The following is a 57671-nucleotide window of genomic DNA, read 5'->3' as shown; positions in this document are numbered from 1 at the left end:
CCTCCGGCGCTGGCGGCCACTCCTGCCGCAGGTCAGCGCCGGACAGGTCAGCGGCGCGGAGGCGGTGCGGGCCCGTACGGAGGTCATGGACACCTTCCGGCGCTTCCCCACCCTCGATCCGCGGCTCCCGGTCGAGCTCCTTCCCCCGGGCTGGCTCCGGGAGCCGGCCCGGGAGGTGTTCGCCGCCGTCTACGACGGCCTCGCCGACGCCGCGGAGCAGCACGTCCGCGCGGTCGTCGCCCGGTTCGGCGGCAGCCCGCACACCGGCATCCGGGCCCACCTCACCACCGACATCCTCGCCGGAACCGTGGTGCCCGCCACCGCGCCGTCCGGTCTCCTACCCGGGTAGGAGACGCCGCCTCCGACCATCGGCCGCGACCGGGGCCCGAGGTCGGGCGACAGTGCGGGCCCGGCGCAGCAGCCTCGAAGGCATGACAACCACGATGCGCCGGGCGGCACACTGGCACCGCCCGCTGATGGTCTTCGTCTCGGCGATGGCGGTGCTCGCCGTCGGGTGCGCGATCGGCGTCCTCGCCGACGAGCGGGTCCTCACCGGTGTGCCGATCTGGCTGAAGCCGTTGAAGTTCACCGTGTCGTTCGTGCTGTACGGCACCACCCTGGCCTGGATGCTCTCCCTGCTGCCGCGCCGCAGCCGGGTCGCGGAGCGGGCCGCCACCGTCGTCGTCGCGATGGGGGTGGTGGAGATGGTGGTGATCGTCGGGCAGGTGCTGCGCGGCACCACCAGCCACTACAACGAGACGACCCTGGTCAACGCCGTCCTGTGGCGTGTGATGGGCGCGGCGATCATGGTGCTGTTCGCCGCACACCTGGTCATCGGGGTCGTGGTGCTGCGGCAGCGGATCGCCGACCGGGTCGGCCGGTACGCGGTGGGCCTGGGGCTGGGCTTGACCCTGCTCGGCATGGCGGTGGCGGTGCCGATGACCCTGCCCACGCAGGCACCGGGCGTCGAGGGCATCGCCGGGGCGCACAGTGTGGGCGTGTCGGACGGCGGGCCGGGGCTGCCGCTGGTCGGGTGGAGCACCACCGGCGGCGACCTGCGGATCGGGCACTTCGTGGGGATGCACGCCCTCCAGGCGCTGCCGCTGCTGGCGATCCTGCTGCGCCGGTTCGCCGGCCGGCTGGACGAGCGTACCCAGGCTCGGTTGCTGGTCGTCGCCGGTGGCGCGTACGGCGCGGTCACGCTGCTGGTCACCTGGCAGGCGCTGCGCGGGCAGCCGCTGCTGCGACCGGACGCGCTCACCCTGGCCGTCGCAGCGGCCCTGGTGGCCGCGACGGTGACCGCCGCCGGGGTGGTCGTGGCCCGCCCCCGCCCGGCGGCCCGCCACATCCGGCGACCGCTCGTGACGCCGAACCGCACCGCCTAGGCTGGCCCGGTGGACTGGGTGGGGCGGCTCTTCGACGCACGGGAGTCGCTCGTGCGGATGGCGCTGGTCGTCCTCAGCGACGTCGGGTACCTGCTCCTCGGTACGCCGGACAACGGCACGCCGACCCAGTGGGTCCTCGCGGTGGCCGCGTTCGCCGCCGGGCTGTCGTTCCACCGTCGTCCCCTGGTCAACCTGCTGCTCCAGACCGCGCTGCTGGCGGTCACCATCCAGGTGGTCGACGACATCACGATCAACCAGGTGGGAGCCAGTTGGGCCCTGCTCGAACTGACCGTCCGAAACCCCCGGCTCCGGACCGTCTGGTTGGCCGCCGGGCTGCTGACCGTGGTCGACCTGACCGACTCCCTCGGTGACCCGTTCCGCCGGTTCCTGTCCGGGGTGTTCGGGCTGCTGGTGGAGGTCGGCGTACCGCTGCTGCTCGGCCTGGTCGTCCGGACCACCCGGGAGGTCACCCGGCAGGCGCAGCAGCGGGCGGCCGAGGAACAGCGCCGCCGCGAGTCGGAGAGCCGCGCCGCCCGCGCCGACGAGCGCAGCGCCATCGCCCGCGAGCTGCACGACGTGGTCGCGCACCACGTGGCGTCGATGGTGCTGCGGGTGGGGGTGGCCCGGCACGTGCTGACCGACCTGGACCCCCGGGTGGGCGAGGTGTTCGACGACGTGCACGGCACCGGGACGGCGGCCCTGGCCGACCTGCGCCGGCTGGTCGCGGTGCTGCGCCACCCCGACGGCGTACGCGGGGACGCGGCGCTGACCGCGATCGAACCGGCGGCGCTGCCGGGAGCGCTGGGCGCGGCGGTCGACCGGGCCCGTCAGGCCGGGGTCACCGTGGAGGCCGACCTCGACCCGGCGATCGGAACCCTCGACGCGGTACGCGCACTGGCGGTGCTGCGGCTGACCCAGGAGGCGCTGACCAACGTGGCCCGGCATGCCGGCTCCGCCGCGGTTGCCCGGCTCACCGTCGCCGTGGTCGACGGGGACGTGCACTGGGAGGTGTCGGACGACGGGAGAACCCGGATTCCGGTGGCGCTGCCCTCCGGCGGCGGCCACGGCATCACCGGAATGCGGGAGCGCGTCGAGGTCCTCGGCGGTCGGCTGGAGGCCGGTCCGACACCGGAGGGTTGGCGGGTGCGGACCGTCCTGCCGGCCACCGCCGGTTCCGGCCCGGCGGGGCCGGCGTGATCCGCGTCCTGCTGGTCGACGACCAGCAGCTCATCCGCGCGGGCCTGCGCATGCTCTGCGACGCCCAGCCGGACATCGAGGTGGTCGGCGAGGCCGGCAACGGCCGCGACGCGGTGTCCCTCGCCGCCCGGCTCGTCCCCGACGTGGTCGTCATGGACCTGCGTATGCCGGGCGTCGACGGGATCACCGCGACCAGCCGCATTCTCGCCGACCGTCCCGGCACCCGGGTCCTGGTGCTGACCACCTTCGGGGACGACGACCACCTCTACCCGGCCCTGACCGCCGGGGCCTGCGGTTTCCTGCTCAAGGACGCGCCACCCACCGAACTGCTGGACGGCATCCGCCGGGCCGCCGCCGGCGACAGCCCGTTCAGCCCGGACGTGCTCCGTCGCCTGGTCCGGCGCGCGGTGCACGCCCAGGCCGGCACCCCCCGCCCGGTGGACGGACTGACCAGCCGCGAGCAGGACGTGCTGGACCTGGTCGCCGAGGGCCTGTCCAACACGGAGATCGCCGAGCGACTCCACATCGGCGTCACCACGGTCAAGACCCACATCACCAGCCTGATGGCCAAGACCAACAGCCCCAACCGGGTACGGCTGGCGCTGTTCGCGCGCGGCGTCTGAGGGCGCGGTTCAGGACGCCTCGGTACCGCCGTCAACCCGTGCCGCTCCGGGCCGGACCGGCACGGTTCAGGAGCGCCCGAGGCGGTCCAGCAGCTCGCCGAGGATTGCGTACTCCCCGGCGGTGAGCCCGGTCGGATCCTGCTCCAGCATGGTCCGCAGCGCCAGCGCGGTGCTGGCGCGGGTCGCCGCCGGGGACTCGCCGCACGCGGTGGTGTCGAGGACGCCGGCGAGCGCGGCTTCCCGAACCCGGTCCGAGAGGCCCGGGTCGCGCGCCTCCTCGGGTTGCGTGATCAGGCTGAGGGTGACGCCGACGTTGGCGGCGAGGAGCTGCTCGGCCGCGTCGTCGATCGGTACCCGCAGCAGTCCCTGGCGCGCGGCGGCGCCCAGCAGGTCCCGCAGCATGGCGTGGGCGGGCGCGGTGATGGCGCAGGGCCGGCCGGGCTCGACCCGTCCGTAGAGCAGGGCGTAGAAGCTCGGATGCTCCAGCCCGAACCGGACATGCTCGTCCCAGCCCTGGCGGATGTCGCCCAGCGAGTCCCGGTTGTCGCCGGAGGGCCGCGGGGAATGGACGTACTGGCTGAAGCCGTGGTTGATCACCGCGTCGATCAGGCCCTGCTTGCTGCCGAAATGGTGGTACAGCGTCGGCGCCTGCACCCCGGCGCGCTCGCAGACCGCCCGGGTCGACAGGTCACGGTCGCCGGAGCTGTCCATCAGCTCGACGGCGGCCAGGAGGAGGCGGTCTCGGGCATTACCGCCCAGCGCACGACGAGGCATAGCGCTATGGTATCCCATGTAGCGCTACAGTAAGTTGTGTAGCGCATCTAGCAACTGAGGGAGAGACATGGACACGGCAGTTCCCAAGGTCATCCGGGAGTACTTCGACGCGAGTGGGCGTCGCGACGTCGAGAGCGTCGTCGGCCTGTTCAGCGAGGACGCGGTGGTCGTCGACGAGAGCGAGACCCGGCGCGGCCGGTCGGAGATCCGGGCCTGGCAGGAGGGTCCGGCGTCGCGGTACGAGTACACGACCGAGCTGCGTCGGGTGGAGCCGGCCGGGGCGGACGCCTTCCTGGTCGACGGCCGCATCGAGGGGAACTTCCCGGGCGGCACGGCCGACCTGACCTGGCGGTTCACGCTCGCCGGCGACCGGATCCGTCAGCTGGAGATCGCACCCTGACGCCCTCCGCTCTCCCCACTGACACGACCGTGGACCCGGTCAACCACCGTGCACCTGCTCGGCGATCTTGCCGATGAGCCGGCGGGACTCCTCCGGGTCCAGGGCGAGGGAATCGAGGCTCGCCCACACCCGCTCGTAGGCGGCCAATTCCGCCGGCCGGTCCAGGTAGAGCGCCCCGGCCACCGACTCCTGATAGACCACCGGCACCTCCGGCACGGCCCGGCTCACGAAGGGGAACTCCAGCAGCGTGAACGACCCGGCCTCGGCCCCGTCGGGCAGCCCGGCGGCGAGGGGCAGCACCCGCACCGAGACGTGCGGCAGCGCGGTCACCTCCCGCAGGTGTCGGAGCTGCGCGGCCATGGTCGCCGGGCCGCCGGCCACCCGCAGCAGCACCGCCTCGGAGAGCACCACGTCCAGCCGGGGCGGTGGCGGCAGCCGACGCCGCAGCAGGTTCTGCCGGTCGAGCCGGGCCGCCACCAGCCGGTCCCGGTCGTCGTCGGTCAGCTCCGGGTCGACGTCGTGCAGCGCCCGCGCGTACCCGGGGGTTTGCAGCAGCGCCGGCACCGGCGCGTCGGCGTACTCGCGCAGCCGCCGGGCCGTCGCCTCCAAGCCCGCGTACAGGCCCAGCCAGGCCGGTACCTCGGCGTACGCGTGCCACCAGCCCTTGGCCCGCGTCTCGCCGGCCAGGGCGACCAGCGCGGCGGTCAGGTCGGCGGCCACGCCGTACAACTCGCACATCGCCCGCACGTCGACCCCGCGTACGGGGCCGCCGCCGGTCTCGATCCGCCACACCTTCTGCCGACTGCACTGCAACGCCACCGCCGCCGCGTCCAGCGTCACCCCGGCGGCGAGCCGCAGCTCCCGCAGCATCCGCCCGAGCTGGCGTCGCGGCACCGTCGACGCCCCGTCCTCCGTCACGCGCCTCCCCTTCCGCTCGTCGTCCGGTCCGCCGGGCCGGTGGTCACCGCACGTCGGGCCGCCGGTAGCGGCCCGCCCGTTGGTTGATCTCCCTCGGCGGCGTCCGTCGCGCCCCGGATCGCGCACCGCCGCCCGGCCCGAACCCTTCATCGGGTACGCCGTAAACGCCCGCCCGCCGTCGTCCCCGCCGTTGGGCGTCCCGCTCCGGACACACCTGCCCGATCACGTCGAGCACGACCTCCCCCGGCCGCAAGAACCACTTCCACCGCCTGGACACCACTTCTTCGCCTCTCTCATCGACCAACGAGAAGGTGAACAATTGCACAGACTACCCGCGCAGTGCACATCTGAACAGAGCATCCGATCAGAGAGCAGGTGTTCAGTTCGCACGCTCTTAACGTGACCTCATGGGGAAGCTTCGGCTCGTGGCGAGCCAGGAGGTGCAGGAGATGCTGGGTGTCTCCCGTACGCGCACCTACCAGATAACCAACTCGAAGACCTTCCCCGACCCGGTCGCCGTGCTGTCGGTCGGCCGGATCTGGCGTACCGAGGACGTGGAACGCTGGATCAAGGAGCACCGTCCCGACCTCCACGACCCCGCGCAGTAGGCCAATCCTCCGTAGCCATGCCCTACGCCGCCCCGCTGCGGGGATCAACCGGCAAGGTGATCGGCCGGCAAGGAATCGGCGTCTTCGTCGCCGCCCCCTTCAAGCGGGGAACGTAGACGAGGGCTCTCCCCCTGCCCGGCAGCCTCTCCTGCACATCGCAGGAATCAGGTCAGCGAGGAAGCCCGGGGTGGGCACGTGGAGAAGCACCGGCTCGCGGCGAGCCAGGAGGTGCAGAAGACGTCATACCTCTCCCCCGCTCGCGCCTACCAGCTCACCCCCTCGGAGACCCTCCCCGACCCGTCACCAGCACGAGTGTCCTGAGTCGTCTCCCCAGAACCCGGGGCGGTTCACCCGCACACTGCCGTCACTTCTGGAGAACGCTGTCCCGGAGACCGAGCACCGCGTCGCCCTGCTCGGTGCGGTGGTAGAACACCACCCGCCGGTCCCGCCGACGCGACACGAGCCCAGAGCGCAGCAGCACACCGAGGTGGTACGAAACGGTGGCGGGCGCCAGCCTCCACCGCGTGCTCAGCTCGTGGGTCGACCGGGCCACGCCCAGGTCACGCAGGATCGCCGCGCGACTGGACCCGACCAACTCCGGGAGTCCGCTGTCCGGTGCGGGCCGGGTCGGGACGAGACCGTTCGCTGGGTAGACCAGCACCGCGTCACTCGGGTCGCAGCACTGGGCCGCCAGCTGTGGCCAGCCGACCGCCGTGGGGCAGAGGACGAGTTCCGCACCGTCGAGATCGAATATCTCCTGGTAGGCGGTGGTGCCGACCGACAGGTGCGACCCGGTCCAGTCCAGGTCGCGGTGCAGCGTACCGAGCATCCGTCCGATGCCGGCCGCGCCGATCACGGTGGCCCTGGCGGCGAGGTCGGTCTCGAGGGTCGACCGGACACCAGGCCACAGCTCGGCGAAGACGGTCCGCCAGAAGCGGAGCAGCCCGTCCGCGGCGCGCCCGGCGAAGGTGCCGTCCTCCATCGCGGTACGCACGTCGACCGGCATCCGGCCGACGGGGAACCGCCCCGGGCAGAGCTGGTAGGCGACAACGTCTGGCGGCGTTTCCGTCATCACCCCCAACTGTCGGTCGAGAATGCTCGCGACGGGACCGATCCAGGGTTTCGGGGTCAGCAGGTCGAGGGTGTAGCCACCGTTGCCGCCCGGCAGCAGGGTCTGTGCGACCAGGGCCACGTCACGGTCCCGCAGGGCCAGCCGGGCGGCCGGGCCCGGGTCGCCGTAGACGGGGTGGTGGCGGCCGTTGGCGGCGAGCCGCAACCAGGCGATCGCCTCGAAAGCGGGTGAGACGGACAGGCGCACCTGCGCCAGGGCCGACGCGTCGAGGCGGACATCGATCACTTGTCAAGGGTAGGACAGGCGGCTCCGGGCACGGAGCTTCGATTCGAGGACCGTCGAATATGTCGCGAGCGGCGACTTCTCCGGGTTGCCTGGTGTCACCGACCGCCCGTGAACGGATCACGTGTGCGTGTTCTGTTTGGAAGGAAATCGATGCGTCTCCGAAGAATCCTGAAACTGTCGGCCCCGGTGGTGGGCCTGGCGCTCGCACTGTCGGCGGTGGTCGCGCCGTCGGCGAGTGCCGCCGGTGAGCTCTACCTCGAACTCCCGTTCTCGTGTGGCACCTCATGGACCGGTGACTCCGGTTCCAGCAACGCACACCGCAACAACGAGATCGACTTCAATCTGTCGTCCGGCGCCGACGACCGGGGGCAGCCGGTACTCGCCGCGGCCGGGGGAACGATCAGATGGGAGGGCGGTGCCACCTCCGCCTACGGCAACTACGTGGAGATCGACCACGGCAACGGCTACTCCACGTTGTACGCCCATCTCCAGGACAAGTACGCGCACAACGGCGACACGGTCGTCCAGGGCGAGAAGATCGGTACGGTCGGCAACACCGACGGGAACAGCTCCGGCATCAGCCCGCACCTGCACTTCGAGTACCGCAACCGGGGCAGCGGGCAGAGCTACCCGGACTACATCCGTCCGGCCTCGTTCCACGGTGACCCGTTCGACTACGCCACCGGTCGGGAGACCTACGTCAGCCAGAACTGCGGCTCGACCAGTCCGTCGTCGATGCCGGGGTTGTCGGCGGTGTCCCGGGGCGTCGGCGGACTGGACGTGTTCGCGGTAACGACCGACGGCCGGCTGAAGCACCGCAACTACTCCTCCGGCACCTGGAGCTGCTGGTCCACCCTCTACGGCAACGCCACCATCAAGGGCGAACCCGCCGCCATCACCAGCCCCGGCCGCATCGACGTCTTCGCCCAAGGCATCGACAACCGACTCAAGAAAATCACCTGGACCTCCACCCACGGCTGGTACCAATGGGCCGACATGGGCGACTACACCATCACCTCACCACCCGCCGTCACCCGCCGCTCCCCCACCGGAATCGACGTCTTCGTCAAGAACACCGCCAACAAAATCGTCTACCGAAACTTCAACATCGCCCAAAGCACCTGGACCAACAACTGGTCCAACATCGGCGGGAACGCCTCCACCACCACCGCCACCAGCGGCCCCGCCGCCGTCGCCAACCACGACGGCACCCGCATGAACGTCTTCGCCCGCGCCACCGACGGAAGCCTGCTCTCCCTCATGTGGACCCTCGACCACGGCTGGTACAACTGGGCCGACCGCGGCGGCAGCCTCAACGGCCGCCCCTCCGCCAGCACCCGCTCCGGCAACAGCGTCGACATCTTCCTCCGAGACCAGGACAACAGCCTCATCCACTGGTACTCCCCCGACGGCGCCGACTGGACCACCTACCCCAAATCCGACTTCGGCGGATGGCTCGCCGTCAGCCCCACCGCCGTCTCCTGGAACAGCGGACGCATCGACGTATTCAGCCGCAACAGCAACGCCGACCTCATCCAGAAAACCTGGATCTCCGGCGACCCCTGGTACGCCTGGACCGGACGCGGACCCATCGGCGCACCCGCCTGCTGAACCGACAGCGACCGGCCCGGCTGCCGCCGCATCATCGTGGCAACCGGGCCGGACTGCGTACGCGCCGATCTACGCCTGGAACGCGCCCGGCTGGCGACGCGACGTCGTCACCGAGTCGGAGCGGGTGGAAGGAGCCCGCTGATCCGTCGGCCGACGTGGGCCGACGGATCAGGCCGGTACGGGCAGCTCCTGCCGGTAGAAGATGTCGATGTCGACCTCTTCCCCGCCGACGGTCAGCGTGTCCCAGGCTCCGCTGGCCAGCAGGGTCCGTACGGTCTCGCCCTTCAGCGTCCGCAGGTGTTCCCGGAGCACATGGTCGTCGGGCAGGCCGGTGAGGCGGGACGACAGCCGGGCGCGGATCTCGCGCATCCGCTCCATGAGCGCCTCGATGTCGGCCTCACGGTCCGGACCGTCCGTCGCCGGGGCACCGCTGCTCTCGGCGATCACGTCGGCGATGACGTCCTTGATGGCACGGTTGGCGCCCTGTCCGTCGGTGGTCACCATCGCGTTCCACGCGCGGCTCTTGTGCCGGTACTGGAGCATCGACACCGCCGCCTCGTGCCGGACGAAGTCGGCGTCCCGGAAGGGCCTGCCGTTCCAGCCGCTGGCCAGTGACCGGGCCAGGGAGATGGCCGACGCCAGCCCGCTGTTGAGCCCCCGCCCGGGCCAGAAGTGGATCGAGTTGGCGGCGTCCCCGAGCAGGAAGCCGTAGGTGCCCGGGGTGGTCGACGTCGGGGCGTACAGCCGGGCGGTGAAGCGTGGGCGCTGCACCATGTCCAGGCGGAAAGCGGTGACGGCACTCAGGTTCTCCGGCGCGACGCCGAAGAACGCCAGCCCCTCCGTCACCCGCTTCCACAGCGGCGAGCCCTTGATCAGGGCGGGCAGGAACAGCGTGCCGTGGGTGGAGCACTGGAAGTCGCCGTCGTCCTCCCGGGCCATCAGACAGGGTCGGGAGGCGATGCAGTCCTTGAACTCACGACGGACCGGGTCGAGCCCGACGACCTCGGCGGCCTCGGCGTCGGTGAGGCGCATGTTCAGGAAGCCCTCACCGCTCAGGGAGTTGAGCAGGAAGCGGTTCTGGGCCACGGTCAGCAGGACGCTCATCGCGTCCGGCAGGTCGGACTTCACCCGCAGGCCCAGGACGACGTCCTGGAGGTGCCGGCCGTCCAGCGAGTAGATCGAACTGTCGGCAACGCCGAACTTGGTGGTGAAGTGCTCGCGGGTACGGGAGCGCGCGCCCTCGCAGATGGCGAGCACATGCTCCTTGGCGATGGTCTCGTGCTGCTCGGCCGCGTCGAACCGGGTCGGCACCAGCCGGATCCGCTCGGGCTTCTCGTTCGCCAACTCCAGGAGCCTGTCCTCGATGTAGGCGATCCGGATGTTCCGGGGGCCGTAGCCACGGATCGAGTCGGGACCCGACGGCCACATCTCCGAGTACGCCCCGGGGACGAAGAGCCGCTCCTGCACCTCCTCGGGGAGGTTCAGGTACTGGCGACTCTGGACGGTCACGACCTGCTGCCGCCGTACGTTGCCCTGCGCCTCGTTCTTCCACACGACCCGCGAGCCGTCCTGCGTCCAGCGGCCGTCGTACACGGTGACGGCCACCCGGTGACCCAGGAGACGCTCGAGGAGCAGGGCCACGCTCAGCCCGACCGGCCCACCACCGGAGACGGTGACCCGCAGGACGGGGCCCGGGTCGACGACCGCGGCCGGCTGGGTGGCGGGTTGGAAGAGGGTGAGGTCGGAGATCATGGTGGTGACGTCGGCCGTGACCTCGAAACAGAACGTCTCGTCGGTGATGGTGATCAGGTCGCCGTGCTGGAGGACGTGCGAGGTCACCGGCCGGCCGTTGACCAGCGTGCCGTTGCGGCTGCCCCGGTCGTACAGCACGTAGCCGCGCTCCTCGCGCACCACCTCGGCGTGGAAACGGGAGACGCCCTTGCTGGCGATCACCACGTCGTTGTCGCTCAGGCGACCGAAGGTGAACCGGGTGTCGCCGACCGGAATCCGCCGCCCGGCAAGGGGCCCTTGACGCCCCACGATCTCAGGTACCACTCGGTCCGGGCCTTTCTGCGGGCGTCGACGAGGTCACAGGCTTACGGCAGAGGTCGGCTCACGAAACGTGAAGGCCACGATCCTTGCGGAAGCATGTGCACTCTAACCACCACACCCACACCGGGTAAGTCGGCCTACAGGCTCATTCGGATCGGGTTGCCGACACGGTAAATCGCTTGCCGGACAAGGCGATCCGCCCGTACGACGGGCCGCCGGCCACCGCGCAGCAGCGCCGCCTCGGCGAGCACCACGTCCAGCCGGGGCGATCGGCGCAGGACGAGGTTGACCCGCGCGAGCCGCCCACCCCCGTCGATCATGGAGTTGTGGTGCACGATTCACGGCTGTTGTGGAGGTTTGGTGGGTGCCCGGACTCCATGATCGACGGGGCGACGGGGCGACGGGACGAGAAGGGCTCGACAGCGCAATCCAAAAGCAGGTCGGTCTCGTGTGCGCCTTGCCTGATGGCACTGCCCGGTGGATCGCTAGCCGGGCGTCCCGTCGCGCTCGCTTCTTCCAGCGAGACGCTGCGCTTGCCCGTCGTGCACGTCGCTTACCCACTCCCAGCCGGGCTTGGCCGATGGGCCGATCCGCGGGTCGCGGGGAACCTGGGTGTCACGCAAGGCGTGCACGTACGCCCGGTCCTGGTCGATCCGCGCGTGCACCTGATCAGCTCCGCCGACTGACCCGTGGCCGGGGACGAGGACATCGACGTCGCCCGCCACGCCATCGAGCAGCCGCAGCGCCGCGAGGTAGTCCTCGATCGGGTCGGCGGTGTCGCTCAGGTCGAGCATCGGAATCAGGACGTCGGAGAGCATGTCGCCGGCGACGAGAACCCCGCGCTCTTCGATGAACAGCGCCGCATGGCCCGGTGCATGCGCGTGGTGCTCGATGATCCGGACCTGAGGGCCGCCCCATGGGATCTGCGCCGTCTCGGCGGGCAGGGCGGTGATCTCGCCGAGCAGGTCCAGCGGGACCCGCTCGGCGATGCCCGTCGGAAGCAGGTGGGCGGTGATGCGGGCCTTCGCACCCGGGTCGGACAGCTCATCCCGGGCAGTGGCCGCGCAGCGGGCCGTGCCGTAACGAGGGGCCGCACCGAGCTGGGGGTGCCAGAGCAGGTGATCCCAGTGAGGATGCGTCGAGAAGCCTGCCACGACGGTCTGGCCCGAACGCGACAGGTCGTTCGCGAGGCAGGCCATTTCGTGGTCCTGCACACCGGGATCGACGAGCAACACGCCGGCGCGGCCTTGCACGACGATGGCGTTGCTCTGGAGGAACCCGCTCTCGTGGACCAGCACACCGTCCGCGACCGGCCTCAGCACGGTGGCCCCTTCCGCTTGTGGTTCGCAACCGCTCGTCGAGACGTTAGTACCCGGCACTGACACTCGTACCCGTGTTCGCGCAGCTCGGCTGCTGCGGACTTCGCCACTCGGTGACCTGGCCTCCGTTGGACGCGGCGTCCGATCGTCACCGCGCGTCAGGCACCCCACGACGTCGGGGGCGGGCCGAACGCGCGACGACCGGCCTTCACGGTCAGCGTGGCGAGGGCAGCGTTGGCGCCACCACCGATCACCGCGCCGATACCGAACGGTGCCACTCGACCGAGAACGATGATTCCCTGCTTGGTCCCGTACTTCGTGATGAAGTTCCGCCCCAGGACCGTCCGTCGAGGGCACCTGATGCCATGCCGTGAACTCCTTGGGTCGTCACGTTCCACGGCTACCCGACCCCGGCGGAATCGCAAGCGGTGGCTGCCGTACTGATGTCGCCGTAGGTCGTGCTGTGGCGCGGGATCCGTCAGGAGATCCTGGCCGTGGAGTATGCCCTGACCGTCCACAGTGGCGCTCCCGCCGGTCCGGCACGCTTACCGGACCGAACATCAGGAGCAACCTCGGCCGATCCGTCACTGCCGACGTCCGTTCTCCGACGATCACCCGGTGGTTGTCGACGACGGCGGTCCGGCCGGAGGTCAGGTCACCACCGTGAAACCGGCGCGCAGCAGGTCCTCGTCCCGGGAGGACGCCCCGACGAGCAGGTCGAACGCGCCCGGCTCGACCACCCGGCCACCCCGGGCGTCGACGAGCGTGCAGCTCGCCACCGGCAGGCTCAGCTCGACCGTACGCGCCTCGCCGGGGGCGAGGGACACCTGCCGGTACCCCTTCAACTCCTTCTCCGCCCAGGTGACCGAGGTGACCGTGTCGCTGACGTACACCTGCACGGTCTCCCGGACCGGGCGTCGCCCGGTGTTGCGGACCTCGACGCGGGCCCGCAGGGTGTCCCGCGCGGTGACCGTGGGGGTCAGCACACGCAGGTCGGCGTACTCGACGGTGGTGTAGCTCAGACCCTCGCCGAAGGCGAACGCCGGGCGCTGCGTGAGGTCGGCGTACCGGGTGCCGTGCTGGCCCCGGATCTGGTTGTAGTAGGTGGGCTGCTGGCCGGCGTGCCGGGCGAAGGAGATCGGCAGCCGGCCCTCCGGTTCGGTCAGCCCGAGCAGCAGCTCGGCGATCGCCCGGCCGCCCCGCATGCCCGGGTTGGCGGCGTGGACCACGGCGGCGGCGGTGAGCACGGAGGGCGGCAGCACCAGCGGCTTGGACGCGATCAGGACGACGATCAGGGGTCGACCGGTGGCGGCGAGCGCGTCGAGCAGCGCGACCTGGCCGCCGACCAGTTCCAGGGTGGCGGTCGACTTGCCCTCGCCGACCAGTTCGATGCGGTCCCCGACGACCGCGACCACGTAGTCGGCGTTCCGGGCCGCCTCGACCGCCTCGGCGATCAGACGCTCGTCGGGCGCGGCGGGAACGACCACGGGCGGTCGGGGCTGCCCGTCGGGGAAGAACTCTCCGGCGGGGTCGGGGCCGAGGGTCAGGATGTCCGCACCCCGGGCGTACGTGACGGTCCAGCCCACCGGCACGTGCGCGCGCAGCCCGTCCAGGACCGTCCGGGTCATCTCGCGGGGGTGGCCGTCGGGCAGCCAGTCGGCCTGTCCGGAGGCGCCGGCCCAGTCACCGAGCTGGGTGTGCGGGTCGTCGGCGTTCGGGCCGACCACGGCGATCCGGCGCGGCGTCGCACCGGGGTCGGCGACGGCGCGGCCGGCGGCGTCGGCGGTGTGTCCGCCGGCCAGCGGCAGGGTGCCGTCGTTGCGCAGCAGCACCAGGCTGCGGCGGGCGACCTCCAGGTTGAGCGCGGCGTGCGCGGCGCTGCCGATGACCTGTGCCTGGCGGGCCGGGTCCGGCCGGCGCGGGTCCTCGAAGAGCCCCAGCTCGAACTTGAGGGTGAGGATGCGGGTGACCGCCCGGTCCAGGTCGGCCTCGTCGAGCAGCCCGCGCGCGATCGCGTCCTGCGCGCCCTGGAAGAACCCGGGGGTGGTCATCACCATGTCGTTGCCGGCCCGCACCGCGGCCGCCGAGGCCGCCGCGTAGTCGGCGTGGATGCGCTGTTCCCAGACCATCCGGCCGACGTTGTCCCAGTCGGTGACCAGGGTGCCGGTATAGCCCCACTCCCCGCGCAGGACCTCGTCGAGAAGCCAGTCGTTCACCGTGACCGGCACCCCGTCGATCGACTGGTACCCGAGCATGAACGTCCGGCACCCCTCGCGGGCGACCCGCTCGAACGGCGGGAGGAACCAGGACCGCAGCTTGCGCCGGGAGATGTCGGCCTCGCTGGCGTCCCGGCCGCCCTGGGTCTCGGAGTACCCGGCGAAGTGCTTCGCACAGGCCAGGATCGCCGTCGGGTCGGTCAGGCCGTCGCCCTGGTAGCCGCGCACCATGGCCGAGGCGAACTCGCCGATCAGGAAGGGGTCCTCGCCGAACGTCTCGTCGACCCGACCCCAGCGCAGGTCCCGGGCGATGCAGAGGACCGGGGAGAAGGTCCAGTGGACGCCGGTCGCGGCAGCCTCGACGGCGGTGGCCCGGGCGACCCGTTCCGCCAGCGAAGGGTCCCAGGTGGCGGCCATGCCGAGCTGGGTGGGGTAGATCGTCGCGCCGGCCCAGAACGAGTGGCCGTGGATGCAGTCCTCGGCGACGAGCAGCGGGATGCCCAACCGCGACCGGGCGGCCAGGTCGACCGCCTCGACGACACGCTCGGGCGAGGCGTGCAGGATCGACCCCACGTGCATCCGCTCGACCAGGTCGCGCACCCCGTCCTGGGCCGAGAGCTGGAGCATCTGGCCGACCTTCTCCGGCACGGTCATCCGGGCCAGCAGGTCGGTGACGCGGGCGGCGACCGGCAGGGCGGGGTCGAGGTACGGCGATGAGGGCACGCGGTGGTCCTTCCCGGACGCCGGGGCGTCGCAGTCGCGGTGGTTCCGGGCGTCAGCGGCACCCGTTCGGCACCCTCCGACTGTGGCCCGGGGACACCGTCTCCGGCAACCACGCCGCTGGCGATGTCGGCTGTGCACCCGTGCGGTTCCACCGCCGGGTCGCGTCGGCCGGTACGTCATCAACCAACCAGCGAGCCAATGATGATCGTCAATCATATTTCCGCTGGTCACACGCCGAACACCACCACTTGACACTACGGGAAAGAACAATCACAGCCAGGAAAAAGCCGATGACCAGGCACCTTGTCCATTACGGAACTACCAGTACCAAAAAGCCGCACAGGAGCGTTAAGGTATCGATGCACGCCGGTGCGTTGTCACGCGGCTTTCGTGATCTTGTGGCTCCGGCGTCCGGTCCGGCCGTGACCACGGTCACGGAAGTCGACCGACGGCCGGCAGATGAGGCGGTGCGGGATGCGGCACGCCGCCTCATACGGTGGACTCGACGGTGGACAGGGAAGGGTTGAGCTGCTTCGGATCTGGCGGACGGAATAGCAAGGCTGGTTTTCGGCGGCCCACTCCAACGGCGAGGTAAACGTGAAGACAGAGACGTCTCTCACCCCGGTGACCGGCATGCCGACGAGCGTGCCGACCCACTCCGAGGGAATCGTGATCGACTGGTCGGCACCGCGGGCCTGCTCGGCCGAGAGCAGACGGATGACCAGCACGAAGACCGAACTGCCAGCGGGAAAGCTCTTCCGGTTCGGGCGCTCGACACGGACCGCGGCGGTGGATCCGCACGCCGCGCACGCCATCGGCGCCGTCCGCGCGCTGCCGCACTGCTGGTCCCTGTCGAATCTGACGAGTAACACGACGTTCGTGGTGGAAAACCTCGAGGGTGGCACCGAGTTAATCAAGGTGGCACCGCGACGACTCGACGCGGTGGTGCCGTTCGAGATGTCGAGAGTGCTCGTTCCCTCGGTTGGTGGACTGCTCGAACTCAGGGTGTTCGCCGCACCGCCGACATTTCTCGACTCACGAATCTCCGGCATCGCTTCGCATATTTCGCTGCCCGTACTGGATGAACAGACGAAGTACTTCCTGGTGCTCGTCGCACTCTGCGAGCCGCGCCTGCGCGGATCATCCACGGCCGCCGTGCCGTCAGTGCAGCAGGTCATCGAGCGACTGCGACCGGCACCCGGGTTCGCCAATGTGAACCGTAGCAGCATCAACTACCACATCGACTATCTGCGGCAGTACAAGTTGCCCATCGACGAGAAGTCGATGTCGTCGTACGGCGGCCGGATGCACTCCAAGCGAGAGGCGCTGGTCGCCTTCGCGCTCCGCTACGACCTGGTCCGGGAGGAGCACCTCAACCTCCTGCCCGGCCGACGTGAGTCGACGGGACAGCCCGGCGGGCGCTGGGCGCACGCGGGCTGAGAGGCGGCGCAACGTCGCCCGGGCAGGAGGCCGGCGCGCCCGTCGGCCACCGCCCCGGAGACCGCCTCACCCGTCGGCCACCGCCCCGGAGGTCGTCACCGGTACGCCGTCGAGCAGGGCGGCGATGCCCGCCAGGTCGGGTTGCCGTAGCAACGCGGAGGCCCGCAGCCGGGCACCGGTGGCCTCCTCGAGGGCGGCCAGCAGCCGCGCGACCATCAGCGAGTTGCCGCCGATGTCGACGAAGCGGTCGGCCAGCGTGGTCTCCGGCCGGTCCAGCAGGTCCCGGCACACCCGCAGGACGAGTCGTTGCTGCCCGGTGAGCCCCTCGACGTCCTCCGGCGACCCGGCCGGCGCCGGTACCAGGTCCCGCAGGGCCGCGTGGTCGGTCTTGCCGTTCGCGGTCACCGGGATGGACGCGACGACCCGCAGGACGTCGGGCACCGCCTGTTCGGGCAGCCAGCCCCGGACCCGGGCGAGCACCGCGTCGGCGTCGATCCGGCCGCCCGGCCGGGGTTGCGCGAAGGCCGTCAGGCGGGTACCCGCCGGTGACGGCGTCGCCACGACGGCGGCCCGGACCACGTCGGGGTCGCGTTCGAGCGCCGCCTCCACCTCCGCCGGTTCGACCCGGACCCCGCTCACCTTGACCTGGTCGTCGACCCGGCCGAGGAACTCCAGCATTCCGTCGGCGCCCATCCGGACCCGGTCACCCGTCGGGTAGACCCGGTCGAGGCCGGCCAGCTCCGGCGGCGGGGGCACGAAGGGCGGGCCGCCCCGGTCACCGAAGCAGGCCAGCGACAGCCCGCTGCCGCCGATGCGCAGCTCGCCGGGTTCGCCCCGGGGGACCGTACGCCCCGACGGATCGGTGACGCCGACCACCGCGCCGGCCACCGGGCCGCCGATCGGCGGCTGCCGGTCCCGGTCGGGCCGGCCGGTCAGCCGGCACACCGTGGTCGTCACGGTGGCCTCGGCCGGGCCGTACATGTTGTGGACCGTCGCGGTCACGTCCGGCCCCGGCCAGCGACCCAACCGCTCGCCGCCGATCCCCAGGTGTCGCAGTCGCAGGTCCGCCGGCCACGGCCGGGCCAGCACCAGCTCGGCGATCGGGGTGGGCACGTTGCTCACCGTCACGGCTTCCCGGGCCCACCACCGGGTCAGCAGATGCGGGTCCCGGCACGCCTCACCGGGCGTGACGGACAGGGTCGCCCCCGCGCAGAGGGTGGCGAACAGTTCCATGACGTGCGGGTCGAACGCCGGGTTGATCAGTAGGCTGTGCCGCTCCCCCGGACCCAGGCCCACGTAGTCGTGGTACCACCGCACGAGCGCCGCCAGCGAGTCCCGCCCCACGGCGACGGCCCGTGGGGTACCCGAGGTGCCCGAGGTCAGGACGACGTAACCGGTGTCGGTGGGCACCGGTGCGGCCTCCGGTGGCACCGGCGGGAACACCGCCACCGTGGCCCGCGCCGGACCAGAGGCGTCGTCGCGCACCGGCCCGGAAGCATCGGGCCCGGAAGCACCGTCGCGCACCGGCCCGGGAGCATCGGGAAGCGGGATCCGGTCGGCGGCGTCGGACGTCCGGTCGGCCCGGTCCACGACGCACGTCACCCGGACGATCCGCCGCACCAGGTCGAGGCGCTGCTGGGCGCACCCCGGCCCGAGGGGCAGGTACACCGCCCCGAGGCGGACGATCGCGAGGGCGGTCGCCACCAGTTCGACCGACCGGTCCAGTCGTACGCCGACCACGTCCCCCGGCCGCACCCGGTCCCGCAACGCGTCCGCCGTCCGATCGGCGAGCGCGCCCAGTTCCGCGTACGTCAACCGCCGGTCGCCGTCCCGCACGGCCACGCCCGCGCCCCGGGCGGTCCAGTGGCGCAGCCAGTCGCCGACCGACCCGCCGGGCGCGGGCGGCGGCGGCAGCGGGCCCCCGTGCGCGATGCTCCACGCCACGTCGTCGCCGACCACAGTGTCGTCCCGCACGCCGTACCTCTCTCCTGCCTCAGCCAAGACCCATCGCCCCCGCGATGATCACTTTCTGGATCTCGGTCGTGCCCTCGATGATGGTCATCGTCCGGACCTGCCGGTACAGGAACTCCAACGGGTGTCCCCGCACCCAGCCGGTGGCCCCGTGGACCTGCAACGCCCGGTCCACCACCCGGACGGCCATGGTGGACGCGGTGAGCTTCGCCAGCGCGGCGTTCTCGGGCGGCTCCACGCCCGAGTCGACGAGCCGGGCGCAGGCGAGGGTGAGCACCTTGGACGCCTCGAGTTCGGCGCGGCTGGTCACCAGGTGCTCCTGCACGTGCTGGTAGTCGCCGATCGGCCGGCCGAAGGCCCGCCGGTGCCGGGCGTACTCGACGCCGAGGGAGAGCGCGTACTCGGCGATCCCGTTGCACTGCGCGGCGACCATCAGCCGGCCCCGCGACAGGCTGCCGATACTGGCCCCGAGGGCGTCCGGGTCGGCGGCGTCGCCGAGCAGTGCCTCCTCGGGCACCTCGGCGGCGTCCAGCACCAGTTCGTGCAGCACCTCGCCGGACATGCCCTCGTAGCGCTGTCCCAGCCGCATCCCCGGATGCTCCCGCTCCACCACGAACACGGCAGGTCGCCGCCGTCCCGCCGAGGTCTCGACCGCGGCGACGACGAGCACCAGGTCGGCGTGGGCCGCGTTGCTGACGAACGTCTTCCGGCCGGAGATGACCCACCCGCCGTCGGTCCGCTCCGCGGTGGTGGTCAGGCGGAAGGCGTCCGATCCGGCGTCCGGCTCGGTCAGCGCCAGGCACCGGGTGCGTTGCCCGCGCACGAGCGGTTCGAGATACCGCTTGACCTGCGCGTCGGTGCCACCCAGCAGCAGCGGGCTCGGCCCCTCCGACCCGGCGAGGGCGTACGGGGCCAGCCGGCAACCGGTGCGGCCGGCGACGTGGTGCAGGGCCACCACGGCGCTGAACGGCATCCCGCTGCCGCCCAGCGACTCGGGGTAGTCACCGGCGTAGAAGCCGAGCTGGGCGGAGCGCTGGCGGACGTAGGAACAGAGGTCGTACGAGGGGTGGCCGCCGTCGCCGAGTTCGGCGGCGAGCGGTTCCAGCTCCCGGCGGACGAAGGTGCCGAAGGAGTCGAGCAGTTCCCGGTACTCGTCCTCGAACACCGCTGACGGCTCGGTCACGGCCGCACCACCCCGATCGTCGTGTCCACGTTCATGGCGTCCTCACCGGCCGGTCAGGACGCGGTGCAGGATCCGGCGTTCCCGGACCTCGCCCATGCCGACGGGCGGCAGGCCCGGCATGGGGGTGGGACGTCCACCCGAGGCCATCCACCGCCAGGTGTCCGCCACGGTCTCGCCGACCGGCCGGCAGGTGAGACCGGCGGCGGCCGCCGCCGCGCCGCAGGTGTGCCAGGCGGCCCGGTTCTCCGGCAGGTCGGGCAGCCACAGCGGCATCTCCCACCAGGGAAGCACCTCCCGGGCGAGCAGCACCTCCTCGGCGGCCCAGACCAGCTCGGCGTCGCTGCCGGTGGCCGTCACCGCATGGCCCAGCCACTCCCCCATGGTGGTGTTCGGTCCGTCCGGGACGGTGTTGAAGACACCGCTGGCCCAGTTCTCGACCCGCTCGACGACGAACCGGGCGAGGTCGCGGACGTCCAGCAACTGGAGTGGGCGGGACGGGTCCCCGGGGGCCAGGACGGGTCCACCCCGGCTGATCCGGTCCAGCCACCACAGCGCCTGGCCGATGTTGTCGTGCGGTCCGACGATGGTGCCGGGCCGGACGATCAGCGCACGGTCCCTCGGGTAGACCAGGTGTACGGCCTCCTCGCAGCCGACCTTGCGGGCCCCGTACCGGCGGTGGTCGGCGGGGTCGCCCTCCTCGTCCGGTTCACCCGCGTGGCACGGCGAGTCCTCGTGCACCGGAACCGACTTCCAGTCCGGGTAGACCGAGACACTGGAGACGAAGGCGTAGAACCCGGTGCCGGGGGCCAGGACCCGGGCGGTCCGCAGCACGTCCGCCGGGACCAGCCCGGACGGGTCGATCACCGCGTCGAAGGAACGTCCGTGCAGCGCGCCGAGCCCGCCGTCGTGGCCCCGGTCGCCCCGGACCGCCTCCACGCCGGGGGTGTCCGGGCCGGTCCGGCCCCGGTTGAGGGTGGTCACCGCGTGACCCCGGGCGAGGGCGTCGGCGACGATCGCGCGACCGACGAAGGAGGTGCCGCCCAGGACCAGGATCCGCATGCCGGCCATCAGCCGCCGTCGCCCGCCGCGCGTCCCTCGGCGGCCAGCGCCGCCCGCACCGAGCCCGCCAGCTCCGCCACCCCGGGGGCGGCGTACACGCTGCGCAACGGCAGGTCCAGCTCGTAGGTCTCGTTGATCCGGGCGGCCAGTTCGATCGCCAGCAGCGAGTCGCCACCCAGGTCGAAGAAGTTGTCGTCCGGTCCGACCTCGGGCACCCCGAAGAGTTCGACGAAGAGCGCCCGCACCGTGGTCAGGATCGCCTCGTCGGGCACCGCCGGGGCGGTGTCGGGCGCTGCGGCCGTCCCGGCGTCGACCGGCACGGCGGGAGCGGTGTCCGCCGGAGCGGCGGCGGGGACGGTGTCCGCCGGAGCGGCAGAGGTGTCTGTGGGCACGGCGGGACGGACCCCGGTCGGCGCGGGTGCCGGTGTCGGGGCGGGCTCCGGCAGGTAGGAGCGCCGTTCGAAGGGATAGGTCGGCAGCGGCACCCGGTGGCGCCGCTCCCCCTCGTACAGCCGCCAGCGCGGGTCCAGTCCCGCCGCCCAGAGCCGGCCGAGGGTGGTGAGGACGGCGGCGTACGTCGATCCGTGTTCCGGCGTCGGCAGCGTGGCCAGGACGGTGTGCCGGCGTACCGCGTCGGGGCGCGCGGCGAGCCGGTCGGTGAGGGTCGTGCCCCGTCCCACCTCGAGCAGCGTCAACGCACGCCAGCCGAGCAGCGTGTCGAGCGCGGCGTCGACGGAGCCGGCGGCATCGGCGTGCGCCACCCAGTGACCGGCCGGGTCGACGGCCTGCCGGGTGTCCATCCAGCCACCGGTCAGGTCGGACACCCACGGCAGTACGGGCCGGCGCCCGGGCACCCGGCGCGCGAGCGCCGCGAGCTCCTCCCGGGCGGTGGCACCGTCGGACCGGACCCGGGCCCGCTGCGCCACCAGCGGCAGGGCCTCGTCGTGGCGGAGCACCCCGGCCACGCACGCGGCGGTGTACGCCCCGGTGCCCTGTCCGGCCACCGCGACGGGTGCCACCCCCCAGTGCCGCCAGAGCGCGGCCAGCGCGTACTGGACGACGAAGGTCACGCACGCCTCGACCACCGGGTCGGCCCCGGCGGTGGACGGTTCCCGGCGGAGGACGGCCGTGCGCAGGTCCCCGCCGAGTCCGGCGGGGGCCGCGCGGACGCAGTCGTCGACCGCGGCCCGGAACACCGGTTCGTGCGCGTACAGCTCGTCCACCGGCGGGTGCGCCGGCTCCCGGTCGGCGAAGAGGTGCACCACGTCGCCGGCGGCCGTACCGGTCCGACCCGCGGCGGACGCCGGTCCGGGGACGGTCAGGGCCGCCGCCTGCGTGCCGGAGGCGCACACCGCGAACCGGCGGTACGGATGCCCGGCGCGACTGTGCTGGAGGGTCCAGGCGGCGTCGGCGAGGTCGGCCCCGTCGCGGGTGGCCACCGCCCGGACCACCCCGGCGGCGGCGGTGTCGAGCGCCTCGGCGGTGCGGGCCGAGACGGTCAGCAGGTGCCACGGACGGCCGGTCGGCGCTTCCGCCGGCGGCGGGGCCTCCTCGACCACCACGTGGGCGTTCGTCCCGCCGATGCCCATGCCGCTGATCCCCGCCCGGCGGACCCCGGCGCGGGGCTCCCAGTCACAGAGCGTGGTGTTGACGACGAAGGGGCTCGCGTCGAAGTCGATCTTCCGGTTCGGCTCGCGGAAGTGCAGGCTCGGCGGGATCCGCCGGTGCCGCAGCGCGAGCACGGTCTTGATGAAGCCGGCGACGCCGGCCGCCGTGTCGGCGTGGCCGATGTTCGTCTTGACCGAGCCGATCCGGCAGAACCCGCGCGCGTCGGTGGCACCCCGGAACGCGTTGGTCAGCGCCTCCACCTCGATCGGGTCACCCAGCGGGGTGCCGGTGCCGTGTGCCTCGACATAGCTGATCGTGTCCGCGCTCACCCCGGCGACGGCCTGGGCGGCCCGGACCACCTCGGTCTGCCCGTCGACGCCGGGCGCGGTGAAGCCGACCTTCGCGGCACCGTCGTTGTTGACCGCCGAGCCCCGGACGACGGCGTGCACGTGGTCACCGTCGCGCAGCGCGTCCTCCAGCCGGCGCAGCACGACCACCCCGACCCCCTCGCCGCTGACGAAGCCGCTGCCGGCCTCGTCGAAGGCGCGCACGTACCCGTCCCGGGACACCGGGCCGCCCTTGCTCCACGGCACGAGGGCGGCGGGCACGACCGCGGAGACCCCGCCGGCCAGCGCCGCCTCGCAGTCCCCGGCCAGCAGCGCCTGGGCCGCCAGGTGGATCGCCACCAGCGAGGTGGAGCATCCGGTCTGGACGGTCACCGCCGGGCCGGTCAGGCCGAGCTTGTAGGCGACCCGGGCGGTCAGCAGGTCCATCGAGTTGGCCAGCCGCACCGCCCAGTCGTCCACGGTCAGGTGCTCCCGCACGTGGCGCTCGTAGGACGACTGCGAGCTGCCGGCGTACACGCCGACCGGCCAGGGGCAGCGGGCCGGGTCGTAGCCGGCGTCCTCCAGTGCCTCCCAGGCGCACTCCAGCAGCAGCCGGTGCTGCGGGTCCAGCATCGTCGCCTCACGCGGGGTGAAGCCGAAGAAGGCCGCGTCGAAGCGGTCCGCACCGTCGAGGACACCCCGCCCCGGGGTGTACGTGTGCCCGCCGGACTGGCGTGCCGGGAAGCGGGTGATGGACTCCTCCCCACCGCTGAGGTTGCGCCAGAACTCGTCGAGGTTCGCGGCCCCCGGGAACCGCCCGGCCATGCCGACGACTGCGATCAGGGTGCTGTCAGGGTTCACGGCTGCGTTCCTGTCTCGTCCAGCGGTACGGCTTCCTGGGGTTGGTCGTCGGTGCCGCCGCGACGAGCCCGGGCGCGGGTCAGGCGGTCCCGCCCGGCCAGCCGGGCCTGCCCGAGGTCGGGCCGCCCGGACGGGGCCCCGTCCGCCCCGGCCAGGTGGGCGGCGATCGCCTCGACGGTGGGATAGCGGAACAGGGTGACCACCGGCAGGTCCAGCCGCAGTTCGCGGACCAGCCGCGCGTGCACCCGGAGCAGCAGCAGTGAATGCCCGCCGAGGTCGAAGAAGTTGTCGGTCCGGCCGACCCGGTCGACGCCGAGAACCTCCCGCCAGACCCGGGCGATCTGTTCCTCCCGGTCGGAGGCGAGCGGAACATCGGGACGGATCACGGTGGCCACGACCGGCGGGAGTTCGTCCCGACGGATCTTGCCGACCGGGGTGCGCGGCAGCTTCGGCACCGGCACGAAGGCCGAGGGGACCAGGTGCGCGGGCAGCCGGCCGGCGAGGAACGCCCGCAGTTCCCCGGGCGCGGGTGCGTCGCCCACGGGTTCGACGTAGGCGACCAGTTGCGCCTCCCCGGTGTCCTGACCGGCGGTCAGCTGCACGTACGCGTCGCGGACCTGCGGATGCTCGACCAGCACCGAACGGACCTCGCCCGGTTCGATCCGGTAGCCACGGAACTTGACCTGGTCGTCGAGGCGGCCCGCGAAGTGCAGCCGACCCGCGGTGTCGCGGTAGCCGCGGTCGCCGGTGCGGTACACCCGCTGCCCGCCGAGGGCGTCGACCCGCGGGAACGCCCCGGCGGTGGCCGCCTCGTCGTGCGGGTAGCCCCGGGCCAGACCGGCACCGGCGACGGCGATCTCGCCGACCGCGCCGTCGGGCAGCGGCCACCCGGACCGGTCCACCACGTACGTGCGCGTGCCAGGCAGGTCGGTGCCGAGCGGCACGGTGGCCGTGGTCGCCAGATCCGCCCCGGTCACCTCGTGCACGGTCGAGGTGACCGTCGCCTCGGTGACGCCGTAGGCGTTGAGGACGGTGGTCGTACCGGCCCCGACCAGGTCCCGCAGCGACTCGCCGGTGACCGCCTCGCCGCCGACGACCAGCAGCCGGGGCCGCCAGCGCCGGTCCCGCCAGGCCGCGGCGAGCTCCGGGGCGACGGTGAGGACGTAACTCGTCGGCAGGTTCGCCACCGTCACCTGCCGCGCGGCGGACACCGCGACCAGCTCCGGTCCACCCAGGACCTCGCTCTGCGGGACCACCAGGCGGGCACCGACCGCCAGGGTCGGCAGGATCTCCTCCAGGGCGACGTCGAAGTGCGGCTGGGTGAACATCAGCACCCGGTCCGCCGGCCCCAGGGCGTAGCGCCCGACGATCGCGTCGACCAGGTGGGACAGGGCGGCCCGGCCCACCGCCACCGGCTTCGGCACGCCGGTGGAGCCGGAGGTGTGGATGACGTAGGCGACGCCGTCGAGGGACACGGCCGGGCGGGCGGCCGGCCACCGGTCGCCGTCGAGCACGGCGAGGGGTGCCGGGACAGCGGGCAGCCGGCCGGCGGTGGCCGCGTCAGTGAGCACCAGAGCCGGTCGCAGCCGGTCGAGCAGCAGGCGGAGCCGTTCAGCCGGGTCGGTGGCGGACATCGGGCAGTACACGGCACCGACCCGCGCGCAGGCCAGGAGCGCGACCACCACGTCCACGCCCCGGGGCAGCAGCACGGCCACCGGCTGGCCGGCGTCCACGCCGGCGGCGGTCAGCGCGGACGCCACCCGTCCCACCCGGGCGTCGAGGTCCCGGTAGGTGAGGGTGCGGGCGCCGCTCACCACGGCGACCGCCTCGGGGTCGCGTCCCGCAGGCAGCAGCACCCCGGAGACCACGGGGTGGCACGGGGTCTCCCCGGCGGCGGCGTCGTCGACGACCGGGGGCGGGGCCGCGGCGAGTGACGCGACCGGGGCCGTCGGCGGCGCGTCGAGGTACGCCTCGACGAGCGCGGCGAGCCGGTCGGCGAGCAGGCGGACCGTCTCGGCGGAGAACAGGTCGGCGTCGTAGTCCCAGTGCAGGTCGATCGCGGCCGGACCGACCCGGGGCCCGACGACGCGCCGGGCGTCCGGGATGAGCACCAGGTCGAGGTCGAAGCGGGTGGTCCCGAAGTTGTGGCCCTCGGACAGCACCACGTCCAGCCCGGGCACCCGGACGTCGGGCACGGTGTCGTCGACGCCGCTGAAGGCGATGTTGAACAGCGGGTTCTCGACCCCGCTGGTGTGCCGGCCGATCTCGCGGGTGAGCTGCTGGATCGGCACGTCCTGGTGCGGGATGGCCCGGATCAGGGTCTCGGTGACGTCGGAGAGCACGTCGTCGACCGGGGTCTCGCCGGACAGGCGCAGCCGCAGCGGGATCGTGTTGACGAACATGCCGACCGACGTGTCGACCTCGTCGTAGCGGTTGCCGACCGCCGTGCCGACGATCAGGTCGTCCTGGCCGCAGTGCCGGCGGACGAGTTCGGCGAAGAGGCCGAGCAACGTGGTGTAGACGGTGTGCCCGCTGGCGACACTGCGGGCCCGGATCCGGTCGGCCACCTCCGGGGCGAACCGCTGCCGGTGCTGGGCACCGTGGTTGCGACGGACCGCGCCGGGCCGGGCGAGGCCGGGCAGGGTCGCCTCGAAGGTGGCGTCCGCCAGCTCCCGGTGCCAGAAGGCCAGACTCTCCGCGCGCTCGCCGGGCGGCACGGCCGCCACCCGGCGCAGGTGCTCGGTGTACGGGACGGTCGCCGGCAACTCGACCGGTTCACCGGCGACGAGGGCCCGGTAGGCGCGGAACAGGTCGCCGACCAGGATCAGGAAGGACCGGCCGTCGTGGATCAGGTGGTGCTCGACGTGGATCAGCCGGTGTTCCCGCGTACCGGTCCGGACCAGGCACCAGCGGACCAGCGGAGCCTCGTACGTGTCGAAGCTGGTCGTGGCCTCGGCCCGGACCACCTCGTCGAACGCCGCCTCGACGTCGGTCTCCCCGGAGATGTCCACGGTGCGGAAGCGGGGGCGGCACCGGTCGCGCACCCGCTGCGCCGGCCGGGCGTCCGGGGTGTCGGTCAGCTCCAGGCGCAGCCCGTCGTGGTGGTCGAGCACGTGGCCCAGTGCCTCGTGCACCGCGTCCGCGTCGAGATCGCCGCGCACGACGACGAACGCGGTGAAGTTGTAGGCACGGCTACCCGGGGACAGTCTCTCGTGGACCCAGACGATCTCCTGGGACGGTGAGAGGTCGAACAGACCTTCCTGGCCCATGTCACACCTTCGTCTTGTCGGTTCGGCGGAGGCACTCCGGTGCTCAGCGGACACGGCGACCACGGCGGGCGGGACCGCGAACCGACCGTAGCCAGCGGCGCCCGGCAGTGGTCCCTGACAGGTGACAGGCTCCTGCCGCCGTCGGGCTCGGTTACGTTTCCGACTCACCAGGGCCGAGGGAGGTAGGCCGACGTGACGACGGTCTGGGACGACTTGGCGGACCGGCTCCGCAGCCTCGGGGAGGAGGCCGACGGGTGGCTGGTCGCCGCGCCCCGGGACGCGGTCTTCGTGCCGCCGGGCGGGTCGCTGGACCCGACCTTCGTGGCCACCGCGCTGGCGGTGCCGGAGACCTCCTTCGTGCTGTGGGACGCCGCCAACGTGCGTCGACACGTGGGGTTCATCCGGCGGGTGCTGGCCGACAACGGCATCGGGCTGGCCGTCGGGCTCAAGGCCTGCGCCAACCGGACCGTCCTGTCGATCCTGGCGCGGATGGGCCTGCTCGCCGACGCGCAGTCGCCGGGTGAGGTGGCGCTGGCCCGGTCGGTGGGCTTCGGGACGGTCACCGCGACCGGGCCGGCGTTCCGCCCGCCGGACCTGGACCGCCTGCTCCGCGACGGGGTGCTGCTGGACGTCCAGTCGCCCCTCCAGTTCGCCCAGCTGGAGGAGCGCGGCACCGTCGAGCCGGTCGGTTTCCGGGCCCGGGTACGGCTGCCCGAACGGCTGCGGCACCCGTCGACGTTCGACGTGGTGAGCCGGTTCGGCATCGAGCTGACCCCCGACGGGCTGGAGCGGGTCGCGCGCTCGCCGTTGACGGTGGAGCGGATCCGGGTGCACACCGGGGAGGCGCTCTCGGCCGACGTGGCGCGCAGCCTGGAGTACCGGGCCCGGCTGGGCGTGCTGCTGGCCGCCGCGTTCCCCGAGGTCGGTGAGATCAACCTGGGCGGCGGGTTCCTGGCGCTGTCCCGGAACCCGTCGGCGCTGCCGGAGGCGTTCAAACGGGTCGGCGAGGTGTTCGACGAGGCGGCCGGGACGCTGGGCAGACGCCTGCGGTGCTGGGTGGAGCCGGGTTCGGCGCTGCTGCTGGACAGCGCGTACCTGGTCACCGAGGTGCTGGACGTCGACCCGGCCCGGCACGCGGTCACCGTCGCCGCGTCCCCGTGGAACGTGGCGCCGTGGACCTTCGCCACCGTCCACGTACTCGACGGTGGTGAGCCCTGGGAGTTCGTCGGCGACGTCTACGGACCGGCGCTGTACGAGAACGACCGGCTGCGACGCACCGAGCGGCACTGCCCGACCGGCCGGCTGCCGAGGGTGGGCGACCGGCTGGCGGTCAGTTCCTTCGGGTCGTACACGCTGGTCCACGGCCGGACGTTCGGGCAGATCCCGCTGCCCCCGCAGTACATCTTCGACGCCAACGGATGGCAGGGAGCCGCATGAGCCACGTGAACTGGATCGTCTCGGCCGACGGGGAGGGCGGCGGCACCGGTCTGGTCGGTCGGATCGACCTGGACCTCGACGTCGACGAACTCGCGCACGCCGCCGACGAGCTGTTGCGTCACCATCCGCTGATCTTCGACCAGACCCAGCAGCTCGCCGTCCAGGTGCGACCGGGCTCGTCGGACCCCTGGTACGAGTCCTGCTACCAGGAGAAGGACATCGCGCCGGAGCACGAGTACGCGGAACTCAACCCCGAGCTGAAGGGCACCTACTTCGAGGAGGTCGTCGCCCGGTTCCCGTTCCCGGTGTTCCGGACCCGGCTGATGGCGCTGACCGCGCGGACCTGCTACTCGGTGCACCGCGACGACACCGCCCGGCTGCACGTGGCGATCCGGACCAGCGAGCACGCGGCGTTCGTCTTCGTCGAGCGCAACGAGGTGTTCCGGGTGCCCACCGACGGCAACGCGTACCTGCTGAACACCACCGAGGTGCACACCGCGCTCAACGGTGCCCGGGACCTGCGGCTGCACCTGGTGGCCGGCGCGGCGCTGGACACCTCGCGGTGACCGACACGCGCGGAACACGGGCATGAGCGGGGACGCTGTCGAGATCGACGACCTCACCCGGGTGTACCGGGGGGTGCGGGGCGAACCCCGCACCGCCCTGGACCGGCTCACCCTGCGCATCGGCCGGGGTGAGATCCACGGGCTGCTCGGGCCGAACGGGGCCGGCAAGACGACGCTGTGCAAGATCCTGTCGACGGTGCTGCTGCCCACCTCCGGCACGGCCCGGGTGGACGGTCACGACGTGGTGACCGACACCGCCGCCGCCCGGCAGCGCATCGGCATCGCCTTCGGCGGGGAACGCGGCCTGTACGGGCGGCTCACCGCCCGGCAGAACCTGATGTACTGGTCGGCGCTGTACCGCCAGCCCACCGCCGCCGCCAGGGTGCGGGTGGCCGCGCTGCTGGAGCGGGTCGGGCTGGCCGACCGGGCCGGCGAGCGGGTGGAGACGTTCTCGCGCGGGATGAAGCAGCGGCTGCACCTGGCGCGGGGCCTGGTCGGCGACCCGCAGGTGGTGATCCTGGACGAGCCGACCGTCGGCATGGACCCGGTGGCCGCCCGCGAGTTCCGGGTGCTGGTGGGCGAGGTCCGGGCCGAGGGACGCACCGTCCTGCTCACCACGCACGACATGGCCGAGGCGGAGGCGGTCTGTGACCGGGTGTCCCTCGTCGACGGCGGTCGGCTGGTCACCACCGAGGACCCACGCACCATCGGCGGCTGGCTGTCCACGTACGAGCGGGTCACCGCCGAGGGCGTGCCGGCGGCGACCGTGGAGGTGCTGCGGACCGTGTCCGGGGTGGTGAGCGTCGGCACCCTGCCCACCGGGGCGGTACGGGTGGAGACCGACGCTCCCGGGGCGGCCCGGGAGGTGCTGCGGATCCTCGTCGACGCCGGGGTCACCCGGCTCTCCACCGGCCGTCCGTCGCTGGAGGAGGTCTACCTGCACGTGGTCGGGGACCGGGGGCTGGAGATCCGTTGACAGCTCTCTTCTGGGCGGCCGTCCGGTTCCAGGCGGCCCACGTGTGGCGGTCGGTCAACGACCTGATGGTGCTGGTGACGCTGCCCCTGTTCACCGTCGCCTTCCTGGCGGTGCTGGTCGAGTCCGACCGCCGCGACCTGGCCCCGTACGCGATCGTCGGGTCGGGTGCGATGTCGCTGTGGTCCATGGCGGTGAACATCTCGGGTGGCACCATCGAGGGCGACCGGCGCAACGGCGTGCTGGAGGCCGCGGTCGCCACCCCCGCCCCGCTGGTGGTGGTCCTGCTCGGCCGGATCACCGCGGTCACCGTGATCAGCCAGATCGGGCTGGTCGAGTCGGCCCTGGTGGCCTGGGTCGGTTTCGGGATCACCATCGAGGTGCACCATCCGCTGGTCTTCCTGCTCACCGTGGTCTGCAACACCGTCGCCGTGGTGGGTACCGCGACGGCGCTGGCCGGGGTGTTCGTGCTGGGCCGGTGGGCGCTGACGCTGAAGAGCTCGCTGACGTACCCCTTCTACGTGCTCGGTGGCGCGGTCGTGCCGGTCGCCTTCCTGCCGGAGTGGTTGCAGCCGCTGACCCGGGTGGTCTTCCTCTCCTGGTCGGCCGAGCTGCTGCGGGACTGCCTGTCCCCGGCGGCCGTGCGGAACGTGCCGGCGCGACTGGCGGTGCTGCTCGTGTTGGGCGCGGTCGCGTTCGCCGTCGGGGTCTGGGTGATCGAGCGGATCATGCGGCGGCTGCGGGCCCTGGGCACGGTGGGGTACGCGTGACCGGCCTCCTCACCGACCACCTCCGGGTCCTGCGGTACGCGGTGCTCACCGCCCTGGCCGACCTGCGGGCCATCTACACCTGGCGGTCCTGGACCTTCATCTGGCTGGTGCGCATCCTGTGCCAGGTGAGCCTGTTCGCGCTGCTGGGCCGGCTGCTGGACGCCCCGGACAAGGTGAGCTATCTGATCGTCGGCAACTCGGTCTTCATGGTGGCCAACACCGCGCTCCAGGTGGTCAACTCCACCGCGTGGGAGCGGCTGCTCGGCACCCTCCCGCTGCTGGTGGCCTCCCCCACCGGTCCGTTCACGGTGTTCACCGGCCGCAGCGTGCTGTGGCTGCTGGACGGCATCGGGGTGGGTACGGTCTCCCTGCTCCTGCTCCCGCCCGTCTTCGGGGTGCCCCTGCCGATGCCGACCGCCCTGCTCGCCGTCCCGCTCGTCGTGCTCGCCGGGGTGTCGACGTACTGCTTCGGGCTGCTGCTGGGTGCGCTCGCGCTGCGGACGGTGTCGCTGCGCGCCCTGATCGCGAGCCTGGGCGGACTGTGCCTGATGGTGCTCACCGGCGTGCAGGTGCCGACCACCTTCTGGCCCGCGCCGATCTCCTGGCTGGCGGAGGTGCTGCCGCTCACGCACGGGCTGCTGGCCGTACGCGAGCTGCTGGCGCAGGGGCCGACCGCCGGGGTGGCCCGGCTCGCGGTGACCGAGGCGGTGATCGCCGCCGGGTGGCTGCTCGTCGCGGTCCTGGCCTTCCGGCACTACGACCGCAGCGGACGCCGGGAGGCGTCCGTCGACTTCAGCGACGAATGACGGAGAACAAGTGATCATCTGGCTCAACGGACCGTTCGGGGCGGGGAAGACCACGCTCAGCGAGAGGCTCGCCGCGCTGCTGCCGGGCAGCCTGGTCGTCGACCCCGAGGAGGTCGGCTTCGCGCTGCGGCGGCTCGTGCCGCCCCCGCCCACCGGCGACTTCCAGGACCTGCCCATCTGGCGCAGCCTGACCCTGTTCACCCTGCGGGAGATCCGCCGGCTCTACGGCGCCACGCTGATCGTGCCGATGACCCTGGTCGTGCCCGCCTACCTGACGGAGATCGTCGGCGGTCTGGTCGACGGCGGCGAGGACGTCCTGCACGTCTGGTTGGACGTCGACGAGCCCGTCCTGCGGTCCCGGATCACCGCCCAGGTCATCGACCCGACCGACCCGGTGCACGACGCGGAGGTCCGCCGGTGGCGGCTGGACCAGGTCGACCGGTGCCGGGCGGCCCGGCCGCACCTGCCGGCCGGCACCCGGTTCCTCGACTCGGGCACCACCGACCCGGACACCCTGGCGGCGGAGGTCACCGGCTGGGTGACGGCCGGCAGACACCACTAGCGAAGGAGCGGACGCGATGGTCGACGTTCTCGGCGGCGGCGGGCCGGAGGCGGGCACCGGGCCGGGTGCCCCGGACTCCCTGGTCCCGATCGGCCGGAACTGGGGCATGTGGCCGGTCGTCCTCCTGCGCTCCGTCGGGCACGCGGCGGAGCAGCTGCGGGACTTCCTCGCCGCGGCCGAGGAGCAACGGCACACCGGGAGCGGGCTGCGTGAGGTCGTCGAACGGTTCGCCGCCGACCCGTGGCTGCTGGAGGCGATGTGCTGGCAGAACCCGACCATCGTCAACTCCTGGCTCGGCCGGTACGCCACCGAGGGGGTCGGCGGCACCAAGCGCCCCACCTACTACCGGGGCAAGCTGCTCACCCTCGGTGTCTACCTCCAGCGTTACGCGACCCGGAACGAGACCATCGGGTTCTTCGGCCCGATCGCCTGGGCCCACCTCGATCCCCGCCGGGACCTGCTCGTCGAGGTCGGCGGGAAGGGTGAGCGGGTCCGGCACACCACGTACTTCGAGCCGTGGGCCCTGACCGCGCTCGCCCGGGCGTGGGAGGCCGAGCCGGAGGTGCGGTGGCACCTGCCGGTGGTCGTCAACCAGGCCGGGGCGCTCCGGGACGACGCGTTCGTCCGCCCCCGCCGGGGACCGCACCCGCTCACCGACGACCAGCGTCTGGTGCTGCGCCACCTGGGTGGTTCGGGGTACGCCGACGAGGTGCTCGGGGCGCTCGGGGCGGACTGGGACCGGGCTCGGCTGACCGACGTGCTCGACACGCTCCAGCGCGCCGGGTGCCTGCACTGGGGCTTCGACATCACCGTGGTCGGCGGCTCCGAGGAGGTCCTCGACGCGCAGCTGGCCCGCCTGCCGGACGAACCGCGCCACCGCCTGCGCGCCGACCTGCACCAGCTGAGCCGGCTGCGGCGGGACGTCTGCGCCGCCGCCGGTGACGCCACCGGCGTGTGGCGGGCCACCAACGCGCTGGCCGAGTCGTTCGAGGCCATCTCGGGGGTGGACAGCTCGGTCCAGAAGCGGACCAACCCCGACTGCCGGGAGCTGCTCTACCACGACGTCACCGTGGACTGGGACGCCACACTCGGCGCGCGGGCGGTCGACGGGCTGGCCGGTCCGCTGGAACTGCTGATGGAGACCTGCCGGTACGCCAGCTGGCGGTTCGCCGCCGGGATCGAGGACCGGGCGAGGACGGCCCTGCGCCGGGACCCGTCCCTGGAGGCGGTCTTCGACGAGCTGCTGCCGGAACTGGACGACCGCCGTCCCGGCCGGATCGTCCGGAGCGTCATGGCCGAGGTGCGGCGGATCGTCGCCGAACTGTTGGCGGCGGAGCCGGGCGTCGAGGCACCGGACGGGTCGCGCGTGCACCGCAGCGCCGCGCTGCGCCAACGCTGGCTGGCGGCCTTCGCGGCGCCCCGGGCGGGCTGGTCGGCGGCCGAGCTGCACAGCACCGACATCATGCTCGCCCGGCGGGACGACGAGCACCTGTGGGTGCTGGGCGAGCTGCACACGACGATCAACCCGCTGGACTACCGGTTCTGTTTGGAGAACCAGCCGGAACCGGGCCGGTTGGAGGCCCTGATCGACGCGGCCACCCCGCCGGAACGCTTCATCGCGGCCGTGCCGCCCACGCCGCGTCTCTCCCCCCGGACCGCGCCGCCACCGGCGGCGTACCTGCCGGACAAGCACCGGTACTGGACGCTCTGGCCGCGCACGTCGATGCCGGCGTCGGTGCCGAAATTGTCCTGCGTGGACCTGCGGGTCGTCGAGCGGGACGGCACGGTGGTGGTGGTCGACGGCACCGGGCGGGTCGTCACCCGGCTGACCGAGTTCATCGGCGAGTTCCTGTCGTTGGCGCTCTACAACACGCTGTCGATCTTTCCCGAGGCCGACCGGATGCCCCGCGTCCGCATCGACGACCTGGTGGTGCAGCGCGTGTACCGACGGATCCCGGTACGGGAGTTCGCGCCGCTGCTGGCCGCGCCGCCCAGCCGGGTCGAGTTGGCCGGTTTCTTCCGCGATCGGGGACTGCCCCGCTACTCGTTCGTCCGGGTGCCGGGCGAGCCGAAGCCGGTCTTCTGCGACGCCCAGAGCTGGATCACCACGCACAACGTCGTCCGGCTGGTCCGCAAGGTCGCCGACCGCCCGGACGCGATGGTGAAGGTCCAGGAGATGCTGCCCGACTTCGACGACCTCTGGCTGACCGGCCCGGACGGCCGGACCAGGACCAGCGAGTTCCGGTTCGTGCTCCAGGACCGCCAGGGGACGGGAGGCGACGGTGTCCGATGAGGCCCTGTCGGTGCGGCCGGCGACCGGCACCCCTCTCGTCCCGATCGGTCCGCACTGGGGCATGTGGCCGATCGCCCAGCTGCGCTCCGCCGGCTGCCCCGCCGAGCAGCTCCGCGACTTCCTCGCCTCGGCGCAGGCGCACCGGCACGACGGGGCCGGGCTGCGCGAACTGCTCGCCCGGTGCACCGCCGACCGGTGGCTGCTGGAGGCGCTGTGCTGGCAGAACCCGGACATGGTCAACCGGTGGGTGGGCCGGTACGCCACCGAGGGGGTTCCCGACTCCCGGACGCCCTACTACTACCGCGACAAGCTGCTGATCCTCGGGTCCTACCTCCAGCGCTACACGACGAAGAACGAGACCATCGGGTTCTTCGGCCCGATCGGCTGGGCACACGTCGACCGGGAACGTGACCTGGTCGTCGAGGTCGCCGGGACGGGTGAGCGGGTCCGGCACACCGCGTACTTCGAACCGTGGGCCCTGACCGCCCTGGCCCGTGCCTGGGAAGCCGATCCGGAGGTGCGGTGGCACCTGCCGGTCACCGTCGACGCGGCCGGGATCCGCCGCGACGACACGTTCGTCCGCCCCCGCCGGGGACCGCACCGGCTCACCGCCGACCAGCACCTGGTGCTGACCTGCCTGGGCGGTTCCGGGTACGCCGACGAGCTGCTCGGATCCGTCCGCGCGGCCGGCGGCCCGCACTGGGACCGGCACCGGCTGACCGACGTGCTCGACACGCTCCAGCGGGCCGGGTGCCTGCACTGGGGCTTCGACGTGCCGATGGTCGGCGGGTCCGAGGAGGTGCTCGACGCCCAGCTGGCCCGACTGCCGGAGGAACCGCGCCACCGCCTGCGCGGGCAGCTGCACGAACTGACCCGGCTGCGCCGGGACGTCTGCGCCGCCGCCGGTGACGCCACCGGCGTCTGGCGGGCCACCAACGCGCTGGCCGAGTCCTTCGAGGCGGTCGCGGGGGTGGACCGTTCGATCCGCAAGCGGATCAACCCGAACAGCCGGGAGCTGCTCTACCACGACGTCACCGTGGACTGGGACGCGACCGTCGGCGCACGGGCCGTCGCGGAGCTGGGCGGCCCGTTGGAACTGCTGATGGAGACCTGCCGGTACGCGAGCTGGCGGCTGGCCGCCGGGATCGAGGACCGGGCGAGGACGGCCCTGCGCCGGGACCCGTCCCTGGAGGCGGTCTTCGACGAGCTGCTGCCGGAACTGGACGACCGTCGCCCGGGTCGGATCCACCGCGGCGTCACGGCCGAGATCCACGGGATGGTCGCCGACCTGCTGGCCACCGACTCCGGCACGCGGGCGCCGGACGGCTCCCGCGTCCACCGCAGCGCCGTGCTCCGGGAGCGCTGGCGGGCGGCCTTCCGGGTCCCCCGGGCAGGCTGGTCGGCGGCGTCGACGCACAGCGCGGACGTGATGCTCGCCCGCCGGAACGGCGAGCACCTGTGGGTGCTGGGCGAGGTGCACGCCACGGTGAACCCGCTGGACTACCGGTTCTGCCTGGACAACCAGCCGGAACCGGGCCGGTTGGAGGCCCTGGTCGACGCGGCCACCCCGGCGGAACGCTTCGTCCCCGCCCTGCCGCCGACGCCACGGCGCTCGCCCCGGACCGCGCCGCCGCCGGCCGCGTACCTGCCGGACAAACACCGCTACTGGACGCTGTGGCCGCGGACGATGCTGCCCGCGTCGGTGCCCAAGATGTCCTGCGTCGACCTGCGGGTCGCCGAACGGGACGGTCAGGTGGTCGTCGTCGACGGCGCGGGGCGGATCGTCAGCCGGCTGACCGAGTTCGTCGGCGAGTTCCTGTCCCTGGCGTTCTACAACGTCCTGTCGCTCTTCCCCGACGCCGACCACCTGCCCCGCGTCCGCATCGACGACCTCGTGGTGCAGCGCGAGTCCTGGCGCCTGCCGGTACGGGAGTTCGCGCCACTGCTGAGGACCTCACCCAGCAGGATCGAGCTGGAGGGCTTCTTCCGACAGCGGGGGTTGCCCCGCCACTCGTTCGTCCGGGTGCCGGGCGAGCCGAAGCCGGTCTTCTGCGACGCGACGAGCTGGGTCACCGCGAACCAGGTCGTCCGGCAGCTCCGCAAGGTCGCCGACCGCCCGGACGCGATGGTGAAGGTCCAGGAGATGCTGCCCGACTTCGACGACCTCTGGCTCACCGGCCCGGACGGCCGGACCAGGACCAGCGAGTTCCGATTCGTCCTACAGGACCTGAGGGGTACGGAGGAGACCGGTGTCCGGTGAGGTCGTCTCGTTGCAGGAGGAGTCCTGGCTGGGCTCGCTGGCCGGTCAGCCGTACGGCTCGCCGACCCTGGTGACCGCCACCTGGGAGGTCACCGGGCCGCTCGACCGACGGGCGCTGGAGGCGGCGCTGCACGGGGCAGCCGAACGCCACGACGTGCTGCGTCGCGGCTACCTGCCCACCGGTGCCCGGACGGTCGGCGACGCCCACGTGCGGTGGGAGGTCGTGCCGGAGGGGCCGGAGGAGGACGTCCGGCGGGACATGCTGGCGGTGCTGCGGCAGCGCTTCGTGCGCGACGACCCGCCGCTGTGGCGGGTGGTGCTGACCCGGGTCGGGCCGGACCGGCATCTGCTGGGCATCGCCCTCGACCACCTGGTCATGGACGGGCTCTCCATCGGGGTGGTGCTGCGCACCGTCAACGAGTTGTACGCCGCCGCCCGCGCCGAACCGGACCGGCGGCTCGCGCCACAGACACCCGCCCGGCCGTACGCCGACTTCGCCGAGCGGCAGCGGGCGGCGCTGCACGGCCCCTGGGGGGAACGACGGGCCGCGTACTGGCGACGCGTCCGCCAGGAGTCGGGGCCCTACCCGCCACGCTGCCCGGCCGGGAACCCGGACGCCGGAACCGGCCCGGCCGTGGAACTGCGGCGGCACATCCCCGTCGAGGTCGCCGGCCCGATGATGGCCGGTTGGGCGGCCCACGGCGTCACCGAGTTCGCCCTGGCCGCCGAGGCGCTGCTCCAGGCGTTCACCGAGGTTTCCGGGGCGGAGCACACCGGCCTGGTCACCAACTCCCACGGCCGGTGCCTGCCGGGTTACCTGCGCACGCCGGGCCTGTTCTCGCACGGTATCCCGGTGCACCGGGTCCCGGTGCCGGGCGGGACGCTCGCGGCCCGGGTCGGCGCGCTCCAGGATCGGCTGCTGGAGACCATCGACCACGCGCTGCCGCTGCGCCCGGTCGACCGGATCTGGGGAGCGGGTCTGGTCGGCACCGTTCCGGTGGCGCAGTGCGTGCTCGGCGTGTACACCGCGCGGCCGGAACGCGACCTGCGCCTGGCCGGGCTGGGCATGCGCTGGGTCGACCTGCACGCCGCCGTCGGGGAACCCATCTATCCGACGCTCGGCGCCACCTGCTTCGTCGACTGGGTGCGCAACGCGCGTGGGGTGCACCTGAGCGCGCAGGTCAACCCGGCGGTCTTCGACGCCGACGCGATGGACGCGAGCCTGCGGCGGACGGTCGAGCTGGTCCGCGCCGGGGCGTGAGCCGTCACCGGCGCGGGCGCAGCACGGTGTGCACGGCGGACACGGGCGGCACCTCCTGCGGCACGATGGTGAACGCGGCCCGCGCCTGCTGCACCGGCACCGGCCCGACGCCACGGTGGTGCACCTGCGCCAGGGGCTCACCGGCGACCACCCGGTCACCGACCCGCTTGTGCAGGGTCACCCCGACGGCGTGGTCGATCGGGGCGCCCTTGACCTGCCGGCCGGCCCCCAACCGCAGGGCCAGCGTGCCGATCGCGCGGGCGTCGACCGCCCCCACCCAGCCGCTGCGCTCCGCGGTGACCAGGTCGGCGTACGGGGTGGTGGGCAGCAGCCGAGGGTCGTCCACCACGGCGACGTCCCCACCCTGGGCGGCCACCCAGCGCCGGAACGCGGTGTGGGCCCGGCCGTCGCGCAACACCGCACTGACCTGCTCACGGGCCCGGTCCTGCTCGGTCTCGGCCCCGGAGAGCAGCACCGCCTCGGCCGCCAGGGTGAGGCACAGCTCGGTGAGGCCCGGCACCTCCACTCCCCGGAGCACGTCGACCGCCTCCCGGATCTCCAGGGCGTTCCCCGCCGACCAGCCCAGCGGCTGGTCCATGTCGCTGATCACGGCATGGCAGCGCAGACCGAACGCGGCCCCGATGTCGATCATCAGGGTGGCCAGTTCGGTGGCGCTGGCCAGGTCGCCGGTGAGCGCCCCGCCGCCGAACTTGACGTCGAGCACGACGCCGTCCGTTCCGGCGGCGATCTTCTTGCTCATGATGCTGGCGGCGATCAGCGGCAGGCTCTCGACCGTCCCGGTGACGTCGCGCAGCGCGTACGTGGCGCCGTCGGCGGGGACGAGACGCGCCGACTGTTCGACCACCACCATGCCGACCTCGGCGAGCACCGTCCGGATCCGGTCGGAGTCGAGGGCGACCCGCAGGCCCGGGATGGACTCCAGCTTGTCGAGGGTGCCACCGGCGAAGTCCAGCCCTCGGCCGCTCATCTTGGCCACCGGGATGTCGAGGGCCGCCAGTGCCGGCGCGACGACCAGGGTGGTCTTGTCGCCCACGCCACCGGTGCTGTGCTTGTCGACGACCCGGTCGAAGCCCCGCAGGTCGAACCGCTCGCCGCTGTCGACGTACACCCGGGTGAGCGCGACGACCTCGTCGAAGTCCATGCCCCGGCAGGCGACGGCCATCAGCCACGCCGCCATCTGGTAGTCCGGCACGTCGCCCCGGACGTAGCCGTCGACCACCAGGGCGATCGCCTCCGCCGGGAGCCGCTCGCCACGCCGTTTCGCGGCGATCACGTCCACCACGCCGAGCGTCATCGGTGTGCCTCCTGTCCTCGTGCGTCCAGTGCCCGGTGCAGGAACCGCAGGTTGTCCCGCAGCTCCGTGGCCGGGACGGAGATGTTGAGCCGGATGCCGTACCGGTCGGGGTAGAGCCGGTGCCAGTGTTCGGCGTCGGCCCCGAACAGGTAGTTCGGGTTGACCTTCAGCCCGGCCCGCCCGAGCTGGTTGACCCAGCGGGTCCAGGCGTCGGGTGCGGCGAACGGCCGGGTCAGCCAGCGGAACGTGGAGTAGCCCGCCACCGGCCGGGACGCCCCGGGCAGCGGCTCGAACAGGCCACAGGCGTCGAGCAGGTCGATGTTGCGGGCGAAGAGCGCCGTCGCGGTCTCCAGCTCCGCGAGGAACGCCGTCTCCTCCCCGTGGTCGAGGAACGACACCCCGTGCCGGTCGAACAGTTCCCGCAGCCGGGCGGCCGTCCGCCCCCGGTCGGCACGGTCGGCGAGCGCGAGCAGGAGCAGTCCGAGATGGACCGCGGCCACCAGCGCGACGGCGGCGTTCACGGAGTAGCCCCGCTCGAAGCGGACCGCGTGGGCGAACTCGGCGAACCCCGGTTCGGTGCCGGCGACGAACCCGACCCGGAGGCCGGGGACCGAGAGGTCCTTCGACGGCGTCATGCAGAGCAGCCACCGGGGGTACCCGGTCACCTTGCGGTGCAGCACCGCGCGGAAGTCGTCGGCGCGGCCGAACTGCGGCAGCGAGAAGGGCACGTCGACGAGGGCGAGGTCGTCAGGGCCGGCGGGCGGCGGCGGCCACAGCCAGGAACCGAGCACGCCGTTGGGCGCGACGTCGACCAGCAGGCGGCGTCGGCCCGCCGGGATCGGCCGGTCGAGTTGCCCGTCGGTGCCGTAGTAGACCGGCTCGACCGCCCCGTAGCGGGACAGCGAGTGCTCGAAGGAGTAGTAGTTGGGGATCGGCAGCACCGGCTGCACGCCCCGGTGGGCGGCGTACTCGCAGGCGACACTGATCGCCTCGGTGGTGCCGTGGAAGAGCACGACCTGCTCGGCGTCCAGCGGTTCGACGCCGAGGTACCAGCCGAGGAGTTCACCGACGAGGGTCCGGGCGGGGACCAGGCCGGCGTCGTCGTACTCGACCGCCCGGTGGGCGACCACGTCGGCGTAGAGCCGGCTCAGGCACCGGGTGACCCCGGCCGGCACCGGCCGTCGGTTCACCCCGTAGCCGAGTTGGCGGCACGGGCCGGTGACGCCCGCCCGGATGGTGCGGTAGTACCGGACGCACGGCACGTCCGGGAACCCCGCGGCGTTGAGGTACGGCGTGGACAGCGTCGCCTACCTGGGGTCGTCGACCCGGCCGGCGGCGACCGGTGCCGGCCGGACGTCACCGGCCGGCCGGCACACCTGGTCGAACGCCGCGAGGAGCGTGTCGGCGAGCTGTGCCGTCTCGTCCCCGGTGAGGGTCAGCGGCGGGATGACCATCACGCAGGCACCCTGCTGGCGGACCAGCAGGCCACGGTCGCGGGCCCCGAGCACCACCGCCGAGGCCACGGCGGGGTCCACGGTCTCCACCGTGACCACCAGGCCGAGGCCCCGCACGTCCACCACGTCGGGGTACGCCAGCAGCGGGCCGAGCCGGTCGAGCAGCGTCGCTCCCCGGGTGGCCGCGTTGGCGACCAGGCCCTCCTCGTCGACGACGTCCAGGACGGCCGACGCGACGGCGGCGGCCACCGCGTGCCCGCCGGTGGTGTGCCCGTACCGCAGGCCCCGCAGCAGCGGCTCGGCCTGGAAGGACTGCTTGATCGCGTCGGTGGTGGTGACCGCGCCGAGCGGGACGTAGCCGCTGCTGATGCCCTTGCTCATGGTGACGATGTCCGGGGTGACGCCGTCGTGGTCGAAGCCGAACATCCGTCCGGTACGGCCGAACCCGCAGAACACCTCGTCGACGACGAGCAGGGTGCCGTACTGGTCGCACAGGGCCCGGATCCGGGCCAGCAGGCCGGGTGGCAGGACGATGCCGCCGCCGACGTTGAGCAAAGGTTCCACCACCACCGCGGCCGGCGGCGGGCCCGCCGCGAACGCCTCGGCGAAGCGGGCGGCCAGCGCCGCGGCGTCGGCGGCGGTCCGCGCCGAGCGTGCGCTGCCGGGCAGCGCCACCCGGTGGACCGGGAACAGGTCGGCCCACCCGCTGCGGGTGTACGGCAGGCCGGACAGGTGTAACGCCAGCGCGGTCGAGCCGTGGTAGCCGGCCGCGAACGTGACCACCCGGTCGCGGGGCGCGCCGACGTTGCGCCAGTACTCCAGGGCGATCCGGACGGCGGCCTCGGTGGCCTCCGAGCCGCTGTTGACCAGCAGGGTCTGCCCGAGGTCGCCGGGGAGCAGCGCGGCCAGCCGTTCGGTGATCCGTTCGGCGGCCGGGTGGGAGGCGTTGACCAGGTCGTAGTGCGCCAGGCGGGCCATCTGCCGCTGGGCGGCCTCGATCAGCCGGGGGTGGCCGTGGCCGCAGGAGGCGTTCAGCGCACCGGCGATCCCGTCCAGGTACCACACGCCCTCGGTGTCGCGCACCCGGTTGCCCTCCCCCCGCACCAGGGTCAACGGGTGGGCCGGGCTGGCGACGGGCGACCAGGGTCGCCACATGTGACTCGCGAACATTGCGTGCACCCCTGTTTCCTGTCCTACCGGCCGAGAAGCTCGTGCAGACGTGGCGCCAGTCCCCACAGGTCGTCCCGGTACTCGAAGGCGGTCACCGCGCCACCCGGTGGCCGGGCCGCGAGGGTCCGGGTCAACGCCTCGGCGAGCGTCTCCGGGGAGGGCTCGTCGAGCACCAGTCCCGGGCCGTCGCGGCGTACCTCGTCCGCCGTCGCGCCGAAGCCGTCGACGATCATGGGTACCCCGTACAGCCTGCTGTCGCGGATGCGCAGGCGGACACAGGTGTCGTTCTCCACGCCCGGCCGGGCCACGCACACGAAGGCCCGCGCGGCGGTGAGGTACGCGTCGCGGGCCCGGTGCGTCACCGGTCGGCGTACGACCGTCACCAGGTCGGTCACGGCGCGCTCGGCGATGCGCTTCTCCAGCGCCTCGACGATCTCCCGGGTGTCCGGGTGCGGTTGGCCGTAGAGGAAGGCGGCGGTGATCCGCAGTCCGCGACCCGCGCACAGGCTCACCGCGTCCACCAGCACGTACGGGTCGTAGAACGACCAGATGCCGCCGGTCCACAGGACGTCGGCGAGCGGTTCCGGCCGGGTCCGCTCGGCGACCAGTCGGCTGTGCCGGCTGAAGCCGATCGGTACGGAGGTCACCAGGTGGTCGAGGGTCGCCGACCGGGTCAGGTCCCGCACGCCGACCCGGCCGGCGGTGACCAGGCTGGCGAGGACGGTCGCGCGTTCCACCCGGGAGCGGCAGATGAAGTGGTGCGAGACGCGCAGTTGACGCTGGTACGCCTCGACGATCTCCCGGTACCGGTCCTCCGGGGCGTCCTGCCGCAGCAGCGACGGGTAGCTGCCGTGCTCGATCGGCGGCGCGGTCTCCGAGACGATCAGCGGGCCGGCCTCGACCGCCGCGGCCAGCCGGTCGCGGTCGGCGACGTCGAAGAAGAAGACCGCGTCGGTCGCGTCCAGCAGCTCGCGCCACCGGTCGGCCCGTCGTTCGAGCCGGGCCCCACCGAGGTGCATCGGGTCGGGCACGTCCGGCGAGTAGACGGTGACCGCGAACTCGTCGCTGAGGGTCTCGGCCAGTTCGGCGATCCGGACGGCCAGGCCGGACGCGGCGGCCTGCGACACCGGGTAGTCCCCGGCGTCGAAGAGCAGCCGCCTGCGCGCCCCGGTCACAGGTCGTCCACCCGGTTGACGTTGTGGAACCCGTCGACCAGCACGGCCGGCGCGTCGACCAGGGCGGTGGCACCCGCACCGACCATGATCCGGGGCAGTGCGTCCCGGTGGTGCGCCGCCGCGAAGACCGTCGCCCAGGCGGCGTTGAAGCCGGAGGGATCGCGTGGCTTGTCCGCCGCGTGCTCGACGCGCCGGACCGGGCCCTGGCCACGCAGTCGCAGCGCACCGTCGTTGGCGAGCCGGACCGGGTCGTCGATCAGCGCCGCGAGCACCGCGTACGGGTGTCGGTCCAGCAGGTCGTGCGCCTCGGCGAAGCGCTGGGCGAGCGCGTCGTCGGTGACGACCTGGTCCGGCAGCACGACCGCCGTCGCCCCGGTGCACAGGGGCAGGGCCGCGGTGACCGCGCCCGCCAGGTCGGGACCGTGCCGGTCGGTCTGGTGGACGAAGACGGTCTCGAGGACGTCCGCGTAGCGGGCCAGGTAGGCCACGGTGTCCGTCTTGTGTGGCCGGATCACCACCACCAGCCGCACCCGCGCCCCGCGCCGGGCCGCGAAGTCCCGGACCGGGGCCAGGGCGTGATCGATGATCGACTGGTCGTGGTCGATACGGTGCAGCTCCTTGGGGTAGGGCGCGTCGAACCGGCGGGCCGCCCCGGCGCAGGGAACGATCACCGTCAGCGTCGGCCCGGTCCGGCCCGGCCGGTCAGCGGCCATGGCCGTCGGCGTGGTCGTGGCGGAGGAAGAACGGCTCCCCGAGGTTCTCGCGCAGCGCCACCCGGCGCGCGCCCGCCTCGTCCACGCGACCCCGGCGGACCAGGTCGAAGATCTGCACCAGGTCGCACATCGACTCGGCGCGGGCGCCCTCGAAGGTCAGCTCGGCCGACCCGAGCCGGAGCGCGGGACGGCCGTCGAAGCCGGGCAGGTCGGGGATGACGTTGACCCGTACCCCGGCCGCGGCCAGGCCCGCCGCGAAGCGCATCGGATCGGTCTCCGGGCCGGTGTCCACCCAGACCTGGTGGCAGTCGGTGATGTCGTCCGTGCCGACGACCACCTCGAAGCCGTGGGTGAGCAGTTCCGCGCCGAGCACCCGGGCGTTGTCGACCACCTGGGCCGCGTAGTCCGCGCCGAACAACTCGAACTCGGCGGCGGCGAGGCAGAGCGAGAGGGTCTCGGCGAAGTGGTGGCTGCTGATCGTCTCGAACTGGGTCCGGGCGATCAGGTCGGCGAGTTCGGGGTCCCGGGTGAAGAGCACCCCCTTCTGCGGGCCGGGGAAGGTCTTGTGGGTGGAACCGCCCATCGTGTCCGCGCCGACGTCCAGCGGGTTGCGGTGCGCGCCGCCCAGCACGAGCCCGAGGGTGTGGCTGACGTCGGCGTGGACGCGGGTATGCGGGCTGACCTCGCGGACGGTCCGGACGACCCCGGCCACGTCGATCTCGGCCAGGCTGTTCTGGAGGTCCAGGTAGACCAGTGCCGGCCGGTGCTCCCGCAGGACGGCCCGCAGGCGCTCGTCGTCGACCGTCCCGCCCCGCTGGCCGACGGTCACCGGCCGGCGACCGAGCCGGTGGATCACCGACGTGGTGGCGTAGTGCCCGCCGGCCGCCGGGTCGATGCTCACCACCGTGTCGCCCGGTTCGCCCCCGAACGCCATCAGGACGAGGAACATCGCGCTCATGCCGGAGACCGGCCGGACGTTGACCAGGGCACCACCGGCCAGCCGGGCGAGCGTGGGTATGCCGACGGTGACCTCGACGTCGCCCACGCCCTGCCCGCCCCGGAAGTTCCACTCCTCCTCGGCGAGCCGGGCGTTGAAGAAGTACCGGTTGTAGAAGTCGTACCGCAGCGGAAGGCTCGCCAGTGGGGAGAGCCGGTTCTCGCTCGGCACCAGGTTGACGACCCGCCGGTTGACGTCGTCCTCCATGCGCAGCCGGTCGGCGATCCCACCCAGGAGGCGGTGGCCGTCGGCCAGGGCCGCGGCCTGCTGTCCCTGCATCGTGGACCCGGTCATCGAGGGCTGGTCCCGAAGGTCGCGCGGAGCAGTTGGCGGGGGTGCGCGGCGGTGTCCTCGTAGCCCTGGCGCGCGTGCGAGACCCGGTCGTTGCGGACGACGAGGCACTCGCCGGCCGCCAGCCGGACGGAGAGCCGGTACCGGCCGTCGCTGCCGCTCTCCTGTCGGATGAAGGCCAGCGCCCGGGCGAGGGCGTCCTCCTCACCGGCGGGCGCGATCCAGGTGGTGGTGCTGGGGACGTCGGAGTACCGGTTGACGATGCCACCGTCGTCGGTGACGACGAAGGCCGGTCCGTCGGTGTACGCCTCGACCCCGCGCAGCGTGGACGACCGGCGCAGCACGGTGGGCCGGGTCAGCACGGCCGCCGCCGCCGGATCGGTCTCCCGGAGCGCGTGGAACACCCCGATCGCGTTGAGCAGCAGCGACTCCCCGCCCCGCGCGGCGGGCCGGACGCAGTACATGATCACCACCGGTACGTCCCCGGGTCCGTCCAGGGTGCCGTCGACGTGGAACTCCTGCGCGGACCGGACCGCGAAGCCCGGATGGTCACCGGCGTCGTCCGCGCGGATGTCGGCGTAGGGGCGGTTGAACTGCTCGGCTCCGGGCAGCCGGTACAGCGCGGGGACGTAGGGGGCGCCGAGTGACCACGCCTCGGCGAGGAAGTCGATCGCGTCCTGCGCTGGCAGGTCGCCGGGCATCTGCGCGACGGCGAACCCGTAGGTGTCGAGCCTGTCGCCGAGTTCGTCCACCCCCCGCCCGGAGCGGGCCACCGCCACCGGGCACGCGGCTGTGGCGTCCCGGTAATCGACGAACAGCTGCTTCAACTCGCAGGGCCCTTTCTCGTTCCCGGCCGGGCCCACCCGGTCGGCATCTCGGCGTCCGTCACACGACAACAGAGGTCGTCGACGGCCGGGCCGGCTCGCGCGGACGGGCCGGTCCGCGTCAGCCGGCACGGGATGTCGCGTCACCTCGCCATCACGGGGTCCGTCACGTCGCGGACCGGTTGCGCCGGTGCCACCAACCGACCCCTCGTCGACCCAGCTCGGGTACATCGTGCCCAGGGCCCGGGTCGGCCGGTCCTGTCGTTTGTTAGTAGTGCGGCGGTGGGCGGAGCGAGGGCGGCCGGGGCGTCGGGGCAGGTCCGCCCCGGGGGCGAGCAGCAGCGGCTGGTCGTCCGCGTCCGACGTACTCTCGGTGGGGTGACCACCGCGCCGCCCCCGACCGTGACCCTCGACAGCCGCTTCGCCACCGAACTCGCGGAGATGGCGGTTCCCTGGCGGGCCGAGGAGGCTCCCGACCCGCGACTGCTCGTGCTCAACGAGCCGCTCGCCACCGAACTGGGCCTCGACCCCGGATGGCTGCGGAGCGCCGACGGCGTGCGCCTGCTGATCGGCACGGCCGTCCCCACCGGCGCGGCCCCGGTGGCACAGGCCTACGCCGGTCACCAGTTCGGCGGGTACGTCCCCCGGCTCGGCGACGGGCGCGCGCTGCTGCTCGGCGAACTCGTCGACCCGGACGGCCGGGTCCGCGACCTGCACCTCAAGGGCTCCGGCCGCACACCGTTCGCACGCGGTGGCGACGGCCTGGCCGCGGTCGGCCCGATGCTCCGCGAGTACGTCGTCAGCCAGGCCATGCACGCCCTGGGCATCCCCACGACCCGGTCCCTCGCCGTGGTGGCCACCGGACGCACGGTGCACCGCGAGACACCGCTGCCCGGTGCCGTGCTCGCCCGGGTCGCCGCGAGCCACCTGCGCGTCGGGAGCTTCCAGTACGCCCGGGCCACGGGCGACGTCGACCTCCTGCGCCGTCTCGCCGACCACGCGATCGCCCGCCACCATCCGGGTGCCGCCGGGGCCGAGCGCCCCTACCTCGCCCTGTTCGAGGCGGTGGTCGCCGCCCAGGCGTCGCTGGTGGCCCGGTGGATGCTGGTGGGGTTCGTCCACGGGGTCATGAACACCGACAACATGACGATCTCGGGCGAGACCATCGACTACGGGCCGTGCGCCTTCCTGGACGCCTTCGACCCGGCCACCGTCTACAGCTCGATCGACCATGGCGGGCGCTACGCCTACGGCAACCAGCCGGCCGTGGCCGAGTGGGACCTCGCCCGGCTCGCCGAGGCCCTCCTCCCCCTCCTGCACGACGACCAGGAGCAGGCGGTGGCACTGGCGGTGGAGTCGCTCGGCGGGTTCCGCCGTCGGTTCGACGCGGCCTGGTCAGCCGGTATGCGGGCCAAGCTCGGCCTGCGCGCCGATCTCGACCAGGCGGTCGTCTCGCCGCTGGTCGAGGAGCTGCTCGCCCTGCTGGAGGCGAGCCGGGTCGACTTCACGTCGTTCTTCCGCGTGCTCGCGGTCGCCGCCCGTGGCGAGGCCGATCCCACCCGCCGCCGGTTCCTCGACCCCGGTGCGGTCGACGACTGGTTGACGCGGTGGCGCGCCCTTGGTCCGGACCCCGACGGGATGGACCGGGTCAACCCGGTCTACATTCCGCGCAACCACCTCGTCGAGGAGGCGCTCGCCGCCGCGACCGACGGCGACGTCGACCCGCTCATGCGGCTGCTGGACGCCGTGACCGCCCCCTACGACGAACGGCCCGGCCTCGAACGCCACGCCGCTGCGGCCCCACCGGACTTCGGCACCTACCGGACCTTCTGCGGCACGTGAGGCCCCCGGGCGTGGTCATGCGGCCGGTCGGTCCGCGCCGCGCACGACCGGCGGGTTCAGGCGGGCGAAACCCTCCTGACGGTGGTACGGGAAGTGCGGGTAGGGCGCCGTCCGTGCGCTCGCCGCGTCGAGCCGGGCCATCTGGTCGGCGGTCAACGTCCACCCGACGGCACCGAGGTTCTGGCGGAGCTGTGCCTCGTTGCGGGCACCGATGACGACCGATGACACCGTGGGCCGTCGCAGCAGCCAGTTGAGGGCGATCTGCGGAACGGCCCGGCCGGTCTCCTGGGCGATCTCCTCGAGGGCGTCGACGACCCGGAAGAGGTCCTCGTCCCGCACCGGTGGGCCGTAGTCGGCGGTCTGGTGCAGTCGGCTCTGCGCCGGCAGCGGCTGGCCGCGGCGCACCCGGCCGGTGAGCCGGCCCCAGCCGAGCGGGCTCCAGACGACCGCGCCGACGCCCTGGTCGATCCCCAGGGGCATCAGGTCCCACTCGTAGTCCCGGCCGAGCAGGGAGTAGTAGACCTGGTGGGCGACGTAGCGCTGATGGTGGCGACGCTCCGCGACGGCGAGCGACTTCATCAACTGCCAGCCCGCGAAGTTCGAGACACCGAGGTAGCGGACCTTTCCCGCCTGCACGAGACCGTCGAGGGTGGACAGCACCTCCTCGATCGGCGTGCCGGCGTCGAAGGCGTGCAACTGGAAGAGGTCGATGTGGTCGGTGCCGAGTCGACGCAGCGCGTCCTCGCACGCCCTGATCAGCCGCAGGCGTGCGGAGCCGGCGTCGTTGGGTCCGTCGCCCATCGGCAGGCCGCTCTTGGTGGACAGGAGGACCTCGTCCCGACGGCCCCTGATCGCCTGGCCGAGCACCTCCTCCGACGCGCCGTCGGAGTAGACGTCGGCGGTGTCGAACATCGTGACGCCGTTCTCCAGGCAGATGTCGACGAGGTGGCGTGCCTCCCGGGCATCCGTGGACCCCCAGGCGCCGAAGAGCGGTCCGCGCCCGCCGAAGGTGCCGGCACCGAAGCTCAGCGCCGGGACCTTGAGCCCGGATGCGCCCAACCGTCTGTATTCCATGGTGACCCCTCCCGTGGCCCGGCACCGCCGGGCTCACCCGCCACGACCCACTAACGGGTTCAGTGTTCCATTAAGACGTTGGCTACGATAGCAGCCGCGAGCCCTAAACGAAACGGGAGACCCGTTATGAGTGCTGACGAGACCGCTGCCGGAACCCTTCGACCCGGCGGGCGCACGGCGCGGGTACGCGCGGCGGTCCTGCGGGCCACCGGGGACGCGCTCGCGGAGCAGGGTTTCGGTCACCTGGACCTCGCCGACATCGCCCACCGGGCCGACGTGGGCAAGACGACCGTCTACCGCCGCTGGCGATCACCGGCCGGCCTGGTCGCGGACCTGCTCGTGGACATGGCCGAGCAGTCGCTGCCCCGCACCGAAACCGGCTCGCTCCGCACCGACCTGCGGGCGAACGCGCGGCTCGTGCAGCGCACCCTCACCGACCCGCGCCAGGGTGCGCTGTTCAGGGCGGTCATCGCGGCAGCCACCTGCGACCCCCGGACGGCCGACGCGCTACGCCGCTTCTACGACATCCGCATCCGGGAGTGGGCCCCCTGCGTGGAACAGGCCGTCGAGCGCGGTGAGGTACCCGACGGCACCGACAGCCACGAGGTCATCCGCGCGGTGTCGGCACCGCTCTACTACCGTCTGTTGATCAGCGGCGACCCCCTCGACGTCGCCGCCGCCGACCGGGCCGCCGAAGCAGCCGCGACCGCCGCCCGCGCGGGAGCGTACGTACGGGGGAAGCGCGAGGCGACCGCGTAGCTACCGGACGCCACCGGTGGGGGCGGTCGACGCCCACTCCTCGGCCAGGATCGCAAAGACCAGTTCGTCGTGCCAGACACCGGCGACGTGGACGCACTGGCGGAGGTGGCCCTCCTGGCGCATGCCGAGCCGGTGGAGTGCTCGGATCGACGCCGCGTTGTGCGCGTTGGTCTGGGCGACGACCCGATGCAGTCCCAGCCGGTCGAAGGCGAGATCGAGCAGGGCCGACACCGTTTCGGTGGCGAAGCCGCTTCCCTGCGCCTCCGGGTGCAGGATCACCCCGACCTCGCCCTGCCGATGCTCGACACTCAGCCACCGCAGGTCCGCCTCGCCGATCATGCGTCCGGTGGCCCGCTGCTCCACCGCCAGCACCAGCGCGTCGTTCTCGCGGGACAGGGTGTTCATGGTGAGGCGTTGGGCGACGACGTCACGGGTCTGCTCGATCGTCGCCGGTGGCCAGTACAGATAGCGGAGGACGTCCGCACGGGTCCGCAGGTCGTGGAGCGCGTCCACGTCGTCGGCCCGGAACGGACGCAGCAGCAGGCGGTCGGTCACCAGGGGCGCATCGATACGGAGCACGGCTCCATGGTGTCCTGTCACCGTCCGAAGAGCAGGTGGATTTCCGCGCCGCGCCAGCCCTGTGCGGGTGAGTCCTATGGTGGGTCCCGGCCGCCGAACGAGGGAGAGACCGATGTCGCCGTCGTACTGCCCGTCCCGTTGGTGCCTCGCTGGCGTGGCCCTGAGCCTGGTTGTCGGCCTCACCGCCTGCACGCGATCCCGGGCGGAGCCGGAGCAGCCAACGCCACAGGCCGGGGCCAGCCGGGAGAGCGGGTCGGGCCAGGCCACCCGACTGGGCCAGGAGGGCCCGGCTTCGATCTGGTCGGTGTCGGTCAACCGTGTCCGCGAGGACGTGGCGCGGGTCGGCCAGGTGATCGTGGTGCCCGACGAGCGGGAACTGCGGGCAGTGGACCGGCTGACCGGGCAGGACCGGTGGCGCCGTCCCTTCTCGCCGGACTACCGGTACAGCGTCACCGGCGATCTGATCGTCGTCATTGCCGACGAGGAGGAGCAGTTGGAGGTGCTCGACGCGGCCACCGGCGCCACCCGCTGGCGGGCCGGGGACGCCCAGGACGTCGTCGTCCACCAGCGGGCCGTCTACCACCGACAGTGCGTCGGCACCGGTTCCCGGGCAACGTGTGCGCTCGTCGCCCGGGACCCTCGGGACGGTCGGCAGCTGTGGAAACTGCCCGCCGGCCGCTCCGCCGAGGTGAGCGACGAGGCGCTCGGCGGGCAGGCGCCGTACGCCCCGCCCGCCACGCCGTACGTAGCGGTGCGGTTGAGCGACACCACCAACGCGTACACCACCGTCGCGGTCACCACCGGCAGGGCCGGTGCCGGGCGTCTGCCGAACCGGGCCTGGGGCAGCTTCGTCGCCGGAGACCTGCTGGTGACCACCGACAACTCTCTGCATGGGAACGGAACGGACTGCACCGTCGTTATCACCACCGTCAACGCGGCCACCGGTGCCCGACGCTGGTCCGGTGAGGTCTTCAGCGGACGTACCGAGAAGGGCGAATGCGCCCAGCAGCTGGCGCACGACGGGAGCGGGCAGGATCAGATCGGAACCGGCACCCGGCTCGTCGCGGTCACCGCGTCCGGCGAGCCGCAGCTGGTCGACCTGCGGACCGGCCGGAGAGCGTGGGAGAGTGCCACCTCCGGCGTACCGATCGCCGGGAACGACCGGTCCGTGCTGATACGGCACACCACCGACGCGGGTGAACTGACCCTGCTCGACATGGCCACCGGCGCGTCCCGGTGGACCGCGCCGGACCCGGGACTGGCCGCTGGCGCGGTGACCTGGCGGGCGATCGTGACCGACAGCCTCGTGGCGGTCAGCGGCCGGAAGGACAACCGGCCGTGTGTGTTCGTCTACGACGTACGGACCGGCCACCAACTCGGCCGCTACCCCGGTTACCTCGCCGGCGCCGCGGACGACTGGACCGCGGTGCTCTTCCCCGCCGAGGAATCCGACGGGCTCTCCCTGGATCTGCACACCTTCTGAGCGGGCCGCCGACCGGGCACGTCCCGCCGGGCCAGCGTCAACCGGCTTGCTGCGTCTCCTGCCGCTCCCCGTTGTGCCGCAGCGCCTCTTCGAGGCGGTCCTCCAGCATGATGATCCGGCAGGCGGCCTCGAGGGCGGTGCCCTGGTCCACCATCTCCCGGGTACGGGCGGCCAGACGCAGCTGACGACGGGAGTAGCGGCGGTGGCCGCCGGCGGAGCGGTGCGGGTCGATCAGTTTCGCCTCGTCCAGGCGGCGTAGGAAGTCCTGCGAGATGCCGAGCATCTCGGCGGCCTGACCGATGGTGTAGGCGGGGTAGTCCTCGTCGCCGAACATGTCGTCGGGGTTTTGCCCCATGTCACCTCCACGTCGAGGGCCCCGGCGCTTGCGCGCCGGGGCCCAGGGTTACGGGTCAGAACACCAACTGCCGACAGACGTGTCGGGCAGTCGCATCCGCACCGGCCAGATGTGACGGCTTCGAGTGCGGGGATCGCGTAAGCGTGACCGGAGACCACCTTTCGTTCGATGGAAACCACGGTGTCCGCGCAGCCTGGATTCACGGCTGACAGCGGGCGATCCAACGGTGCGAAACCCTCCCTTTCCTCTTCGTTTCCCTTGCTGAGCCGTCCACCGGCGGCGGAGCCCACGCGACTTCATGGCCCCGACACGCATGGCGGACACGAACTGGAGCCCGAAATGTCCTGGCTCCCCTACAGCCGCCCGTCGTGACCTCACGGCCGGGCAGTTCGTCTGCGTCTTTGCGGTTCTCTGTTCTCGACGTGGAGAAGGCTACCCCACACCGCCGAGGAAATCTAGGCAACCCCACCCAGGTTTTCTCGGCGGGCGGTCCGCGACGAAGGCGGCCCCGCCGAGCGTGGGGACCATCGGCGCCGGACGGCCGTGTTCCACCGCTCCCGGTGGGGACTGTCCGGTTCCCGGCCGTGGCCAAGATCCACGCGACGGCGCCGGGCGACCGGTGTACCGTTGGTCAACCGCTGCGCGCGGGCTCATCGCAGCGGAAGGGGCGGGCATGTCGACAGGCACCTGCCGGGCGACGATCCGCAGGTCGGGTGGAGTGAGGCGATGACCGAGCCGGCGGCGCTCACCCACGACGCCATGTTCTACGACACCGACGACGAGTTCGTCACCAGGCTGCTCCCGTTCATCCACGAGGGCCTGGCCCAGGGACAGGCCGTCACCGCGGCGGTCACCACGGCGAACATCACACTGCTGCGCGACGCCCTCGGCCACGACGCCACCGCCGTCTCATTCATCGACCGCGATGGCTGGTACCAGCGGCCCGCGAGCACGGTCGCCGGCTGGCGACGGTTGCTCACCGAGGCGTCCGGCCGGGGTCACCGACGCGTCCGGATGATCGGCGAGGTCGCCTTCGGCGCCCAGGAACGCCACACCACCTGGACCCGCTACGAGGCCGCCCTCAACGAGCTGTTCGCCGACGCCCCGGCTTGGATCGTCTGCCCGTACGACAGCCGCACCCTGCCCGCCACCGTGCTCACGGACGCGCGACGTACCCACCCGGCCGTGTTCGACCCCGTGCGCCGCGACAGCGACACCTACCTCCCACCGCGACGGTTCCTCACCGCGGTGCCCGAGCCGATGCCGTCCGTGACCGGTCCCCCGGCGCTGACGATGGTCCTGCACGACACCATGGCACCCGCTCGTCACGCGGTACGCCAGCTGCTGGAGGCCAGTGCGCACCCGGCGCGTCTCGACGACCTCATGATCGTGCTGAGCGAGATCGTCGCCAACGGCCTCCGCCACGGTCGGGGCCACCGCGAACTGCGGCTGTGGTGGCACGCCCCGACCGTGACCTGCGAGGTCAGCGACGCCGGCCCCGGACCTGCCGACCCGCTGCTCGGCTACCTGCCCCCGCCGTCGGGCGTCGGGGTCGGCGGCCGCGGGCTCTGGATCGCGCAACAGCTCTGCGACGCGTTGGCGATCGGGTGCCGTGACGGTGAGAATCGCGTGCGGTTCGCCATCGACCTCCGACGTGCCGATGCGTCGCCACGATCCGTGACACCGGCGGAGCACTCGCAGGCCCGCACCTAGCTCAGGGTCCGGTGGCGCGTGGGGCGTACACGATCGTCCAGGGGTCCGGCACCGCGGGCGTCCGCAGCGCCGCCGGAGCGGCTGCCGCCTCGGCCAGCGTTTCGGTGGCGATGTCGGCGAACCGCTCCGCCGCAGGGTGCGGCGACTGCGCGGGCCACGCGGCGGACGTGGTCCGGACCAGGGGGTGACCGGCGACGGGTCGCCAGACCACGCGCGGCTCCCGGCGGACGGCGCTCTCCGGTTCGAACGCCACACCCCGCCCGGCGAGCACCAGACCGATGAGGAACTCGGGGTTGCGGGCGTGCCGGATCCGTGCCGGTGCGAAACCGTGTTCCCGGCACACGTCCGTGACGTGGTCGTGCCAGCCCGGGGCGGTGACGCGAGGCGGCAGGACGAGGTCGTGGCCGGCGAGGTCGGCGAGAGCCAGTTCGGGCAGCCGGGCCAGGGGCGACACACGCGGCAGCACCACCCCGAGCCGCACCTGTACGGCGGGACCGAACCGCAGGTCCGCCACGTCGACCGGGTGGTGGAGCAGCCCGATGTCGAGCCGGGCGTCGGCGAGCATCCGCAACTGCTCGCCCGTGGTCAGCTCCTGCAGGTCGACGTCGAGCCCCGGCACCCGCTCGGCCAGCCGTCGCAGGAGAGCCTGGAGGGCGACCGCGGGTGTCTCCGGCGGTACGCCGGCGCGCAGCGTACCCAGAGTGCCCTCGTGCACCATCCGCATGAGCGCGCGCATCCGCTCCTCGCCGGCGAGCAGCCCGCGCGCCTGGTCCACCAGCAGCCGACCGGCGGGGCTGACGTCGACCCGGCGCCGGGAACGGTCGAACAGCTCGACGCCCAACTCCCGCTCCAGCCGCTGGATCGCCTGGCTCAGCGGGGGCTGGGCGATGCCGAGCCGCTCGGCGGCCCGGCCGAAGTGCAGTTCCTCGGCCACCACCACGAAGTAGCGCAGGTGCCGGAGAAGATCCACCGGACCGACGATAGCTAGGGTGACGACCATGCTGCCGGGGGACGTCTTCACACGCGTGGGGGTCGACGCGCGCCTGCACGCGGTCGACGTCGACACCGGCCACGAGATCGGCGTGGGCGCGGACGAACAGGTCGTGATCGCGTCCGTGTTCAAGATCCTCCTGGTGCTGGAGTTCGCGCGGCAGGCCGCCGACGGGCAACTGGACCCCACCGAGCGGGTGGTGGTCCGCGCCGAGGACCGGCTCGGCGGCTGGGGTACGGCCGGCTGCGCGGACGACGTGGAACTGTCCCTGCGCGACCTGGCGTACTTCGCCATGTCGGTCAGCGACAACACCGCCGCCGACCTGCTCATGCGCCGGGTCGGCCCGGACCTGCTCCCGCTGCTCGCCACCGAGTTGGGGCTCACCCGCACCCGGGTGATCGGCGGACCTCGGCAACTCCTGGAGTCCATGTTCGCCGACGTCGGGGCGCGCGACGCCGCCGAGTTCGCCCGGATCTTCGCCACGCTTCCCGAGCAGCGGATACGAGCACTCCGGGTGTTCGACCCCGACCGGACCACGTCCAGCACCGCACGGGAGATCACCCGGTTGTTGACCCTGATCTGGCGGGACGAGGCCGGGCCGCCCGCCGCGTGCGCGATGGTCCGCGACCTGATGTCTCGGCAGTTGTTCTGGACGCGGCTGCCGTCCGGCTTCCCGCCGGACGTGCCGGTGGCCGCCAAGACCGGCACCCTGCCGGGGCTGCACATGGAGGCCGGCGTGGTGCGGTACCCGGACGGCGGCCGGTACGCGATCGCGGTGTTCGCCCAGACCCGGCGGTTGGCCACCCGGCGCATCGACGTCGACCTCGCGATGGGGGAAGCCGCCCGGATGGCGGTCGAGGCGCTGCGCGCGATGTGACCACCGCCTCAGCCGGCACCGCCACGGGCCACGGCACGCAGGACCGATATGCCGACGGCTATCACGGGTGCGCCCCGGTCGTCTTGGACGCGTCGCGCCGGGCGGTGGTTGGCTGCCTGCCATGACCGACTCACCACTCGCCCGTCGCCGGTTCCTCGGTACCGCCGCCGGAGCGGCACTGTCCACGGCGGTCGCCACCGTCGCGACCGGGTCCGAAGGGTCCGCCGCGCCACGTCGACGCCGGGCGGCCGGTTCCGGCGCGACGTTCCGCTGGCTGGGGACCTCCGGCTGGCGGATCGACATCGGTACGACGACCGTGCTGGTGGACCCGTACCTGAGCCGCTTCCACACCGGGCTGTTCGACGGGGCGTTCGACCCGGCCACCGAGCTGACCGTCGACACCGCCCGCATCGCCGACATACCGGGCACCCCACGGACGATCCTGGTGACGCACACGCACTGGGACCACTTCAACGACGTACCGCACATCGCGGGTCGCTCCGGCGCCCGGATGTTCGGCACGCTCACCGCGTACCACCTCGGGATGGCGTACGGCCTGCCCACCTCCCAGCTCAGCCCGGTCAAGGGCGGCGAGGTACTGGACTTCGGCGACCACACCGTCGAGGTGGTGGCGTCGCTGCACAGCCGCAACGGCTCGTACTCGATGGCCTTTCCCGGGGTCCGCGTCGCCGTCCCGGCCCGACCGGAGAAGGTCGAGGACCTGCCGGAGGGGGACACCCTCTCGTTCCTGCTGACGCCCCGGGGCGGGCCGTCGGTGTTCTTCATGGGTGCGAGCGACTTCGTCGAACGGAACCTCGCCGGCATCGCCCCGGACGTCGCGATGATCGCGGTGCCGAACACCGACGTCACCCCGGCCTACGTGCCGCGTCTGCTGGCCGCGCTCGACTGGCCGGCCACCGTGGTGCCGGTGCACTGGGACCACTTCGAGGTGGCGCTACGGAACCCGCCGACGGTCACGCCGGGTGACCGGAACCGGCTCGATGCGTTCCTCGCCGCCGTGCGCAGGGTCGCGCCGGGCACCCGGATCCTGGTGCCGGAGTACCTGACGCCGTACACCTTCGCGTAGTACCGGCCGGCTCACCGCGGCGATGTCGGTGGCGCCTGGTTCAATCCCGCCCAACGATCGGGCACGGGACGGAGCGAGGACCAATGGGCACCTGGGGCAGCGGCAACTTCGACGGCGACACGGCCGCCGACCATCTGTCCGACCTGACCGGACGGCTGATCTCCGAGGTCGCCGAGGCGATGTCCGGCGATCCGGTCGGCATCGAGCCCGACGAGTACTGGGGCGTCGCGGTGCCCTGCAATCTGGAGTTGCTCGGGCTCATCGCCGCGCAGGGGTACGTCGGGGCCAGCCTGCCCGCCCCGGAGACGATCGCCGACTGGAAGAGCAGGTACCTGGCCGTCTGGGACCGGACGATCGACGGTCTGGAGCCCGGCGCGGAGTACAAGGAGCAGCGGCGCGCGGTGCTCGTGCGGACCTTCGACCAGCTGAGCGAGCTGGCGAGGCGCTAGGCGGGGCAGGGACAGCCCCACGAGTCGCCGACAGACCTTGACAACGATACACATCTATCTTGTGCTGCTCTGGACGACACCGTCGGCCCGGATGGTGAGGCGGTGGGGACAGAAGGGAGCCAGGTCATGACCCACGGGTGGAGGACGGCGCGGCGGGTGGCCGCGACGGCGGTGAGCGGCATGCTGGCCGCCGCGGGGCTGACGCTCGTTGCGGCAGGTCCGGCGCACGCCGCGGGTGTGCGCGCCCACGTCGTGGACGCCGCCGAGGCCTACCTGGGCAAACCGTACCGGCTGGCCTACGGGTGGACCTGTGGGACGGCGGCGGTCGACTGCGAATGCCTCAACCGGCACGCCATCTGGGACGGCACGTACCGGGCGACCGGCCGGGGCCTCCAGCTCAACTACTGGTTGCAGGGGCAGATCAACCAGGGACGCCGCACCAGCGATCCCCGCCCCGGCGACCTCGTCTTCTGGGACACGGACCCCAACGACGGCATCCGGTACGGCGGCGACCTCGACCACACCGGTGTCTACGTGGGCAACAACAGGGTGATCGACGCCAACGCCTACTACGGGTACGTCAGGTACGACTCGATCACGCTCGGAGGCACGGAGCCTGACCCGATCTTCGTGGATGTCCTCACGCCCAACGGATACTGACCACCCCGATCGGGTGTCCGGCCGGCATGCTCGGG

The 57671-nt window shown here is 72.7% G+C and carries 49 protein-coding genes (1 of these 49 only partly in view); 26 read left to right on the top strand and 23 right to left on the bottom strand.

Annotated elements, in window-relative coordinates; translation table 11 throughout:
- The 4 genes from IGA62_RS25555 to IGA62_RS25540 all read left to right on the top strand — a co-directional run.
- Positions 1-349, top strand: partial view of a PaaX family transcriptional regulator gene (locus IGA62_RS25555; RefSeq protein WP_145818496.1) — the 3' end only. 638 nt of this gene lie to the left of the window's left edge; 349 of the gene's 987 nt are visible here — the last part of the coding sequence; its start codon lies beyond the left edge, outside the window; it ends in the stop codon at positions 347-349.
- A gap of 82 nt (positions 350-431) precedes the next feature.
- Positions 432-1385 (top strand): hypothetical protein, encoded by a 954-nt coding sequence (locus tag IGA62_RS25550; RefSeq protein ID WP_145818497.1) that lies wholly within the window; start codon positions 432-434, stop codon positions 1383-1385.
- Positions 1386-1394: 9 nt separating this feature from the next.
- Positions 1395-2582 (top strand): sensor histidine kinase, encoded by a 1188-nt coding sequence (locus IGA62_RS25545; protein ID WP_145818498.1) that lies wholly within the window; start codon positions 1395-1397, stop codon positions 2580-2582.
- Positions 2579-3205, top strand: coding sequence for a response regulator transcription factor (locus tag IGA62_RS25540; RefSeq protein WP_145818499.1), 627 nt, complete (start codon positions 2579-2581; stop codon positions 3203-3205). The genes IGA62_RS25545 and IGA62_RS25540 overlap by 4 nt, the downstream gene beginning before the upstream one ends.
- A gap of 66 nt (positions 3206-3271) precedes the next feature.
- On the opposite strand, the gene IGA62_RS25535 is transcribed toward IGA62_RS25540, so the two are convergent.
- Positions 3272-3979 (bottom strand): TetR/AcrR family transcriptional regulator, encoded by a 708-nt coding sequence (locus IGA62_RS25535; protein WP_145818500.1) that lies wholly within the window; start codon positions 3977-3979, stop codon positions 3272-3274.
- 67 nt (positions 3980-4046) lie between these two features.
- Here IGA62_RS25535 and IGA62_RS25530 point away from each other — a divergent pair, with 67 nt between their 5' ends.
- Entirely contained in the window at positions 4047-4379 is a 333-nt protein-coding gene (locus IGA62_RS25530; protein WP_145818501.1) for a nuclear transport factor 2 family protein, read from the top strand.
- A 39-nt stretch (positions 4380-4418) separates the two neighbouring features.
- Here IGA62_RS25530 and IGA62_RS25525 read toward each other — a convergent pair whose 3' ends face one another.
- Complete coding sequence (locus IGA62_RS25525) at positions 4419-5297, bottom strand: helix-turn-helix domain-containing protein (RefSeq protein WP_145818502.1); 879 nt, start codon at positions 5295-5297, stop codon at positions 4419-4421.
- Positions 5298-5704: 407 nt separating this feature from the next.
- Between IGA62_RS25525 and IGA62_RS25520 the strand changes: the two genes are divergently transcribed.
- Together IGA62_RS25520 and IGA62_RS30685 are read left to right on the top strand one after the other, a co-directional pair.
- A complete protein-coding gene (locus IGA62_RS25520; protein WP_145818503.1) occupies positions 5705-5905 on the top strand; it encodes a helix-turn-helix transcriptional regulator in 201 nt (66 codons plus the stop codon).
- A gap of 195 nt (positions 5906-6100) precedes the next feature.
- On the top strand, positions 6101-6226 hold the full coding sequence (locus IGA62_RS30685) for a hypothetical protein (protein WP_269780470.1): 126 nt from the start codon (positions 6101-6103) through the stop codon (positions 6224-6226).
- A 43-nt stretch (positions 6227-6269) separates the two neighbouring features.
- Here the strand turns inward: IGA62_RS30685 and IGA62_RS25515 are convergent, their stop codons facing one another.
- On the bottom strand, positions 6270-7262 hold the full coding sequence (locus IGA62_RS25515) for a helix-turn-helix domain-containing protein (protein WP_145818504.1): 993 nt from the start codon (positions 7260-7262) through the stop codon (positions 6270-6272).
- 150 nt (positions 7263-7412) lie between these two features.
- Here IGA62_RS25515 and IGA62_RS25510 point away from each other — a divergent pair, with 150 nt between their 5' ends.
- Positions 7413-8873, top strand: coding sequence for a peptidoglycan DD-metalloendopeptidase family protein (locus tag IGA62_RS25510; RefSeq protein WP_145818505.1), 1461 nt, complete (start codon positions 7413-7415; stop codon positions 8871-8873).
- Positions 8874-9041: 168 nt separating this feature from the next.
- Here IGA62_RS25510 and IGA62_RS25505 read toward each other — a convergent pair whose 3' ends face one another.
- The 4 genes from IGA62_RS25505 to IGA62_RS25485 all read right to left on the bottom strand — a co-directional run bounded on the left by IGA62_RS25505 (position 9042) and on the right by IGA62_RS25485 (position 15183).
- Complete coding sequence (locus IGA62_RS25505) at positions 9042-10913, bottom strand: FHA domain-containing protein (protein WP_198501114.1); 1872 nt, start codon at positions 10911-10913, stop codon at positions 9042-9044.
- A gap of 149 nt (positions 10914-11062) precedes the next feature.
- Complete coding sequence (locus IGA62_RS25500) at positions 11063-11245, bottom strand: hypothetical protein (protein ID WP_145818507.1); 183 nt, start codon at positions 11243-11245, stop codon at positions 11063-11065.
- A 165-nt stretch (positions 11246-11410) separates the two neighbouring features.
- Positions 11411-12247, bottom strand: a complete 837-nt coding sequence (locus IGA62_RS25495) for an MBL fold metallo-hydrolase (RefSeq protein ID WP_145818508.1) — start codon at positions 12245-12247, stop codon at positions 11411-11413.
- A gap of 647 nt (positions 12248-12894) precedes the next feature.
- On the bottom strand, positions 12895-15183 hold the full coding sequence (locus IGA62_RS25485; protein ID WP_145818509.1) for an exo-beta-d-1,3/1,6-glucosidase: 2289 nt from the start codon (positions 15181-15183) through the stop codon (positions 12895-12897).
- 597 nt (positions 15184-15780) lie between these two features.
- Between IGA62_RS25485 and IGA62_RS25480 the strand changes: the two genes are divergently transcribed.
- The gene (locus tag IGA62_RS25480; protein ID WP_145818510.1) at positions 15781-16623 is read left to right on the top strand and encodes a hypothetical protein; all 843 of its coding nucleotides are present in this window, start codon (positions 15781-15783) and stop codon (positions 16621-16623) included.
- A 66-nt stretch (positions 16624-16689) separates the two neighbouring features.
- Here the strand turns inward: IGA62_RS25480 and IGA62_RS30680 are convergent, their stop codons facing one another.
- Genes IGA62_RS30680 through IGA62_RS25455 form a run of 5 tightly spaced genes read right to left on the bottom strand, consistent with a single transcriptional unit; the run spans position 16690 to position 26900 of the window.
- Positions 16690-18597 carry a non-ribosomal peptide synthetase gene (locus IGA62_RS30680; protein WP_186499870.1) on the bottom strand — a complete coding sequence of 636 codons (1908 nt, stop codon included), beginning with the start codon at positions 18595-18597 and terminating at the stop codon, positions 16690-16692.
- A gap of 19 nt (positions 18598-18616) precedes the next feature.
- Positions 18617-19777: an acyl-CoA dehydrogenase family protein gene (locus IGA62_RS25470; RefSeq protein WP_145818512.1), complete on the bottom strand. Its 1161-nt coding sequence runs from the start codon at positions 19775-19777 to the stop codon at positions 18617-18619.
- Between the two features lie 42 nt (positions 19778-19819).
- On the bottom strand, positions 19820-20836 hold the full coding sequence (locus tag IGA62_RS25465; RefSeq protein ID WP_186499871.1) for an NAD-dependent epimerase/dehydratase family protein: 1017 nt from the start codon (positions 20834-20836) through the stop codon (positions 19820-19822).
- Positions 20837-20844: 8 nt separating this feature from the next.
- On the bottom strand, positions 20845-23631 hold the full coding sequence (locus IGA62_RS25460; protein ID WP_145818514.1) for a type I polyketide synthase: 2787 nt from the start codon (positions 23629-23631) through the stop codon (positions 20845-20847).
- Positions 23628-26900, bottom strand: a complete 3273-nt coding sequence (locus IGA62_RS25455) for a non-ribosomal peptide synthetase (RefSeq protein ID WP_198501113.1) — start codon at positions 26898-26900, stop codon at positions 23628-23630. Before IGA62_RS25455 ends, IGA62_RS25460 begins: the two co-directional genes overlap by 4 nt.
- A 192-nt stretch (positions 26901-27092) precedes the next feature.
- On the opposite strand from IGA62_RS25455, the gene IGA62_RS25450 reads away from it, so the two are divergent.
- From IGA62_RS25450 to IGA62_RS25410, 9 genes are read left to right on the top strand one after another with little or no spacing between them, the layout of a single operon-like run.
- Entirely contained in the window at positions 27093-28337 is a 1245-nt protein-coding gene (locus IGA62_RS25450) for a hypothetical protein (protein ID WP_145818515.1), read from the top strand.
- Entirely contained in the window at positions 28334-28903 is a 570-nt protein-coding gene (locus IGA62_RS25445; RefSeq protein WP_145818516.1) for a hypothetical protein, read from the top strand. The genes IGA62_RS25450 and IGA62_RS25445 overlap by 4 nt, the downstream gene beginning before the upstream one ends.
- Before the next feature lie 22 nt (positions 28904-28925).
- A complete protein-coding gene (locus IGA62_RS25440; protein ID WP_145818517.1) occupies positions 28926-29879 on the top strand; it encodes an ABC transporter ATP-binding protein in 954 nt (317 codons plus the stop codon).
- Positions 29876-30646, top strand: a complete 771-nt coding sequence (locus IGA62_RS25435; protein ID WP_145818518.1) for an ABC transporter permease — start codon at positions 29876-29878, stop codon at positions 30644-30646. The genes IGA62_RS25440 and IGA62_RS25435 overlap by 4 nt, the downstream gene beginning before the upstream one ends.
- Positions 30643-31452 (top strand): ABC transporter permease, encoded by an 810-nt coding sequence (locus tag IGA62_RS25430; protein WP_186499872.1) that lies wholly within the window; start codon positions 30643-30645, stop codon positions 31450-31452. The genes IGA62_RS25435 and IGA62_RS25430 overlap by 4 nt, the downstream gene beginning before the upstream one ends.
- 10 nt (positions 31453-31462) lie before the next feature.
- A complete protein-coding gene (locus tag IGA62_RS25425) occupies positions 31463-32014 on the top strand; it encodes an AAA family ATPase (protein ID WP_145818520.1) in 552 nt (183 codons plus the stop codon).
- 16 nt (positions 32015-32030) lie between these two features.
- Entirely contained in the window at positions 32031-34307 is a 2277-nt protein-coding gene (locus IGA62_RS25420) for a lantibiotic dehydratase (protein ID WP_145818521.1), read from the top strand.
- Complete coding sequence (locus IGA62_RS25415; protein WP_145818522.1) at positions 34297-36567, top strand: lantibiotic dehydratase; 2271 nt, start codon at positions 34297-34299, stop codon at positions 36565-36567. Before IGA62_RS25420 ends, IGA62_RS25415 begins: the two co-directional genes overlap by 11 nt.
- A complete protein-coding gene (locus IGA62_RS25410) occupies positions 36557-37828 on the top strand; it encodes a condensation domain-containing protein (RefSeq protein ID WP_145818523.1) in 1272 nt (423 codons plus the stop codon). Before IGA62_RS25415 ends, IGA62_RS25410 begins: the two co-directional genes overlap by 11 nt.
- Positions 37829-37832: 4 nt before the next feature.
- Here the strand turns inward: IGA62_RS25410 and IGA62_RS25405 are convergent, their stop codons facing one another.
- From IGA62_RS25405 to IGA62_RS25375, 7 genes are read right to left on the bottom strand one after another with little or no spacing between them, the layout of a single operon-like run.
- Positions 37833-39143 (bottom strand): thymidine phosphorylase, encoded by a 1311-nt coding sequence (locus tag IGA62_RS25405; protein WP_145818524.1) that lies wholly within the window; start codon positions 39141-39143, stop codon positions 37833-37835.
- Positions 39140-40405: an aminotransferase class I/II-fold pyridoxal phosphate-dependent enzyme gene (locus IGA62_RS25400; RefSeq protein WP_186499873.1), complete on the bottom strand. Its 1266-nt coding sequence runs from the start codon at positions 40403-40405 to the stop codon at positions 39140-39142. Before IGA62_RS25400 ends, IGA62_RS25405 begins: the two co-directional genes overlap by 4 nt.
- Before the next feature lie 45 nt (positions 40406-40450).
- The gene (locus IGA62_RS25395) at positions 40451-41767 is read right to left on the bottom strand and encodes an aminotransferase family protein (protein ID WP_145818526.1); all 1317 of its coding nucleotides are present in this window, start codon (positions 41765-41767) and stop codon (positions 40451-40453) included.
- 23 nt (positions 41768-41790) lie between these two features.
- Complete coding sequence (locus IGA62_RS25390; protein ID WP_145818527.1) at positions 41791-42942, bottom strand: glycosyltransferase family protein; 1152 nt, start codon at positions 42940-42942, stop codon at positions 41791-41793.
- Positions 42939-43655 carry a glycosyltransferase family protein gene (locus tag IGA62_RS25385; protein ID WP_145818528.1) on the bottom strand — a complete coding sequence of 239 codons (717 nt, stop codon included), beginning with the start codon at positions 43653-43655 and terminating at the stop codon, positions 42939-42941. Before IGA62_RS25385 ends, IGA62_RS25390 begins: the two co-directional genes overlap by 4 nt.
- Positions 43645-44946, bottom strand: a complete 1302-nt coding sequence (locus IGA62_RS25380) for a DegT/DnrJ/EryC1/StrS family aminotransferase (RefSeq protein WP_145818529.1) — start codon at positions 44944-44946, stop codon at positions 43645-43647. The genes IGA62_RS25385 and IGA62_RS25380 overlap by 11 nt, the downstream gene beginning before the upstream one ends.
- Positions 44943-45770 carry a TauD/TfdA family dioxygenase gene (locus IGA62_RS25375; protein ID WP_186499877.1) on the bottom strand — a complete coding sequence of 276 codons (828 nt, stop codon included), beginning with the start codon at positions 45768-45770 and terminating at the stop codon, positions 44943-44945. The genes IGA62_RS25380 and IGA62_RS25375 overlap by 4 nt, the downstream gene beginning before the upstream one ends.
- Positions 45771-46049: 279 nt before the next feature.
- On the opposite strand from IGA62_RS25375, the gene IGA62_RS25370 reads away from it, so the two are divergent.
- Entirely contained in the window at positions 46050-47609 is a 1560-nt protein-coding gene (locus IGA62_RS25370) for a protein adenylyltransferase SelO (RefSeq protein ID WP_232624769.1), read from the top strand.
- Between the two features lie 15 nt (positions 47610-47624).
- On the opposite strand, the gene IGA62_RS25365 is transcribed toward IGA62_RS25370, so the two are convergent.
- Positions 47625-48683: an aldo/keto reductase gene (locus IGA62_RS25365; protein WP_145818532.1), complete on the bottom strand. Its 1059-nt coding sequence runs from the start codon at positions 48681-48683 to the stop codon at positions 47625-47627.
- 126 nt (positions 48684-48809) lie between these two features.
- On the opposite strand from IGA62_RS25365, the gene IGA62_RS25360 reads away from it, so the two are divergent.
- Positions 48810-49442, top strand: coding sequence for a TetR/AcrR family transcriptional regulator (locus IGA62_RS25360; RefSeq protein ID WP_145818533.1), 633 nt, complete (start codon positions 48810-48812; stop codon positions 49440-49442).
- Here IGA62_RS25360 and IGA62_RS25355 read toward each other — a convergent pair whose 3' ends face one another.
- Entirely contained in the window at positions 49443-50021 is a 579-nt protein-coding gene (locus tag IGA62_RS25355; protein ID WP_145818534.1) for a GNAT family N-acetyltransferase, read from the bottom strand. It lies immediately after the preceding gene.
- 76 nt (positions 50022-50097) lie between these two features.
- Between IGA62_RS25355 and IGA62_RS25350 the strand changes: the two genes are divergently transcribed.
- The gene (locus tag IGA62_RS25350) at positions 50098-51504 is read left to right on the top strand and encodes an outer membrane protein assembly factor BamB family protein (protein WP_145818535.1); all 1407 of its coding nucleotides are present in this window, start codon (positions 50098-50100) and stop codon (positions 51502-51504) included.
- 37 nt (positions 51505-51541) lie between these two features.
- Here the strand turns inward: IGA62_RS25350 and IGA62_RS25345 are convergent, their stop codons facing one another.
- On the bottom strand, positions 51542-51859 hold the full coding sequence (locus tag IGA62_RS25345) for a helix-turn-helix domain-containing protein (RefSeq protein ID WP_145818536.1): 318 nt from the start codon (positions 51857-51859) through the stop codon (positions 51542-51544).
- A gap of 726 nt (positions 51860-52585) precedes the next feature.
- Between IGA62_RS25345 and IGA62_RS25340 the strand changes: the two genes are divergently transcribed.
- The gene (locus tag IGA62_RS25340; protein ID WP_145818537.1) at positions 52586-53572 is read left to right on the top strand and encodes a sensor histidine kinase; all 987 of its coding nucleotides are present in this window, start codon (positions 52586-52588) and stop codon (positions 53570-53572) included.
- A 1-nt stretch (position 53573) separates the two neighbouring features.
- Here IGA62_RS25340 and IGA62_RS25335 read toward each other — a convergent pair whose 3' ends face one another.
- Complete coding sequence (locus IGA62_RS25335) at positions 53574-54542, bottom strand: LysR family transcriptional regulator (protein WP_145818538.1); 969 nt, start codon at positions 54540-54542, stop codon at positions 53574-53576.
- 28 nt (positions 54543-54570) lie between these two features.
- Between IGA62_RS25335 and IGA62_RS25330 the strand changes: the two genes are divergently transcribed.
- The 4 genes from IGA62_RS25330 (at position 54571) to IGA62_RS25315 (ending at position 57636) form a co-directional block, all read left to right on the top strand.
- Positions 54571-55440: a serine hydrolase gene (locus tag IGA62_RS25330; RefSeq protein ID WP_145822015.1), complete on the top strand. Its 870-nt coding sequence runs from the start codon at positions 54571-54573 to the stop codon at positions 55438-55440.
- Positions 55441-55561: 121 nt separating this feature from the next.
- Positions 55562-56527 carry an MBL fold metallo-hydrolase gene (locus tag IGA62_RS25325; RefSeq protein ID WP_145818539.1) on the top strand — a complete coding sequence of 322 codons (966 nt, stop codon included), beginning with the start codon at positions 55562-55564 and terminating at the stop codon, positions 56525-56527.
- Between the two features lie 83 nt (positions 56528-56610).
- The gene (locus IGA62_RS25320; protein ID WP_145818540.1) at positions 56611-56976 is read left to right on the top strand and encodes a DUF4259 domain-containing protein; all 366 of its coding nucleotides are present in this window, start codon (positions 56611-56613) and stop codon (positions 56974-56976) included.
- A 126-nt stretch (positions 56977-57102) separates the two neighbouring features.
- Entirely contained in the window at positions 57103-57636 is a 534-nt protein-coding gene (locus tag IGA62_RS25315; protein WP_145818541.1) for a C40 family peptidase, read from the top strand.
- The last annotated feature ends 35 nt before the right edge of the window (positions 57637-57671 follow it).

It is taken from the genome of Micromonospora sagamiensis, from assembly GCF_014680085.1.
Lineage (GTDB): Bacteria > Actinomycetota > Actinomycetes > Mycobacteriales > Micromonosporaceae > Micromonospora > Micromonospora inyonensis.
The sequence above is the reverse complement of the archived record's forward strand: the minus strand, read 5'-3'. Positions and strand labels throughout refer to the sequence as shown.

Bases quoted from the DNA above. Each gene is read 5' to 3' on its own strand.
- IGA62_RS25550 (WP_145818497.1), top strand. From the start codon at position 432: ATGACAACCACGATGCGCCGGGCGGCACACTGGCACCGCCCGCTGATG.
- IGA62_RS25535 (WP_145818500.1), bottom strand. From the start codon at position 3,979: ATGCCTCGTCGTGCGCTGGGCGGTAATGCCCGAGACCGCCTCCTCCTG.
- IGA62_RS25530 (WP_145818501.1), top strand. From the start codon at position 4,047: ATGGACACGGCAGTTCCCAAGGTCATCCGGGAGTACTTCGACGCGAGT.
- IGA62_RS25520 (WP_145818503.1), top strand. From the start codon at position 5,705: ATGGGGAAGCTTCGGCTCGTGGCGAGCCAGGAGGTGCAGGAGATGCTG.
- IGA62_RS25510 (WP_145818505.1), top strand. From the start codon at position 7,413: ATGCGTCTCCGAAGAATCCTGAAACTGTCGGCCCCGGTGGTGGGCCTG.
- IGA62_RS25500 (WP_145818507.1), bottom strand. From the start codon at position 11,245: ATGATCGACGGGGGTGGGCGGCTCGCGCGGGTCAACCTCGTCCTGCGC.
- IGA62_RS25465 (WP_186499871.1), bottom strand. From the start codon at position 20,836: ATGCGGATCCTGGTCCTGGGCGGCACCTCCTTCGTCGGTCGCGCGATC.
- IGA62_RS25455 (WP_198501113.1), bottom strand. From the start codon at position 26,900: ATGGGCCAGGAAGGTCTGTTCGACCTCTCACCGTCCCAGGAGATCGTC.
- IGA62_RS25445 (WP_145818516.1), top strand. From the start codon at position 28,334: ATGAGCCACGTGAACTGGATCGTCTCGGCCGACGGGGAGGGCGGCGGC.
- IGA62_RS25440 (WP_145818517.1), top strand. From the start codon at position 28,926: ATGAGCGGGGACGCTGTCGAGATCGACGACCTCACCCGGGTGTACCGG.
- IGA62_RS25420 (WP_145818521.1), top strand. From the start codon at position 32,031: ATGGTCGACGTTCTCGGCGGCGGCGGGCCGGAGGCGGGCACCGGGCCG.
- IGA62_RS25405 (WP_145818524.1), bottom strand. From the start codon at position 39,143: ATGACGCTCGGCGTGGTGGACGTGATCGCCGCGAAACGGCGTGGCGAG.
- IGA62_RS25395 (WP_145818526.1), bottom strand. From the start codon at position 41,767: ATGTTCGCGAGTCACATGTGGCGACCCTGGTCGCCCGTCGCCAGCCCG.
- IGA62_RS25385 (WP_145818528.1), bottom strand. From the start codon at position 43,655: ATGGCCGCTGACCGGCCGGGCCGGACCGGGCCGACGCTGACGGTGATC.
- IGA62_RS25380 (WP_145818529.1), bottom strand. From the start codon at position 44,946: ATGACCGGGTCCACGATGCAGGGACAGCAGGCCGCGGCCCTGGCCGAC.
- IGA62_RS25365 (WP_145818532.1), bottom strand. From the start codon at position 48,683: ATGGAATACAGACGGTTGGGCGCATCCGGGCTCAAGGTCCCGGCGCTG.
- IGA62_RS25360 (WP_145818533.1), top strand. From the start codon at position 48,810: ATGAGTGCTGACGAGACCGCTGCCGGAACCCTTCGACCCGGCGGGCGC.
- IGA62_RS25350 (WP_145818535.1), top strand. From the start codon at position 50,098: ATGGTGGGTCCCGGCCGCCGAACGAGGGAGAGACCGATGTCGCCGTCG.
- IGA62_RS25345 (WP_145818536.1), bottom strand. From the start codon at position 51,859: ATGGGGCAAAACCCCGACGACATGTTCGGCGACGAGGACTACCCCGCC.
- IGA62_RS25340 (WP_145818537.1), top strand. From the start codon at position 52,586: ATGACCGAGCCGGCGGCGCTCACCCACGACGCCATGTTCTACGACACC.
- IGA62_RS25330 (WP_145822015.1), top strand. From the start codon at position 54,571: ATGCTGCCGGGGGACGTCTTCACACGCGTGGGGGTCGACGCGCGCCTG.
- IGA62_RS25325 (WP_145818539.1), top strand. From the start codon at position 55,562: ATGACCGACTCACCACTCGCCCGTCGCCGGTTCCTCGGTACCGCCGCC.
- IGA62_RS25320 (WP_145818540.1), top strand. From the start codon at position 56,611: ATGGGCACCTGGGGCAGCGGCAACTTCGACGGCGACACGGCCGCCGAC.
- IGA62_RS25315 (WP_145818541.1), top strand. From the start codon at position 57,103: ATGACCCACGGGTGGAGGACGGCGCGGCGGGTGGCCGCGACGGCGGTG.